44 protein-coding genes and 1 pseudogene (2 of these 45 running past the window's edge) are annotated in these 57671 nt (G+C 60.3%); 25 read left to right on the top strand and 20 right to left on the bottom strand.

The window, feature by feature from the left end; genetic code table 11:
* The 4 genes from ACA055_RS13800 to ACA055_RS13785 all read left to right on the top strand — a co-directional run.
* On the top strand, positions 1 to 184 hold the 3' portion of the coding sequence (locus ACA055_RS13800; protein ID WP_497684139.1) for a BatD family protein. Its footprint begins 1244 nt before the window's first position; only the last 184 of its 1428 coding nucleotides appear in the window; the start codon falls outside the window, past its left edge; it ends in the stop codon at positions 182 to 184.
* A complete protein-coding gene (locus ACA055_RS13795) occupies positions 181 to 1209 on the top strand; it encodes an HAD family hydrolase (protein WP_497684138.1) in 1029 nt (342 codons plus the stop codon). The genes ACA055_RS13800 and ACA055_RS13795 overlap by 4 nt, the downstream gene beginning before the upstream one ends.
* Positions 1210 to 1279: 70 nt before the next feature.
* The gene (locus ACA055_RS13790; protein ID WP_497684137.1) at positions 1280 to 2866 is read left to right on the top strand and encodes an arylsulfatase; all 1587 of its coding nucleotides are present in this window, start codon (positions 1280 to 1282) and stop codon (positions 2864 to 2866) included.
* 170 nt (positions 2867 to 3036) lie between these two features.
* Positions 3037 to 5550, top strand: a complete 2514-nt coding sequence (locus ACA055_RS13785) for a fused MFS/spermidine synthase (protein ID WP_497684136.1) — start codon at positions 3037 to 3039, stop codon at positions 5548 to 5550.
* A gap of 108 nt (positions 5551 to 5658) precedes the next feature.
* Here the strand turns inward: ACA055_RS13785 and ACA055_RS13780 are convergent, their stop codons facing one another.
* Positions 5659 to 6330, bottom strand: coding sequence for a DUF3313 domain-containing protein (locus ACA055_RS13780; RefSeq protein WP_497684135.1), 672 nt, complete (start codon positions 6328 to 6330; stop codon positions 5659 to 5661).
* Positions 6331 to 6545: 215 nt separating this feature from the next.
* Here ACA055_RS13780 and ACA055_RS13775 point away from each other — a divergent pair, with 215 nt between their 5' ends.
* Positions 6546 to 8900 (top strand): tetratricopeptide repeat protein, encoded by a 2355-nt coding sequence (locus tag ACA055_RS13775; protein ID WP_497684134.1) that lies wholly within the window; start codon positions 6546 to 6548, stop codon positions 8898 to 8900.
* 192 nt (positions 8901 to 9092) lie between these two features.
* Here ACA055_RS13775 and ACA055_RS13770 read toward each other — a convergent pair whose 3' ends face one another.
* Positions 9093 to 9572: a DUF934 domain-containing protein gene (locus ACA055_RS13770; RefSeq protein WP_497684133.1), complete on the bottom strand. Its 480-nt coding sequence runs from the start codon at positions 9570 to 9572 to the stop codon at positions 9093 to 9095.
* Positions 9569 to 11242 carry a nitrite reductase NirA gene (gene nirA / locus ACA055_RS13765; RefSeq protein WP_497684132.1) on the bottom strand — a complete coding sequence of 558 codons (1674 nt, stop codon included), beginning with the start codon at positions 11240 to 11242 and terminating at the stop codon, positions 9569 to 9571. The genes ACA055_RS13770 and nirA overlap by 4 nt, the downstream gene beginning before the upstream one ends.
* Positions 11243 to 11644: 402 nt before the next feature.
* On the opposite strand from nirA, the gene ccoN reads away from it, so the two are divergent.
* Together ccoN and ACA055_RS13755 are read left to right on the top strand one after the other, a co-directional pair.
* Entirely contained in the window at positions 11645 to 13072 is a 1428-nt protein-coding gene (ccoN, locus tag ACA055_RS13760) for a cytochrome-c oxidase, cbb3-type subunit I (protein ID WP_497684131.1), read from the top strand.
* A 15-nt stretch (positions 13073 to 13087) separates the two neighbouring features.
* Positions 13088 to 13309, top strand: a complete 222-nt coding sequence (locus ACA055_RS13755; RefSeq protein ID WP_497684130.1) for a cbb3-type cytochrome c oxidase subunit 3 — start codon at positions 13088 to 13090, stop codon at positions 13307 to 13309.
* A 132-nt stretch (positions 13310 to 13441) separates the two neighbouring features.
* On the opposite strand, the gene ACA055_RS13750 is transcribed toward ACA055_RS13755, so the two are convergent.
* Positions 13442 to 13936 (bottom strand): hypothetical protein, encoded by a 495-nt coding sequence (locus ACA055_RS13750; protein ID WP_497684129.1) that lies wholly within the window; start codon positions 13934 to 13936, stop codon positions 13442 to 13444.
* 137 nt (positions 13937 to 14073) lie between these two features.
* Between ACA055_RS13750 and ACA055_RS13745 the strand changes: the two are divergent.
* A pseudogene (locus ACA055_RS13745) lies at positions 14074 to 14262 on the top strand (aspartate/glutamate racemase family protein); the annotation flags it as partial.
* A gap of 1 nt (position 14263) precedes the next feature.
* Here ACA055_RS13745 and ACA055_RS13740 read toward each other — a convergent pair.
* The 3 genes from ACA055_RS13740 to ACA055_RS13730 form a co-directional block, all read right to left on the bottom strand.
* Complete coding sequence (locus ACA055_RS13740; protein WP_497684128.1) at positions 14264 to 14785, bottom strand: GNAT family N-acetyltransferase; 522 nt, start codon at positions 14783 to 14785, stop codon at positions 14264 to 14266.
* 171 nt (positions 14786 to 14956) lie between these two features.
* Positions 14957 to 15928: a LysR substrate-binding domain-containing protein gene (locus tag ACA055_RS13735; protein ID WP_497684127.1), complete on the bottom strand. Its 972-nt coding sequence runs from the start codon at positions 15926 to 15928 to the stop codon at positions 14957 to 14959.
* 87 nt (positions 15929 to 16015) lie between these two features.
* Positions 16016 to 16456 (bottom strand): carboxymuconolactone decarboxylase family protein, encoded by a 441-nt coding sequence (locus ACA055_RS13730; RefSeq protein ID WP_497684126.1) that lies wholly within the window; start codon positions 16454 to 16456, stop codon positions 16016 to 16018.
* 205 nt (positions 16457 to 16661) lie between these two features.
* Here ACA055_RS13730 and pdxR point away from each other — a divergent pair, with 205 nt between their 5' ends.
* The 4 genes from pdxR to ACA055_RS13710 all read left to right on the top strand — a co-directional run bounded on the left by pdxR (position 16662) and on the right by ACA055_RS13710 (position 20056).
* The gene (gene pdxR, locus ACA055_RS13725) at positions 16662 to 18095 is read left to right on the top strand and encodes a MocR-like pyridoxine biosynthesis transcription factor PdxR (protein WP_497684125.1); all 1434 of its coding nucleotides are present in this window, start codon (positions 16662 to 16664) and stop codon (positions 18093 to 18095) included.
* Between the two features lie 123 nt (positions 18096 to 18218).
* Positions 18219 to 18509 carry an antibiotic biosynthesis monooxygenase family protein gene (locus ACA055_RS13720; RefSeq protein WP_497684124.1) on the top strand — a complete coding sequence of 97 codons (291 nt, stop codon included), beginning with the start codon at positions 18219 to 18221 and terminating at the stop codon, positions 18507 to 18509.
* Positions 18510 to 18697: 188 nt separating this feature from the next.
* Positions 18698 to 19117 carry a cupin domain-containing protein gene (locus ACA055_RS13715; protein WP_497684123.1) on the top strand — a complete coding sequence of 140 codons (420 nt, stop codon included), beginning with the start codon at positions 18698 to 18700 and terminating at the stop codon, positions 19115 to 19117.
* Positions 19118 to 19345: 228 nt separating this feature from the next.
* The gene (locus tag ACA055_RS13710; protein ID WP_497684122.1) at positions 19346 to 20056 is read left to right on the top strand and encodes an ATPase; all 711 of its coding nucleotides are present in this window, start codon (positions 19346 to 19348) and stop codon (positions 20054 to 20056) included.
* A gap of 161 nt (positions 20057 to 20217) precedes the next feature.
* Here ACA055_RS13710 and ACA055_RS13705 read toward each other — a convergent pair whose 3' ends face one another.
* Positions 20218 to 25125 carry an NAD-glutamate dehydrogenase gene (locus ACA055_RS13705; protein ID WP_497684121.1) on the bottom strand — a complete coding sequence of 1636 codons (4908 nt, stop codon included), beginning with the start codon at positions 25123 to 25125 and terminating at the stop codon, positions 20218 to 20220.
* Between the two features lie 504 nt (positions 25126 to 25629).
* Between ACA055_RS13705 and ACA055_RS13700 the strand changes: the two genes are divergently transcribed.
* The 10 genes from ACA055_RS13700 (at position 25630) to ACA055_RS13655 (ending at position 38860) form a co-directional block, all read left to right on the top strand.
* Positions 25630 to 25983: a hypothetical protein gene (locus tag ACA055_RS13700; RefSeq protein WP_497684120.1), complete on the top strand. Its 354-nt coding sequence runs from the start codon at positions 25630 to 25632 to the stop codon at positions 25981 to 25983.
* Positions 25984 to 26265: 282 nt separating this feature from the next.
* Positions 26266 to 27225 carry an AAA family ATPase gene (locus ACA055_RS13695; protein ID WP_008150800.1) on the top strand — a complete coding sequence of 320 codons (960 nt, stop codon included), beginning with the start codon at positions 26266 to 26268 and terminating at the stop codon, positions 27223 to 27225.
* Between the two features lie 5 nt (positions 27226 to 27230).
* Positions 27231 to 28175, top strand: a complete 945-nt coding sequence (locus tag ACA055_RS13690) for a DUF58 domain-containing protein (RefSeq protein ID WP_497684119.1) — start codon at positions 27231 to 27233, stop codon at positions 28173 to 28175.
* On the top strand, positions 28172 to 28666 hold the full coding sequence (locus ACA055_RS13685) for a DUF4381 domain-containing protein (protein ID WP_497684118.1): 495 nt from the start codon (positions 28172 to 28174) through the stop codon (positions 28664 to 28666). Before ACA055_RS13690 ends, ACA055_RS13685 begins: the two co-directional genes overlap by 4 nt.
* Positions 28659 to 29738, top strand: a complete 1080-nt coding sequence (locus ACA055_RS13680) for a vWA domain-containing protein (protein WP_497684117.1) — start codon at positions 28659 to 28661, stop codon at positions 29736 to 29738. The genes ACA055_RS13685 and ACA055_RS13680 overlap by 8 nt, the downstream gene beginning before the upstream one ends.
* Positions 29735 to 31474 carry a vWA domain-containing protein gene (locus tag ACA055_RS13675; RefSeq protein ID WP_497684116.1) on the top strand — a complete coding sequence of 580 codons (1740 nt, stop codon included), beginning with the start codon at positions 29735 to 29737 and terminating at the stop codon, positions 31472 to 31474. The genes ACA055_RS13680 and ACA055_RS13675 overlap by 4 nt, the downstream gene beginning before the upstream one ends.
* Positions 31471 to 33123, top strand: coding sequence for a BatD family protein (locus ACA055_RS13670; RefSeq protein ID WP_497684115.1), 1653 nt, complete (start codon positions 31471 to 31473; stop codon positions 33121 to 33123). The genes ACA055_RS13675 and ACA055_RS13670 overlap by 4 nt, the downstream gene beginning before the upstream one ends.
* A gap of 261 nt (positions 33124 to 33384) precedes the next feature.
* Positions 33385 to 34629 carry an exonuclease SbcCD subunit D C-terminal domain-containing protein gene (locus ACA055_RS13665; RefSeq protein WP_497684114.1) on the top strand — a complete coding sequence of 415 codons (1245 nt, stop codon included), beginning with the start codon at positions 33385 to 33387 and terminating at the stop codon, positions 34627 to 34629.
* Complete coding sequence (locus ACA055_RS13660; protein ID WP_497684113.1) at positions 34626 to 38267, top strand: AAA family ATPase; 3642 nt, start codon at positions 34626 to 34628, stop codon at positions 38265 to 38267. The genes ACA055_RS13665 and ACA055_RS13660 overlap by 4 nt, the downstream gene beginning before the upstream one ends.
* Positions 38264 to 38860, top strand: coding sequence for a glutathione S-transferase (locus ACA055_RS13655; RefSeq protein WP_497684112.1), 597 nt, complete (start codon positions 38264 to 38266; stop codon positions 38858 to 38860). Before ACA055_RS13660 ends, ACA055_RS13655 begins: the two co-directional genes overlap by 4 nt.
* A 22-nt stretch (positions 38861 to 38882) precedes the next feature.
* On the opposite strand, the gene ACA055_RS13650 is transcribed toward ACA055_RS13655, so the two are convergent.
* The 9 genes from ACA055_RS13650 to ACA055_RS13610 form a co-directional block, all read right to left on the bottom strand.
* Positions 38883 to 39140 (bottom strand): hypothetical protein, encoded by a 258-nt coding sequence (locus ACA055_RS13650; RefSeq protein ID WP_497684111.1) that lies wholly within the window; start codon positions 39138 to 39140, stop codon positions 38883 to 38885.
* Positions 39137 to 39349: a hypothetical protein gene (locus tag ACA055_RS13645; protein ID WP_497684110.1), complete on the bottom strand. Its 213-nt coding sequence runs from the start codon at positions 39347 to 39349 to the stop codon at positions 39137 to 39139. The genes ACA055_RS13650 and ACA055_RS13645 overlap by 4 nt, the downstream gene beginning before the upstream one ends.
* Before the next feature lie 115 nt (positions 39350 to 39464).
* Complete coding sequence (locus tag ACA055_RS13640) at positions 39465 to 39590, bottom strand: hypothetical protein (RefSeq protein WP_497684109.1); 126 nt, start codon at positions 39588 to 39590, stop codon at positions 39465 to 39467.
* Positions 39591 to 39800: 210 nt separating this feature from the next.
* Positions 39801 to 39980 carry a hypothetical protein gene (locus ACA055_RS13635; protein ID WP_497684108.1) on the bottom strand — a complete coding sequence of 60 codons (180 nt, stop codon included), beginning with the start codon at positions 39978 to 39980 and terminating at the stop codon, positions 39801 to 39803.
* Positions 39981 to 40135: 155 nt separating this feature from the next.
* Complete coding sequence (locus ACA055_RS13630; protein WP_497684408.1) at positions 40136 to 41305, bottom strand: lactonase family protein; 1170 nt, start codon at positions 41303 to 41305, stop codon at positions 40136 to 40138.
* A complete protein-coding gene (locus tag ACA055_RS13625) occupies positions 41298 to 41594 on the bottom strand; it encodes a DUF5629 family protein (RefSeq protein ID WP_497684107.1) in 297 nt (98 codons plus the stop codon). Before ACA055_RS13625 ends, ACA055_RS13630 begins: the two co-directional genes overlap by 8 nt.
* A 283-nt stretch (positions 41595 to 41877) precedes the next feature.
* Positions 41878 to 43458, bottom strand: coding sequence for an aldehyde dehydrogenase (NADP(+)) (locus ACA055_RS13620; RefSeq protein WP_497684106.1), 1581 nt, complete (start codon positions 43456 to 43458; stop codon positions 41878 to 41880).
* An 11-nt stretch (positions 43459 to 43469) separates the two neighbouring features.
* Entirely contained in the window at positions 43470 to 44462 is a 993-nt protein-coding gene (gene araD1, locus ACA055_RS13615) for an AraD1 family protein (RefSeq protein ID WP_497684105.1), read from the bottom strand.
* A 144-nt stretch (positions 44463 to 44606) separates the two neighbouring features.
* The gene (locus ACA055_RS13610) at positions 44607 to 45941 is read right to left on the bottom strand and encodes an MFS transporter (RefSeq protein WP_497684104.1); all 1335 of its coding nucleotides are present in this window, start codon (positions 45939 to 45941) and stop codon (positions 44607 to 44609) included.
* Positions 45942 to 46134: 193 nt separating this feature from the next.
* Here ACA055_RS13610 and ACA055_RS13605 point away from each other — a divergent pair, with 193 nt between their 5' ends.
* Positions 46135 to 47871 (top strand): IlvD/Edd family dehydratase, encoded by a 1737-nt coding sequence (locus ACA055_RS13605; protein WP_497684103.1) that lies wholly within the window; start codon positions 46135 to 46137, stop codon positions 47869 to 47871.
* 203 nt (positions 47872 to 48074) lie between these two features.
* The gene (locus tag ACA055_RS13600; protein WP_497684102.1) at positions 48075 to 48794 is read left to right on the top strand and encodes a FadR/GntR family transcriptional regulator; all 720 of its coding nucleotides are present in this window, start codon (positions 48075 to 48077) and stop codon (positions 48792 to 48794) included.
* A 177-nt stretch (positions 48795 to 48971) separates the two neighbouring features.
* Here ACA055_RS13600 and ACA055_RS13595 read toward each other — a convergent pair whose 3' ends face one another.
* Together ACA055_RS13595 and ACA055_RS13590 are read right to left on the bottom strand one after the other, a co-directional pair.
* A complete protein-coding gene (locus tag ACA055_RS13595) occupies positions 48972 to 51356 on the bottom strand; it encodes an efflux RND transporter permease subunit (RefSeq protein WP_497684101.1) in 2385 nt (794 codons plus the stop codon).
* Between the two features lie 28 nt (positions 51357 to 51384).
* A complete protein-coding gene (locus ACA055_RS13590) occupies positions 51385 to 52452 on the bottom strand; it encodes a WD40/YVTN/BNR-like repeat-containing protein (protein ID WP_497684100.1) in 1068 nt (355 codons plus the stop codon).
* A gap of 831 nt (positions 52453 to 53283) precedes the next feature.
* Here ACA055_RS13590 and ACA055_RS13585 point away from each other — a divergent pair.
* Positions 53284 to 54812 (top strand): IS3 family transposase gene (locus ACA055_RS13585; RefSeq protein ID WP_497681942.1). Its coding sequence is split into 2 segments (ribosomal slippage): positions 53284 to 53725 and positions 53725 to 54812, totalling 1530 coding nucleotides; the frame shifts between segments, so codons are not numbered across the junction.
* A gap of 276 nt (positions 54813 to 55088) precedes the next feature.
* Here ACA055_RS13585 and pepN read toward each other — a convergent pair.
* A protein-coding gene (pepN, locus tag ACA055_RS13580; protein ID WP_497684099.1) for an aminopeptidase N crosses the window boundary here: on the bottom strand, positions 55089 to 57671 show its 3' portion. It continues 75 nt past the right edge of the window; only the last 2583 of its 2658 coding nucleotides appear in the window; its start codon lies beyond the right edge, outside the window; it ends in the stop codon at positions 55089 to 55091.

The raw sequence follows: 57671 nt of genomic DNA, 5'->3' as shown, positions 1-57671 counted from the left end.
CCTTGGCCCGCGCCTGCAAACACTGCTGCGTGCCTGTTACGGCCGCGAACCCACCGAAGATCAGGCGCTGCGCCAACTCAAGAAATCCTTGGCTACGCTGCATAGTCAGGCCAAACGCAGCAAGGCCCCGGCCGCTCCCGCATTACGACCACTCAACCCCGTTCAAGAGAAGGATTTCCCATGACGAACCCGATATCGCTCCGTCAACGCTATGGGCTGACGCTGCTGCTGACCCTCGCGCTGAGCCTGCCGGCGCTCGCCCAGACCCGCGAGCCACTGCCCTCGTGGAACGACGGCCCGGCGAAAAAGAACATCATCGAGTTCGTCGAGGCCGTCACCGATCAAAGCAGCAAGGACTTCGTCAAACCCGCCGATCGCATCGCCGTGTTCGACAACGACGGCACCCTGTGGAGCGAGCAGCCGATGTACTTCGAATTGCTGTTTGCCCTGGAAGAGGTCAAGCGCACTGCACCACAACACCCGGAATGGAAAACCACGCAGCCGTTCAAGGCCGTGCTGGAAAACGATCACAAGGCCCTGGGCGAATCGGGCATGGATGGCATCTTGAAAATCTTCGGTGCGACCCACACCGGCATGACCACCGAGGCGTTTGATGATTACGCCAAAACATGGCTGAGCCAGGCGCGCCATCCGAAGAGCGGCAAGCCCTACACCGAAATGATCTTCCAGCCGATGCTGGAAATGCTCGACTACCTGCGCAGCCAGGACTTCAAGACCTACATCGTCTCCGGCGGCGACACCGCGTTCATGCGCGCCTTTGCCGAGAAGGTCTACGGCATTCCGCCGGAGCAAGTGATCGGCACCACATTTGTCACGGCGTACCAGCTCAAGGACGGCAAGCCGTCGATCCTGCGCACCGCCAAACTGGCCCACAACGATGACGGCCCGGGCAAACCGGAAAGCATCGACGCGGTCATCGGGCGCCGGCCGATTTTCGCGTTCGGTAACTCCGATGGCGACCTGCAGATGCTGCAGTGGACCGCCGCTGGGCCGGGCAAGCGTTTCATGGGCCTTGTGCATCACACCGACGCCAAACGCGAATGGGCCTATGACCGCAAGTCCGATATCGGTCGTCTGGACAAGGCGCTGGACGAAGCAAAAGCCCGTGGCTGGACTATCGTCGACATGGCGTCCGAATGGCGCCGGATCTACCCCTTCGATGCCGCCACCACCGAGCAAGTGCAATAAAAAAGCGTAACGCAGGACCGCAATAAACGTTTGTCGCACTGAGCGACGTCAGTAAAAAGGAGCAAGTCAGATGACTCGCATACGCACGTGGTTACCGAAATTCGCCCTGGTGGCGGCCTCGGTAATGGCGATTTCGGCGACTGCCGGAGCCGCTGAAAAACCCAACATTCTAGTGATATTCGGCGATGACATCGGCCAGACCAACATCAGTGCCTATTCCATGGGCGTGGTCGGGTACAAGACTCCAAACATCGACCGGATCGCCAAGGAAGGCATGATGTTCACCGACTATTACGCGGAGAACAGCTGCACCGCCGGGCGCTCGTCGTTCATCACCGGCCAGACACCGCTGCGCACCGGCCTGTCGAAAGTCGGCATTCCAGGCGCTCCGGTGGGCCTGCAAAAACGCGACATCACCATCGCCCAGGCGCTCAAGTCCCAGGGCTACGCCACCGGCCAGTTCGGCAAAAACCACTTGGGCGACCGGGATGAATACCTGCCGACCAACCATGGTTTCGACGAGTTCTTCGGCAACCTGTACCACCTCAATGCCGAAGAAGAACCCGAGCGTCCGTACTGGCCCAAGGATGACCCTGATTTCGTCAAGGCCAACACCCCGCGTGGCGTGATCCACAGCTTCGCTGACGGCAAGATCGAAGACACCGGCGCCTTGACCACCAAGCGCATGGAGACCATCGACGACGAAACCACCGCCGCCGCGCAGGCGTTCATCGAGAAACAGGCCAAGGCGGACAAACCGTTCTTCGTCTGGATGAACACCACCCGCATGCACGTGTTCACCCACGTGCGCGATTCGATGAAGGGCCAGAGCGGCATGCCCGGCAACGAATACGCAGACGGCATGCTCGAACATGACGCTGACGTCGGCAAACTGCTGAAAACCCTCGACGACCTGAAAATCGCCGACAACACCATCGTCGTCTACACCACCGACAATGGCCCGAACCAGTTCTCTTGGCCGGATGCGGCAACCACACCGTTCCGCAACGAGAAGAACTCCAACTGGGAAGGTGCCTACCGGGTTCCGGCAATGATTCGCTGGCCGGGCAAAGTCAAACCGGGTGACGTCTCCAACGAGATGTTCTCCGGCCTGGACTGGTTCCCGACCCTGCTCGCGGCGGCGGGTGATGCCGAAGTGAAAGACAAACTGCTGAAAGGCTGGGCACCGACTTCCGGCGGTACCAACTTCAAGGTGCACCTGGACGGCTTCAACCAACTGCCTTACCTGACCGGCCAACAACCTAAAGGCGAGCGCAAGGAGTTCTATTACTTCAACGATGACGGCGTGCTGGTTTCCATGCGTTTCGACAACTGGAAAGTGGTCTTCTGCGAACAACGCCAACCGGGTGGGTTCAGGGTCTGGAGCGAACCGTTCGTGTGCCTGCGAGTGCCTAAAATCCTCAACTTGCGCATGGACCCGTATGAACGGGCTGACGTGGTTTCCGATCAGTTTTATGACTGGAACACCAAAAACGTCTACCTGGCAGGCGTCGCGGTAACCAAGTCGGCGAAATTCCTCGAATCGTTCATCGAGTATCCGCCGAGCCAGAAACCGGCCAGCTTCAGCATCGATCAGATCCGGGCTGCCGTGGATGCAAAAATCGCGGAAAAAATGAAGAACCAGCCTGCACAGTAAGACCGCTTGACCGCCGCTCGCCTTGATCGGCGAGCGGCCTTATTTTGGCTTGAGACCGCGTCGGTCCCTTCGCGAGCAGGCTCGCCACAACTCCCTTGTGGGAGCGAGCTTGCTCGCGAAGGGGCCGGCATGGCCACCGGCTTTTTTGAATTGGAACAAGGCAAACCGCAATGTCCTCACGTGTCGCCAGCAAGTCGTCGGCCATTCCAGCCCCCCACGTCGCCGCCCCGGCGATGCTGATCCCTGCGCTGTTGCTGTTCGTCTCTGGCGCGGCGGCGCTGGTGTATCAGGTGCTGTGGATCAAACAGTTGTCGCTGGTCGTGGGCGTCGAGGTGTACGCCATCACCACCGGGATCAGCGCTTTTTTTGCCGGACTGGCATTAGGCGGCTTACTGTTCGGGCGTTGGGCGGATCGCTTGCAGCAGCCGGTTCTGCTGTATGCGGGGCTGGAAGTGCTGGTGGCCGTGCTGGGTGTCGGCGCGACGTTTGCCATGAGCCTGGCGGCCAGCCCGTTTGCCTGGCTGGAGCAGCATGTGGGTCTGCTGGCCTGGGTGTTGCCATTTACGCTGGTGGGCCTTCCGGCGCTGCTGATGGGCGGCACCCTGCCGGTGCTGGTTCGTTCGTTGGCCGCCGACCCGCAACAGTCGGGCAAGGCCGGCGGCCAGCTGTATGCCGCCAACACCGCGGGTGCCATCGTCGGCACTTTGCTCACCGCGTTCTTGCTGATTGCCACCCTCGGCGTGCGCGGCAGTGCCTTGGTCGCGGCGATGCTGAACTTGCTGGCTGCCGTCGGCGCGCTGTGGTTTCAACGTCACCGCTCACTACCGGCCATGGCGCCAGCCAAACACGCGTCCAGCCGTGCTCCCGACCGTCTGGCCCTGTGGCTGTATTCCATCGCCGGCGGCGTGGCGCTGGGTTACGAAGTGGTCTGGTCGCAGTCCATCGTGCAGTTCATGAGCACCCGCACGTACGCCTTTGCCGTGGTGCTGGCGACGTACCTCACCGGGCTATTTCTCGGCAGCGCCCTGCTGGCGCGTCGGGTTGAGCGCATTCGCGATCCCTGGGGCGTGTTCGGTTTGCTGATCGCCGGCGCCGGGCTGGTCGCGTTGCTGGAAATCGCCCTGCTCGGGCGCTGGTTGGTGGCCGCCCAAAGTCTGGCCGAAGCCTGGGTGTTGTCGTTGGGTGCGAGTGAACTGGTGGGAATGAGCGCGCGCTTTGCCGTAGCGGCGTTGAGCATTGTGTTTGTGCCGACCCTGCTACTCGGCGCCGCGTTTCCCCTGGCCCTGCGCTTGAGCATCGGCCGCGATCGGGTCGGTCAGGACGTCGGTTCGGTAATCGCATTCAATACCCTGGGCGGAATTATCGGCGTGATGCTGTGCGGATTTGTGCTGATCCCGTTGCTGGGGCTGGTTCGTACCCTGGGGCTGTTGGCGATTATTGCCGCAGGGGTCGGTTACTTCGCGGTGCGCAAGGGCCATGGGGTGAAGAAAGGCCGGCGTCAGGGTGTGGTCGCGCTTGGCTTGCTGTCGGTGGCCGTGGCGCTGCTGACCCCGGTGGACAAACTCGCCAGCCTGCTTCCCGGCGCACGCAACGCGAAGCTGGTTTACTACGAAGAAGGCCGCGGCGGCACCGTGGCCGTGGTCACTCAGGGCAAGGGACCAAAGGCGTTCCAGCGCCTGTATATCCAGGGCGTGTCCAACACCGGCGACGCCATGCCGTCCCTGCGCTACATGCGCATCCAGGCCCTGCTGCCGCTGCTGATCCACAACGGCGAGCCGCGCTCGGCGCTGGTGATTGGTTTTGGTACCGGCATTACCGCCGGCGCCCTGACCCGCTATCCGGGACTCGAACATCGCGTCGTCGCCGAACTGCTGCCATCGGTGGTGAAGGCGGCACCGCTGTTCAAAGGCAACTTCGATGCCGCCGCGAATCCGAATGTCGATGTCCGCTTACGCGACGGCCGCCAGGAACTGCTGCGCAATCCACAGCGCTACGACCTGATCACCCTCGAACCACCACCGCCCTCCGCGGCCGGGGTGGTGAATCTGTATTCCCGGGACTTCTACCAATTGGCCGCCAGCCGCCTGGAAAACAAAGGCCTGGTCGCCCAGTGGCTGCCGTTGCCGACCCAGAACATCGACGATTCGCGCTCTCTGGTGCGCAGCTTCCTCGATGTCTTTCCCTACGCCACCCTGTGGACCAGCGAGTTCCACGAAATGCTCCTGGTGGGCTCAATGGAACCTATCGAACTGGATGCGGCGAAAATCAGCCAGCGCTTCCAGCAGGACAGCGTTCGCAGCACTTTGCAGGACGTGGGTATCGGTTCGGCCGCTGCGTTGCTGGCGACCTGGGTCACGGATCGCGCGGGGCTTGAACGCTTTGCTGCTGACGCGCCGCCCGTGACTGACGATCAGCCGCGTATCGAATACGCGCCGTGGGTGCGGGCCAAGGAGATCAGTCGTGTCTTGCCGGCGCTTCTGGATCTGCATCAGCGGCCCGTGATGGTGAATGCCGATGCGGGTTTCAATGAGCGGATGAACGCGCACCAGCAACGCCTGATGCAGTTCTACCGGGCGAGCCTGCATGCCTATGACGGTGACCGTGATGCGTGGGCCAGGGATATTCGAGAGGTGATGCGCGGGGATGGGGGGAATCCGTATTACCGGTGGTTTGTCGGGGAGTGATTCGGCGCCTGACAGTCCGCATTCGCGAGCAAGCCCGCTCCCACAGTGGTCCTGTGAACAACCTGGATCCAATGTGGCAGCTGGCTTGCTCGCGAAGCTTTTAAATCCTTACTTGGCCTTAAGCTTCAGATACGACTGATGCAGATCCGAAGCCCAGCCATCAATCACGCCTTTCACATCATCGGCCTTCATCACCTGATCCTCGTTTTCCAGCGGCTTGCCCGTGCCTTTGCGGACAACCTGCGCCAACACATGGTTGTTTCCGCCATCCAGGAACACCGCTTCCGTGGCCAGGTCGGTTTCCTGGTCGCGAATGCCGCTGGCCGTGCTGACCGCCGCTGCGACCAGCGCAATCGGAATCACTTCATACGGCTTCAGGCCTTCGGTCTTGCTGCTGACCGCAGTGATTGCCGCACGCACTACGATCACACCCGGGCCAGGACCTGCGGCCAGAGGCAAGGATTTACCCACTTCGCGCTTGAGCGCCTGATCGTAGTAACTGGTGATTCCGTTCAGGGTGGCCTGAGGGATTTTCACGGTCGGTTGAGGCTTGGGATAAAGCTGGGTCGGTTCAATGTAAACGCTGGTGTACTTGCTGATATCGATTTTAGGGTCCACCCAGCGCATCACCGTGGCACCCGAGGGTGACTTGGCTTCCTTGAGCTGGCTGTAGTTCTTGAGAAATCCCGAATACTGGTCTGGCTCCACCACTTTGCTGGCGCAACCCACCACCCCGATCGACGCAATGCACAGAGTGCTCATCATTAACGCAAGCTTCATGCTGTAACTCCTGTTAAGCAAATCGACAACAGTATTGAGAAGGGTGTTACAGGTATAGCCAATACAGCGCCTTTTGTGATTGAAAATCACAATATTCATCGATCATTGCGAAGCTGTTCACCACGGTCATTTGACAGACGCCGGCCAGCCGGCAAAGCTGCACCGAGCTTGAACGCGCGCCTGACGGCAAACGCACCCGGACTATGGAAGTCGCAATGCCGAAACATAAAAACAAAGCGGTAAACCCAAACCCTGGCACGCCTGCGAACCTGATTACCCGTTACCTGTTTCCCGTCACCATCGGCGTCTTGCTATTGGCCGTGGTTGGCATCGGCTGGCTTTTGTTCAGTAGCAAACCGGCCACCGTTGCCTATACGCCGGTCAACACTCTGGTCGCTCAACCAGCCAAGCCGCAACCGGTTGCCGTGGCGCCGGCGAAGATGGTCGATGAGCAACAATGCCAGGGCTGCCACAGCGAGCAGGTCAAGGACTGGCAGGGCTCCCATCACCAATTGGCGATGCAGGAGGCCAATGCCGAGACGATGCTGGGCGACTTCAACAACATCACCTTCAAGGCAGAAAACGAAACCACCCGTTTCTCGCGCAAGGATGACGGTTTCTGGGTGAATACCCCCGGCATTGACGGCAAGAACGCTGATTTCAAGGTGGCCTACACCTTCGGCATCGCGCCGTTGCAGCAATACCTGATCGAGGTCGGCGAAGGTCGGTTGCAAGCCCTCGGCGTGGCCTGGGATACCGAGAAGCACCGCTGGTTTCACCTCTATCCGGGCCAGGGTGTGAACTTCAAGAACCCGCTGCATTGGAGCAAGCCGAGCCAGAACGCCAACTTCATGTGCGTCGAGTGCCACACGACTGGCTACAAGCGCAATTTCGATGCGGCAAAAAACACCTTCGACAGCCAGTGGAACAGCCTTGGTGTCGGTTGTCAGGCGTGCCACGGACCGGCCTCCAATCACCTGGAATGGACGGCGAAAAAAGGTGATCTGATTCATGCCGGATTTGATGTCGACCTCAAGGACAAGAACGCCACCGTCGAAATCGAAACCTGTGCCCGCTGCCACGCCCGGCGCGCCCCTTTGGGTGATGGCTTCACGGCCGGCAAGCGCCTGATGGACGATTACCTGCCGAGCACCCTGACCCGCGAGTTGTATGCCCTGGACGGCAAAATCAAGGATGAAGTGTTCGAACACGGCTCCTTCGCCCAGAGCAAAATGTTCGACAAGGGCGTGCGCTGCAGCAACTGCCACAACCCCCACAGCACTGAGCTGAAGGCGCCGGGTAATGGCGTCTGCCTGCAATGCCACAACACCGCTGGCAAGACGTCGGTGCAAGGCGTCGACGGCAAGGGCCTGCTGGCGAAAAACTACGATTCTATCGAACACACCCGCCACACCATGGGTCAGCCAGGTTCGCAGTGCGTGGACTGCCACATGCCCGGCAAGTTCTACATGGGCAACGACTTCCGGCACGACCACAGTTTCAGCATTCCCAACCCGGAGCGGGCGAAAAAACTCGGCACACCGGACGCCTGTCTGACCTGTCACCAAGGCAAGGCTGGGGACAAGGTCACCGAACAGTTCAAGCTCTGGAACAGCGCCACCACCGCCCAGGCACCGCGCTTCGACGAGAGCCTGTGGCTGATTCGCAACGGTCAGCCCGGCGCGGCACAGGCCTTGTACGAGCAACTGCAACGCAGCAACCTGCCAGCGATTCAGCGCGCCACGCTGCTGGCCGAACTGCCGCTGTACCCAAGCGAACAGGCGTTGAAACTGGCCGTCAAGGATTTATCCAACCCGGCACCCCAGGTGCGCGAAAGTGCCGTTCGGGCGATCAGTACGTTCCTGCCGCCGCCGGAGCGCGCGCCGTTGCTGACACCGTTACTGGGTGATCCGGTGAAGGCTGTGCGGATCGTCGCCGCCCGGGATTTGCTCAGCGTGGCCCGCAATGGTTTGGGCACCGCTCAGGACAACTGGAATGCAGCCATCGCCGAATACGAGGCGGTGCAGAAAAGCCTGGCCGAACGGGCCGAGGCGAATCTGAACCTGGCCATGCTGTATCAGGCCAGTGGCCGCAGTGGCGAAGTCGAAGGGCTGCTGCGAACAGCCCTCAAGCGCGATCCGGATTTCTACCCGGCACTGGTGACGCTGGTGCAATGGCTGGAAGCCGGCGGGCGCGGTCCGGAAGCTCAAGCGCTGCTGGAACACAGTCTGAAAGACCACCCGGACGTCGCCCTGCTGCAACATACCCAAGGCTTGTCGCTGATCCGTGCCGGGCAGTCGGCCAAAGCCATGCAAGCCCTGCGCAAAGCCGCTCAACTGGAACCACAGAACGCCCAATACGGTTACGTCTTCGCAGTGGCGCTACACGACAGCGGCAAAGTCGATGAAGCCTGCCAGGAGCTGGAAAGACTGTTGAAGGTGCAACCAGCCAACCGCAACGCGCGGCTGTCGCTGATCCAGTACTACCTGGACAACGGGCAGGAACCGAAGGCGCAGGTGCTGCTGCAAGGCTGGAAGAAAATGAACATGGGTGATCCGGCGTTGAAATGATCGGGGGTTGATCCTCTGCCCCCTTCGCGAGCAAGCCCGCTCCCACAATGGTTCTTCGGTGTAGACAGAATGTGTGACCAAAACAGATCCACTGTGGGAGCGGGCTTACCCGCGAAGAGGCCAGTACAGGCAACATCTCTGATGGATATGAGTCAGTCATCGCGAGCAAGCTCGCTCCCACAGGGATTTCGGTCAGCGCCGGCGAAATAAAGGCCGTGGCTCAATCACCGAACGCCCATACAACACGCTCATCCCCGCCAATCCTTTGAGTGCATCTTCAGCAGATTTGTCTTCCCTCACCGCAAAGCTGTCGAAACCGCACTGACGCATATGGCTGAGTTGATCACGCAGCACGTCGCCCACCGCACGCAACTCCCCCGTCCAGCCCAATCGCGTGCGCAACAAATACGCCTGGCTGTAACCGCGACCGTCACGGAAACTCGGGAAGTCCAGAGCGATCAGCGCCAGCGAGTTGAGCCACGGTTTGAGGCTGTCGACTTCATCGTCCGGCCCCAGCCATACCGCCCGTTGCGCCGGATCTTGAAGCCAACGGGTCAACGGCAAAATCACCGACCCAGCAGGCAACTCGTCGTCGCGTTCCCTGACCAACGTCCACGGATCGTCAGCCACAACCCGCGCCACACCCTCCTCCAGTCGCAACAGATTGTTCATGCCGACACCTCCAGCAACTTCGGATAGACCTCTTCCTTGAAGGGCTCCAGGCCGATGCGCTGCAAGGTGTCGACGAACAGTTCTTCACTCTCGCGGTAGCGCACGAACGTGGCGATGATCCGCTCGATGACATCAGGCACTTCGGCGGCGCTGAAGGACGGGCCGATGACTTTGCCCAGCGCGCTGTTCTTGCCCTGGGCGCCGCCGAGGGTGATCTGGTACCACTCGCTGCCGTTTTTATCGACCCCGAGAATGCCGATGTTGCCAATATGGTGGTGGCCACAGGCGTTCATGCAGCCGGAGATATTCAGGCTGATGTCACCCAAATCATGCAGGTAGTCGAGGTCTTCGAAACGCCCCTGGATTGCCTGAGCGATAGGGATCGATTTGGCGTTGGCCAATGCGCAGAAGTCGCCACCGGGGCACGCGATAATGTCGGTCAGCAAACCGATATTGGCGCTTCCCAGGCCTTGCTCGCACGCCAGGCGCCAGAGCGCGAACAAATCCGCTTTCTGCACATCCGGCAGGACGATGTTCTGCTCATGGGCGATGCGGATTTCGCCGAAACCAAACTGTTCGGACCATGCACCCACGGCCTCCATTTGCGCGCTCGTCACATCCCCCGGTGGTGCGGTGATGCCCGGCTTGGTCGACAGCACCACGCTGGCGTAACCCGGCACTTTATGTGGCTGGACGTTGCGCAGGACCCAGCGGGCGAAGGCCGGGTTCTCTGCCAGGTGCGTGCCGAAATCCAGGTTTGTACCCGCCAAAGCGCGATAATCCGGCGCGACGAAAGCGCTGGCCACGCGCTGGTATTCGACCTCGGTCAACTGCGCTGGCCCGTCCTTGAGGTACTGCCACTCCTCCTCCACTTCTCTGGCGAACGCTTCGATGCCCAAGGCCTTGACCAGAATCTTGATCCGCGCCTTGTACTTGTTGTCCCGCCGACCGTGGCGGTTGTAGACCCGCAGCACCGCCTCGACGTACGACAGCAAGTGCTGCCACGGCAACCCCTCGCGGATTTGCAAACCGAGGATCGGCGTACGCCCCAACCCGCCGCCAACGATGACCCGCAGCAGCATTTGCCCGTCGCTGCCGGGGTAAAGGTAGAGCCCGATGTCATGCATCATGATCGCTGCCCGGTCTTGTTCCGCCGAGCAGATGGCGATCTTGAACTTGCGCGGCAGGAACAGGAATTCCGGGTTGATGGTCGACCACTGCCGCAGGATTTCCGCCAATGGCCGCGGGTCGATCAACTCGTCCGCCGCGACCCCGGCGAAGGCTTCGGTGGTGATGTTGCGTACGCAATTGCCGGAGGTCTGGATCGCGTGCATCTCCACGTGGGCCAGGCGTTCGAGGATGTCCGGCACCTGGGCCAGTTCGATCCAGTTGAACTGCATGTTCTGCCGGGTGGTGAAGTGGCCGTAGCCGCGATCGTAGTCCCGGGCGATGCTCGCCAGCGTGCGCATCTGATCGGCGCTCAGGGTGCCGTACGGAATTGCCACGCGCAGCATATAGGCGTGTTTTTGCATGTACAGGCCGTTCTGCAAGCGCAACGGCAGGAACTCTTCCTCGCTCAACTTGCCCGCCATGAAGCGTTCGACCTGATCGCGAAACTGCGCAACCCGCTCGAAGACCAGGGCCCGGTCATAGTCGTCGTACTGATACATGTGGCTACCTCATCAGGGTTGATCGGGCTATCAGTCAAGGCACAGAACCTGTGGGAGGGGGCTTGCTCGCGAAAGCGGCGGCACAGTCAGCGTTGATGTTGTCTGACACACCGCTTTCGCGAGCAAGCCCCCTCCCACAAGGATTCTTTGACTGATCAGCATCTAGCTCTGTGGCTCGCTTTGAGGTTGCGACTATGGACCTGCAGCACAACACGTTACAGATTCACCTTCCGATTAAAAAACCGTATCAGTAGGCCGCAGATGACAGCCGGTCAATCTCAGATCTGATCCGCATAAATGAAGTTTTCCTGAGCCTGTTTTGTTTCAGGCAGGGTTTCTACAGTGCAGGGCATGCCAGACCGGGTGGCCTGGCAAGACTTTGCAACCGTGGAAGCATTGACCATGAGCACAGCAACAATCGGACAGGCCTATAACTACAAGGTCGTCCGCCAATTCGTCGTGGCAACCGTGGTTTGGGGCGTCGTGGGGATGGCGATGGGGGTGTGGATCGCCTCGCAACTGGTGTGGCCCGAGATGAACCTCGACTTGCCGTGGACCACCTTCGGCCGCTTGCGCCCGCTGCACACCAGCCTGGTGATTTTCGGTTTTGCCGGCAGCGCGCAGTTCGCTGCCAGTTACTACGCCGTGCAGCGAACCTGTCAGGTCCGGCTGTTCTCGGACAAGCTCGCCGCGTTCACCTTTTGGGGCTGGCAGTCGGTGATCGTGGTGATGCTGATCAGCCTGCCACTGGGCTACACCACCACCAAGGAATACGCCGAGATCGAGTTCTCCGGTGCGGTCTGGATGACGGTGGTCTGGGTCGCATACGCCATCGTGTTCTTCACCACCGTGGTGCAGCGCAAGACCAAACACATCTATGTCGGCAACTGGTTCTTCGGCGCGTTTATCGTGGTGATTGCCATGTTGCACGTGGTCAATCACCTGGCGATTCCGGTGGACTGGTTCAAGTCCTATCCGGTATATTCCGGCGCCACTGACGCCATGGTGCAGTGGTGGTACGGACACAACGCGGTGGGCTTCTTCCTGACCACCGGGTTCCTCGGGATGATGTATTACTTCGTGCCGAAACAGGTGGGTCGGCCGGTGTATTCCTATCGGTTGTCGATCGTGCACTTCTGGGCGCTGATCACCTTGTACATCTGGGCCGGCCCGCACCATTTGCACTACACCGCGCTGCCGGACTGGGCGCAATCGCTGGGCATGGCGATGTCGCTGATCCTGCTTGCGCCCAGTTGGGGCGGGATGATCAACGGCATGATGACGCTGTCGGGCGCCTGGCATAAGTTGCGCACCGACCCGATCCTGCGGTTTTTGGTGCTGTCCCTGGCCTTCTACGGCATGTCGACCTTCGAAGGGCCGATGATGGCGATCAAGACGGTCAACGCCCTCTCCCACTACACCGACTGGACGATCGGCCACGTGCACGCCGGCGCGCTCGGTTGGGTGGCGATGATTACCTTCGGTTCGCTGTACCACATGATCCCGAAAGTCTTCGGCCGCGAGCAGATGCACAGCACGCCGCTGATCAACCTGCACTTCTGGCTGGCGACCATCGGCACGGTGTTGTACATCGCCTCGATGTGGGTCAACGGCATCACCCAGGGCCTGATGTGGCGCGCGATCAACGATGATGGCACGCTGACCTACTCCTTCGTGGAAGCCTTGCAGGCCAGCCATCCAGGGTTTGTGGTGCGGTTTGCCGGCGGGGTGTTCTTCCTCAGCGGGATGTTGCTGATGGCTTACAACGTCTGGCGCACGGTGCGGGTTTCCGACGTGGCCCTGGCCGAACGCGAAGCGCAGATTGCCTGAGGCAAGGAGCTTGAAATGATCGAGACGGTGCTGAATGCAGTTGGGGTGGCGGGACTTTGGCTGGCGGTCGAATACAGCCTGAAGCACCAGACGGCGCAGAGCCTGGAGGACGCAAGCCTGATGCCATTTGCCGATGATCCGGAGGTGGCGCGACGGGTGGAACTGGCGACGGGGAAGACAGTGAAATCAGTTGCACCGGAAGAACCGAAACCGGGCTGGGGAAACCTCAAAATCTGATGCCCCCACCAATCCAATGTGGGAGCGGGCTTGCTCGCGAAGAGGCCATCAGGTTCAACAGCTTCGTTGACTGACACACCGCCTTCGCGGGCAAGCCCGCTCCCACAGGGTTATGTGGCGTGCCCGGTTAATTTAGCCGCGTTCGCGGGGGATTAGGCTCTGCAACTGCTGCGCCAGGAAATTTGCGTCGAAGGCAAAGGTATCCGGGTCTTTCAGGCCGTTGGTCTTGCGCCACTGCCAGCTGCTGGATGGCGGCTGGCACACCAGCGAAATGCTGCCATAGCGTGCGGCAGTCAAGCCCATCACCGCCAATGAAATCTGGCCACCCGCGCCCATCACATCCGGCACGAATTCCACCGGTTTACCGGCAATCACGATGCCCAGTTTCTCGGTCATGAACGTGGAAGACTCGACCGGCAGGCTCGGCCCCGATGCCACATACGCCTCGCGAGTCACCTCCAGCAGGTTCGGCGTCTTGACCGGTTCCAGCCACTGCTGGATCTGATCGAACAGCTCACCAATACGCGTCGCCCACACGGCCGATTGCGACTCAAACAGTTGTTTCTTGTGCGCTTCGCTTTCTGCGTAATGGCGAAGCATCTCACCCAGTTGCTGTACGTCGTCCATTGCGGTGTTCCTTTGGTTGAAGCAGTGCTGCGGACTTTGAGCATGGCAGATGCGCGCTGCCGGCGTACGACTAAAAGCCTGAGCGGTAGTGGCTGGGGTCATGACGAGGTCAGGTCGACATTTTCCGATAGATCAAAATTAGCGAAGCGTCGCGCAAGGTGTTTCAACAGGTCATCGAATCACTGACCCGGCGCGGCGCCCAGGCCATCATCCTTGGCTGCACGGAAATCGGCATGCTGATCAAGCCCGAACACAGCGCCCTGCCCCTGCTCGACACCACCGAACTGCATGCGCAGGCGGCGGTGGCGTTCGCATTGACAGACTGACTCAGTCAGCCTTGGGCATGCGGCGCAGGCGCGCCATGCTCAAGGTATCCACGAATACTCCGTCACGCACCGCGTAGTCGCGAAACACCCCTTCGGTTTCGAAGCCAAACTTGCGGTACAAGGCGATGGCGGCTTCGTTGTCGGTGTAGACCGAAAGCTCGACCCGTCGCAGGTTCATCCAGTTGTCGGCAATATCCAGTGCTGCCGCCAGCAGTTTCGAGCCGACGCCCTTGCCCTGCCAGGCCACAGCGACGCCCATGCCGAAATTGGCGGCATGGCTGCGACGAATCCGTGAAAACTGCTCCAGGCCAAGGTTGCCGATGACCGTACCCTGATGCAGCGCCACCAGTTGCACATGTCGTTCGTTGCCCGGGTCCAGGCGTTTGCGCCAGACTTCGGTGGACTGAAACGGCATTTGCAGCACCTGACGGGTGATCGCCGGGTCGTTGTAGAGTGCGGTGATGCCCTCGATGTGGGTTTCATTGAAGCGTTCGAGGGTAATGACAGCGTCGGTGACGGGCATGGTGATTCATCCTTGATACAGACATGGCCGCCTACTCTATAACGCATTCTTGCGGTAAGGCGAGAACCATTGTGGGAGCGGGCTGGCTCGCAAAGGCGGTCCTTCAGTCACATCGATGCTGGATGTGCCGACGCTTTCGCGAGCAAGCCCGCGCCCACAGTTGGATAGGGGTCAGCCTTCGAACCATTCCCGGCGCTCATTGAAGGTGTTCTGGATCAGCTCTACGATCATCTGCACCTGCGCGTCCGCCTCCGACTGTGTATTGACCGCCATCCACACCTGGCGCTGCATCGCCGGGTTGAACAGCCCCGGCAACGCGATCAGGCCGCGATCGAAGCGGCTCATGTAGCCGGGCAGCAACCCGATGCAGGCACTGCAACGAATCATCTCGATCATCAACTCATAGGAATGCGACTGCACCACCCCGGCCAGACGCTGGTCCACCAGGGTATTCCACGGCCGAAAACTGTCGACCTGACGGTCGTGCTGCCATTGCACCAACAGGAAATCGGCCAGGTCATCCAGGCTGTCCGGGCGCGACGCGACCCGGGAATAGCGCTTGGCGATGTGCGGCAAATAGTTGAGTCGCGCCAGGCGCCGGGGCTCGCTGACAGCAAAACTCGGGCCTGGCATCGGCGAATCAGCGCTGGTCAGCCACACCACCACATCGGCACTGATCGCTTGCAGGGCCAGTTCGCTGTCCAGGGTGATGATGTCCAGACGCACGCGGGCATTGCGCCGCAGCAACGCCACCAGATCGCGACCGAGAATGTCATGCAGGATCGATTCGGCGACGGCCAGGCGAATCAACGGCTGTTCGATCACTGGCAAATCACGCTCGTGGGCCAGGGCAATCAACTGTGACTGCAGCTGCAAGCCGGCACGGCTGAGCGCAAAACCATTGTCGGAGTGGCTGAACAACGAACACTGCAGCTGCGCTTCAAGTTGCGCCAATTGTTTGCGCAGTTGGGTCGCCTTGATGTTGAGGCTACGGGCTGCCTGCATAAAGCAGCCGCAGCGGGCGCTGACCGTAAAAGACTGCGCCAGTAACGGATCGAGCCCCGCCGCCAGCGTGCGCAAGGAAGTGGAGGTCTCGATGCGCGCGCGATACGCGGCAATAGACTGGCCGCTTGAAGTTTCCATGGATGACTCCCTGTCGATCTATCACTGGAAACTTCATCCTGCGCACCGCATATGAAACTGATGTGACAGCCGGGGCAAAAAACCGCCTCAGGTGCTGGGCGTCTGTCGAAAGCTCACCGCCAGGCGATTCCAGCTGTTGATGGTGGTGACGGCGATAGTCAGGTCAACCATCTCGCCTTCATTGAACTGCTCCCGGGCTTGTGCGTAGACGTCGTCCGGCACGTGGCTTTCCGAGAGCAAGGTGACCGCTTCGGTCCAGGCCAGCGCCGCTCGCTCCCGAGGGTTGAAGAAGCCGCTGTCGCGCCAGACCACGATCGAATACAGGCGCCGATCGGTCTCGCCGAGCCGGCGCGCATCCACCGAGTGCATATCGGTGCAGAACGCGCAGCCGTTGAGTTGCGAGGCGCGGATCTTGATCAAGTGCAGCAAGGCCGGCTCGATACTCAGGTTGCTGGTCAACGCCTCCATGGCGATCATCGCTTTCATCGCTTTGGGCGATGCGTTGTAGTAATCCAGGCGAGCATTCATGGAGGCGTCTCTGATTCAGATGGGTGCTCTTGAATGTAGGCGTTGATGCGCTGGCGTTACAGATCCAATTTTGCGAAATAATCGTGGACCACCCCAGACCAGACCAATCGCCGGTTTTTCGCCCACGCAACTACTGCGCAGCCGTTCATGCGGGTAATCTGGCGCCACGCACACGCGCCTCAACCGTCCCAGGAGCCTCGCCGGTATGGAACTTCATGTTGTCATCAACGGCCGCAAGGACCTGGCGGGCCAGTTGTACAATCAACTGCGCAGCGCCATCGAATCCGGCCGTCTGGCAGCCGGAACGCAACTGCCTCCCAGTCGTTTGCTGGCTGAGCAACTGGGCATCTCGCGCAAAACCATTTCCGACACCTACGCGCAACTGACCTACGAGAATTACCTCACCGGGGTGATTGGCAAAGGCACCTACGTCAATGCACGGGTAGCGAAAGCCACTCGCAAGCAAAGCCGTTCTGAGCTGGCGAGTTCCGAAGTCATCGAATCCTGGTGCAATTTGCCGGTGTTTTTGCGCCACCCGACGCTGGAAGGTTCGTTGCGCTACGACTTCATCGGCGGTGCCACCAGCAAAGGCCAGTTTCCGCAAGATGACTGGCGGCGCTGCACCTCCCACGCCTTGCGCCAGATCGCCGGTTCCAAGGGTTTCTACAGCCTGCCGGAAGGTCTGCCAGCGCTGCGTAATGCAATCGCCCGGCATATCGCGTTTTCTCGCGGGGTCAATTGCCAGGATGAAGACGTGGTGGTGTGCAACGGTGCGCAACAGGCGCTGGACCTGATTTCCCGGGTCATGACACGCCCCGGCAGCCTTGTCGCCATGGAAGATCCCGGCTACCCGCCAGCGCGTTTGTTGTTCGGCACCCACGGGGCCACGGTGGTCGGCGTGCCGGTGGATGCCGAGGGCATTCAGGTGGACAAGATCCCCGATGGCACACGGCTGATATACGTCACGCCGTCCCACCAGTTCCCGCTGGGCATGCCCATGAGTCAGGAGCGTCGTGTTGCGCTGCTCGCCAGGGCCCATGAGTTGGGCGCGATCATCATCGAAGACGATTACGACAGCGAATTCCGCTACGAAGGCCGTCCTACTGATTCGCTGCAAAGCATGGACGAACGCGGGATCGTCGCCTACGTCGGGACCTTCTCCAAGACCCTGCTGCCGGAGCTACGGCTGGGTTATGCGATCCTGCCGCCAGCGATTCTCGAAGCGGTGATCCGTGCCAAACAGCTTACCGACCTGCACACCTCGACCCTGCCGCAATGGGCGCTGGCCAAGTTCATCGCCGAAGGCTGCCTGCTCAAGCACATCCGGCGCTGCCATACGATCTACGCCGGGCGCCGTGAGCGGATCCTGGCGCGCATGGCGGGCGACCTTTCAGCGTGGCTTGAGGCGGTGCCCACCACGGCCGGTTTCCACATGGTGGTTATGTGCAAAGTGTCTATGGATATTCCATTGGTGATCGAACTGGCAAAAAAGGTCGAAGTCGGGCTTTACCCCATCGACAGCTTTTTCTACCAGCAACCCCCGCGGGCCGGGTTTTTCCTGGGGTTTGGCGCCATCGAAACCCTGGATATCGATACCGCCCTGGACCGATTGCGAGACATTTTGCAACACGTTGCCTGAGGGATTGGTCTGCGATTTTATCCGGGGATTGGCTATTGGTGGTCCGGGAGTGCAGGCCTATCCTGCATAAGCGTTATCCCTCAATGAGCAGGATTCGTCCGGCCTGATTCAGGAGTGTGAGCAATGTCCGAAGTGATCAATACCGTACAGGTGCAGGCCGCCGCAGGCCGCTCGGAAGAACTGGGCAAGCAGCTGCAAAAAATTGTCGAAACCCTGCGCGAACTTCCGGGCTGCGATTCCTATATGGTCGACCGCTGCCCCGAGGACGACAACCGCTGGACTGTCAGCGCGCGCTGGCAATCGGAAGCGGCCATGCAGATGCATTTCAACTGCCCCGAAGTACAAGGCTTCATCGGCCTGATCGACAGCCGACTGGCCAACGCCGTCGACTTCAACAGCTTTCCTATCGTCTAGCAGTTAGGTCGCAGTCTTCGGCCACACCTACAGGGCAATGGGTACCCCTGCAGGTGTGGCTGGAGGCTGCGACCTTCTTTATCAACGCTCATCATTGGTCACCTTGCCTTCCATAAAATTGGCTGTTTGCTTGCCTTTGGTCGGGACTTATCGTGGTCCCAGACGACCAACCACAGCAGGTGATAACCATGAAAGTCTTACACTTCGTTGCTGCTCCCCTCGCCGCCCTCGCCCTCACCGTTTCAGCCACGGCATTCGCGCACGAAACCGCCGGCCCTTCGGAAAAAGTAACGGTGTTGCAGGACCAGATGCTGAAAAACGCACCAGGCAAAAAGGCGTTGATGATTGAAGTCGATTACAAACCCGGCCAATCGTCCATCGCCCACCGGCACGATGGGACGGCCATGGCTTACGTTCTTTCCGGTGAAATTATTTCTCAGGTCAAAGGTGAGCAGCCGAAGACCTATAAGGCCGGTGAATATTGGTATGAGCCGGCCGGGTCGGAGCATCTGGTTTCGAAAAACGCCAGTGCCACCAAACCCGCCAAACTCTTGGTGTTTATGGTGTTGGCGCCCGATGAAGAAGTATTGGTCCCGTTGAAAGACTGATCGCTGTTACGCCAACCATAAGTAAAAATGCCCGAATGCGCGACTCGGGCCTTTTTATGTCTCTGGGCAATTAACCGACAATGGTTAAACCAAACAAAACTATTGGTCACCTGATAACCCCGAATATTGGCTATTTCATTCAGCAGAGACAGGTTTAGTCTGAAACAACCGCCGGACACTTCCGGCCACTTAACTTTCCGACTGAAGTTGTTTCACTGGAGAAACACCATGAAACTTGCGCTTATCAGTACGTTGTCGATCACTGTTCTGTTAACGGGCTGCTCGGTGCCCACCGCGCCGAAAGCGGTGTCTTCATTGGACGGCATCTTCACTCAACCCGTTGGCCGCAGCAGTACCACAAGCATTGCCAATGGCAGCGATGTCTCGCTGGGCATTGTCTACAGCAAAAACACCCTGGCCAATCGCGCTTACCTGCAGCATTACCAGGCCAACGCCGGCACCGGTTTCGGCCAGAGCCTGCTGGCGCAGTCGATTCACGATGCTTACGTGGCCACCTCCAAACCCGACCTTGCAGTGGACTGGGTCAAGGCATCCTTGCAACGCCAGTTCGGCTCGGTGACGGTGTATCCGGACATGCAAAGCCTGCGGGCGGCGAAACCGGATGTAGTCGCTATTGTCGACGCTCGCAGTCAATTGATGACGTCGCGCAGTTCAAACATCGAGGCGGATGTCAGTGCGCACTTCTATGATTCGAACTTCAATTACATCGGCACCGCACAAGGACATGATGCGAAAGCGCTCAGCCCGTTATGGGCGGACTATAAACGCAGCGAAGAGATAGTAGCGGACATTAACGAACAACAGAACGTGCAAGTTAGAGCACTGCAAAAGTTTGACCAGTCGCTCAGTAATTTATTGACCAGGCCGACAGATAAAGTGTCGATGATTGATAATAATACTGGCTGGAAGTTGTATTGATATCAATGGCCTCTTCGCGAGCAGGCTCGCTCCCACAGGATGTACGCGGTCAATGTGGGAGCGAGCCTGCTCGCGAAGGGGCCCGACCCGACGCCACAAAACCTCCAGACCAAAAAAAACCCCGCATCTCTCAATGCGGGGTTTTTTCATTCAACGCCTGATCAGGCAGCCGGTTCCAGCTCGGAACTGACGGTCGCCGTAGCAGTCGCAGGCAACACCGTTTGCCCACTCAGCGCCAGATCCAGCAGTTCGCGGTTGGCAACTGCATACATGGCGTAGTCAGTACCGCTGGCGGCACGGATTTCCACCAGCATTGCGCGCCAGCGTTCGATCATGCCTTCGTGCTGCTCCATCCACACCTCCAGGCGTGTTTCCACGTCCTGGGTGCCGTCGCCCATTTGCAGGACCGAGATGGTGATCGCACGTTGCTGCCAGTCGACGTCATCGCGGAACGCTTCACGGGCCAGGGCCTGCCAATTGTTTTCAACCGGCAGAGCGCTGATCTGTTGCAGGTACCAGGTGATGTCCAGCGCGCTGCCCACGGCGAAGTAGGCCTTGGCCACATCGGCTGCGTTCTGGCCGGTCACATCCGACGCTTCGATGATCGGCAGCAAGGTGTACAGGTGGGTAGTGCCTGCAACCATGCGCGCCAGCAACTCAGGAACGCCAGCGGCGACGTAAGCCTGATAACGGGTTTGCCAGCCTTCGCGGGTCGGACCTTCCAGCAGTTCGTCGAGCTTGAGGCCCAGCGCTGCCAGGTGCGGACCGAAGTGCGCGACGTCACGGGCAGCATTCTGCTCGTTGCGACGGCTGCGCAGGAACCAGCGCGTAGCGCGACGGCCCAGACGCATCAACTCATCCATCAGCTCCAACTGGACGTCGGCGGAAACCTGGTAATCCAGGGCTTCAATCTGACGGAACCAGTGCGGGAGATGGAAAATGTCACGCACGATCACGTAAGCACCGGCCACGTTCGCCGGGCTCATGCCGGTCGACTCTTTGAGTCGTTGAACGAAGGTGATGCCCATGTGGTTGACCAGATCGTTGGCGATCTGGGTGCTGACGATTTCTCGCTTCAGACGGTGACGGCGCATGGCTTCGGAGAACTTGCTCACCAGGGTCGGCGGGAAAGCGGTTTCCATGTCGCGGGTCAGGTAGTCGTCGTCCGGCACCAGGGAGTTGAGCAGCGCTTCCTTGAGGTCGATCTTGCTGTACGAGATCAACACCGACAACTCGGCACGAGTCAGGCCATGGCCTTCCGCGATGCGCTCGTTGATCGCATCTTCACCCGGCAGGAACTCGATAGCACGATCCAGCTTGCCGCGGCCTTCCAGATCGTTCATCAGACGCTTGTATTCGGCGATCCGCACGAAAGCACGGCGGGCCGCCAGGGACAGGGCCTGAGTCTGCTTGTAGTTGTTGCCGAGCACCAGGTTGCCGACTTCGTCGGTCATGCTGCCGAGCAACTGGTTACGTTGCTTCTCGGTCATGTCACCGGCATGAACCACTTCGTTCAGCAGGATCTTGATGTTCACTTCGTGGTCGGAGCAGTCCACGCCACCGGCGTTGTCGATGAAGTCGGTGTTGGAACCGCCGCCATTGAGGCCGAATTCGACGCGACCCAGTTGGGTCATGCCCAGGTTACCGCCCTCGCCCACGACTTTGCAGCGCAGCTCGTTACCGTTCACGCGCAGCGCATCGTTGGCCTTGTCGCCGACATCGGCGTGGCTTTCGGTGCTGGCTTTGACGTAAGTACCGATACCGCCGTTCCACAACAGATCCACCGGCGCCTTGAGCAAGGCATTGAGCAGTTCGGTCGGGGTCAGCTTGTCGGCCTGGATGTCGAAGCGCTCTTTCATCTGCGGGGAAATCGCGATGCTTTTCGCGCTACGGGAGAAGATCCCGCCGCCTTCGGACATGATGCTGGTGTCGTAATCCGACCAGGCCGAACGCGGCAGGTCGAACAGGCGCTGACGCTCGGCGAAGCTGTTGGCAGGCTCCGGGTTCGGGTCGATGAAGATGTGCAGGTGGTTGAACGCTGCGACCAGTTGCAGTTTGTCGGACATCAACAAACCGTTACCGAACACGTCACCGGCCATGTCGCCGACGCCCACCACGGTGATGCTGTCTTCCTGGACATTGATGCCGCGTTCGCGGAAGTGACGTTGTACGCCAACCCACGCGCCTTTGGCGGTGATGCCCATTTTCTTGTGGTCGTAACCAGCCGAACCACCGGACGCAAACGCGTCACCCAGCCAGAAGCCGTAGTCGATGGCGATGCCGTTGGCGATGTCGGAGAAGGTCGCAGTGCCCTTGTCCGCGGCCACTACCAGGTACGGGTCATCGTCGTCATGACGCACGACGTTGGCCGGCGGCACCAGGGAGCCGTCTTTCAGGTTGTCGGTGATGTCCAGCAGACCCGAGATGAAGATGCGGTAGCAAGCGATGCCCTCGGCCGCGATCTCGTCACGGCTGCCGCCCAGTGGCAAGCGACGCGGCAGGAAGCCGCCCTTGGCGCCGACCGGCACGATGACCGAGTTCTTCACTTGCTGGGCTTTTACCAGGCCCAGGACTTCGGTACGGAAGTCTTCTTCACGGTCGGACCAGCGCAGGCCACCACGCGCCACGTTGCCGAAGCGCAGGTGCACGCCTTCGACGCGCGGCGAGTAAACGAAGATTTCGAACTTCGGTACTGGCTTGGGCAGCTCTGGAATCTGGTGCGGGTTGAACTTGAAGCTGAAGTAGGACTTGTTCTGACCGTTAGCGTCGGTCTGGTAGAAGTTGGTCCGCAGGGTGGCCTTGATCAGGTCCAGGTAGCGACGCAGGATGCGGTCTTCGTTCAACACCTGGACGTCGTCCAGTGCGCTCAGAATCGCGTGTTCCAGACGTTGTTGCTTGTCTTCCAGATCGTCACTGGTCAGCTTGCGCGCCAGGTAGAAACGGGTTTTGAACAACCGGGTCAACTCGCGAGCGATGTCAGTGTGGTTGTTCAGGGTGCTGGCGATGTAACCCAGGTCGAAGCCCAGGCGAATCTGCTTCATGTAGCGGGCGTAAGCACGCAGCAGCGCCACGTCGCGCCATGGCAGGCCGGCGGTCAGCACCAGACGGTTGAACGCATCGTTCTCGGCATCGCCACGCACAATGTGGACGAAAGCGTCCTGCAAGGTGTCGTTGAGTTGCTGGATGTCGAGTTCCAGGCCTTCAGCCGCGGTGAACGCGAAGTCGTGAATCCAGAACTCGCGACCGCTGTTGTGACGCAGGCGATACGGGAACTCACCCAGCACGCGCAGGCCGAGGTTTTCCAGGATCGGCAGCACGTCGGACAGTGCCAGCGGGGTATCGGCGTGATACAGCTTGCAGTGCAGCATGCGCTGACCGGAAACCTGAGCCAGCGGCTGATAGAAGCTCATCACCAGCGGATTTTTTTCGTTCAGGCTCAGCAAGTGTTGCATGTCGACCACAGCCGAGTGGGCTGCGAAACGCTCGCGGTAACCGGCCGGGAAGCCTTTCGGGAAGTCGGCCAGCACGTTGGTGCCGTGGGCTTCGCCGAAGCTTTCGACGACCAGGCTTGCATAATCGTCCTGCCAGCTGCGGCAGGCCTGCACCACTTCTTTTTCCAGCAGAACCGGGTCGATGTCCAGGCGGTTCTTCGGATCGACGCGCAGAATCAGTTGCACGCGGGCCAGCACGGACTCGGAGAAGAAGGTCCAGAACTCGCAATCCGAGGCTTTCAGGCGATCCATCAGCACTTGCTGGATCTTCTGGCGCACTTCGGTGGAGTAGATGTCACGCGGCACATAGGCCAGGCAGTAGCAGAAACGGCCGTACGGGTCTTTGCGCAGGAATACGCGGATCTTGTTGCGTTCCTGGATCTGCACGATCGACATCACGGTGCTGAACAGCTCGTCCACCGGGGTCTGGAACAGATCGTCACGCGGCAGCACTTCGACCACCTGCGCCAGTTCCTTGCCCAAGTGAGCCTTGGGCTGGAAGCCGGAACGGCGTTCGATTTCTTCGACCTTGCGACGGATGTACGGGATGACCCGCACGCTCTCGCCGTACACCGACGAGGTGTACAGGCCCATGAAACGGCATTCCTTGATGACGTTGCCGTCGGCGTCGATTTCACGGATCGACACGTAATCCGGATAAGCTGGACGGTGTACACGGCTTGGATGCGCGGCCTTGGCGAACGACAGCAGGGTCGGTTCACGCAGGTAGTTCACGGCGTAGTCTTCGATGCGCAGGTCATCGTAGGTCAGGCCGGTACGCAGCAGTTTGGTCAGGCCGAGGAAAGAGTCCTGGTCATAAACGATGTGGCCGCCGTCGACTTCATCGCGAACCACGAATTCTTCATAGCCCAGGAAGGTGAAGTGGTTGCCCACCAGCCATTCGAGGAAGCTTTTGATTTCGCCTTTTTCTTCCGGATCGACAGCAAACTGGCTGTTGTCCAGGCTGGTCAGGATTTCCTGGACCTTGGCTTTCATCGGTTCGAAATCGGCGACCGCGACGCGGACTTCGCCGAGAACCTGTTCCAGCTCTTTGCTCAGGACAGTCATTTCGGCCGTGTTGGCGCAACGGTCGATTTCCAGGTACATCAGCGATTCTTGCTGAATATCGTCGCCCTGGGTGCCTTTAGGCAGGATTTCCAGCAGCTCGCCCTTGCTGCCGCGACGCACGCTCAGCACAGTGGTTTGCAGGGTATGGATGCTGTAGCCGCGGCGGTTCAGCTCGGTACGCACCGAATCCACCAGGAATGGCAGGTCGTGGTGCAGGACTTCGATCGCGGTGTGGGTCGACTGCCAGCCGTGACGTTCGTAATCGGGGTTGTAGACGCGCACTTGCGGTTGCGCGTGATCGAAGCGCTCAAGCAGGCGCCACGCAGAAAGGGTGCAGCCGGCGAGGTCGGACAACCGACGCTGGGTCAGCTCGTCCAGGGAAATGATGCCGAAGAATTGTTCAGCGAACAGCGCCACTTGTGGCAGTGCCTGTTCACTGATGTGCTGCGCCAGTGCCGCTTGCAGTTGGTGCTGGAAGTCGGCTTTGCTGGCTGCGGTGAAGAACGCCATCTGTGGTACTCCGCTTGGGCTTGTTATTGATGGAAGCGTCGCGTGCAAAACCCCTTTCGGGGCGATCCGTCACCCTGTTCCTGATTCTCGGGCAGAGGAAACAGGGTGACAGGTGGGTGAAGCTGGACGAGACACTCAGGTCACATTCACCTTCCATGAATGGGCATCTGCAAAAACGACTCTGCGATCGATTGCACAATGTCTTTACAGGTATCCATTCGATGCGCAGCTTAACCAGTGCGGCAAGCCCCGTGCTTGCGGTGCTGCGACATATTCGGTCATCGGTACGCAGTCCGCGGCATGTGCATCGAACAACACTAGCAGCCGCTCGGGAAATTGGCTGCTTTATGCCCGTATTTACGGCACTTGCGTACCAGAAATGACCGGTAACACCCTCGATGCTCACGACACATCCTCTGACACTCAGCCAAGCAGAAATTCCCCGGGGCTGGCAGAATCGCCCTTTGTTCGTCTTCACAACGCTCGCCGAGCCAGGATTTTCCCATGCAAATGACCACCCCCCTCTTGATCGTCAACCCGTGCGACGACGAAGAAGACAACATGGCCATGCTCTGCTGCCACAGCGAACAGGGCGATATGTTCCTGATGACCCGCTACCCGGACGAGGACGAGCTGGAAATCACCCTCGACGGCGAACCGTCGACGCTGGACGGTGTGAAAGTCACGCTGAGCCCTACCCGCCTGCTGATCGAAATCGCCGCGGCGGACGCCGATGCACTCAATGGTGATGATTCGCTGGAAATCATTCACAGCACTGATGCGAGCGACCTGGCTGAAGTGGAAGAGACGTTGCGGAACATTCTTAAAGGGACCGGCACTTACGTCAGCGAGCTCTGAAGGTGTCTGAGCGGGCCCTTTCGCGAGCAAGCCCGCTCCCACATTGGATTGCATTCTTCTGAGTGAGCCCGGTCACCTGTGGGAGCGGGCTTGCTCGCGAAGAGGCCGGAAAGGACGACGCGAACCTTCGATCTGTACAAACTTCCAACAATATCGCCAATCAATTCCCGCACTTTGCGCAAAATGCCGTTAGTCGCCACCCCCCGCGATGGATTAAAGTAACGCCCCCAGCCCTGGCGTTATTCGAACGTCTTCGGTCACCCTTTCCAGGAACAGTCATCGATGGAACATCGTGAAGCGCTGCTAGCGCTGCGAACCTTTCTTTCAACGCAGATTCTCGGCCAGGAAAAACTCATCGAGCGCTTGCTCATCGCCTTGCTTGCCGATGGCCACATGCTCGTCGAGGGCGCTCCCGGTCTGGCCAAGACCAAGGCCATCAAAGAACTCGCCGAAGGCATCGAAGCACAGTTCCATCGCATCCAGTTCACCCCCGACCTGCTGCCCGCCGACATCACCGGCACGGAAATCTATCGCCCGGAAACCGGCAGTTTCGTGTTCCAGCAAGGCCCGATCTTCCACAACCTGGTGCTGGCGGACGAAATCAACCGCGCCCCGGCCAAGGTGCAGTCGGCTCTGCTCGAAGCCATGGGCGAGCGTCAGGTCAGCGTCGGGCGCAGCACTTACGAGTTGTCGCCGCTGTTTTTGGTGATGGCCACACAAAACCCCATCGAGCAGGAAGGCACGTACCCGTTGCCCGAAGCCCAGCTCGACCGCTTCCTGATGCACGTGAAAATCGGCTTCCCGGACGCCGCTGTCGAACGCCGCATCCTGCAACAGGCCCGTGGCGAAGCCCTGAACGGCGAAACCAAACCGGAACGCCGGGTCAGCCAGCAAGCAATCTTCGCCGCGCGCAAGGAAATCCTTGGTCTGTACATGGCCGACGCCGTGGAGGAATACCTGGTGCAACTGGTCATGGCCACGCGCACCCCGGCCAAGTTCGACCCGGAGATGGCCGAGTGGATCGCTTATGGCGCCAGCCCTCGCGGTTCGATTGCCCTGGACCGTTGTGCCCGCGCCCACGCCTGGCTGGCCGGCCGCGACTTCGTCAGCCCGGAAGATATCCAGGCCGTGCTGTTCGACGTGTTGCGCCATCGCATCATTCTTTCCTTTGAAGCCGAAGCCGCTGGCATCGACCAGGACCGGGTGGTCCAGCGGATTCTCGACGTCGTAGCCGTCGCTTGACCCCGATGAACGCCATCCTGCCGCCCGAGCCGGGCATCCGCGTCAGCCTCGCCGAGCTGATCGAGATGCGCCATCGCGTGCGTGAAGTGCAATTGTTCTCTACGCCGAGCCAGCGCAGCCCGCTGATCGGCCTGCACCATTCCAAGCTGCGCGGCCGTGGCGTGGATTTCGATCAGGTGCGGGTGTATCAGGCCGGTGACGACGTGCGAAGCATCGACTGGCGCGTCACCGCCCGCACCCAGGAACCCCACACCAAACTGTTCCACGAAGAACGCGAGCGGCCGATTTTCATCATGGTCGAGCAAAGCCGTCGGCTGTTTTTCGGTTCCGGGCTGATGTTCAAGTCGGTGCTAGCCGCCCAGGCCGCGAGCCTGATCGGCTGGGCGGCGCTCGGCCATAACGATCGGGTCGGCGGGCTGGTGTTCGGCGACAACGAGCACTACGAGATCAAGCCGCGACGCAGTAAACAGAGCCTTCTGCAATTGCTCAACCGGCTGGTGCGGGTCAATCAGTCGCTGCACACCGAAAACGAGGCGGACCGCGACGCCTTCAACATTGCCCTGCGCCGCGCCCGGGAAGTGCTGCGCCCTGGCAGCCTGGTGATCGTGATCTGCGACGAGCGCGCCTTGACCGAAGGTGCCGAACAACAGCTGAGCCTGTTGTCGCGCCATTGTGATCTGTTGCTGTTGCCAGTCTCCGACCCACTCGATCACGCCCTGCCCGCCGCTGGCCTGCTTCGATTTGCTGAACGCGGCGCGCAACTGGAACTGGACACGCTCAATTACGACTTGCGGCAAACCTACCGTGCCCTGGCTGACGCGCGCATCGCCCGCTGGGAATTGCTGGCGCAGAAACTGCGAGTATTGCTCATGCCCTTGAGCACCCAAAGTGAAATGGTCGAGCAGCTGCGCGAGTACCTGAACCCACAGAAGCCAGGGAAAGGTCGATGAGCAGCCTCGATCAACTGCAACCGCTGATTTCGCCGCCGCCGATCGAGTTTTGGCCACCGGCGCCGGGCTGGTGGTTATTGCTGTTGCTCTTGCCGCTGATCGGTTTCGGCCTGTGGCAGTTGCGGCGCTTCCTTCCGAGCAAACGTCCCATCGTCCGCGCCGAACAACCGCTGGACCCGGTGCGCATCGCCGCCCTCGCGGAATTGGCGCTGATGCCCAAACCCTACGACGGCGCCCCCGCGGGTGCCTGGCTGCAGCAACTCAATGGTTTGCTCAAGCGCCTGTGCCGCAACCACTACCCTTATAGCCAGAGCCATACGCTCAACGGGCGCAAATGGCTGGCGTTTCTCGACAACCGCTGCCCGGCGGCGGGCCTGACCCGCTGGATGGTGCTGGTCGAAGGCGCCTACAAACCCGAATGCAAGCTCGACGACAAGGCCATCGCCGGCCTGACCCAAGCTGTCGACACCTGGATTCGCAAACATGTTTGAGTTCGCCTGGCCGTGGATCTTCGCCCTGCTGCCGCTGCCCTGGCTGATGCGCCTGGTGCTGCCTGTTGCCGACAGCGGCGAGCCAGCGCTCAAGGTCAGCTTCCTCAGCGACCTCGAAGGCCTGGCACGGCGCCGCGCCCGGGCGAACCTGCCGGCCTGGCGCCAGCAAGCACCGTTCATGCTGCTGTGGCTGTTGTTGCTGATCGCCACCGCGCGCCCGCAATGGCTCGGCGAACCGTTGCCGATTGCCGCCAGTGGCCGGGATTTACTGGTGGCGGTTGACGTGTCGGGGTCCATGGATTTTCCCGACATGCAGTGGCAGGACGAAGAAATCAGTCGGCTTTCACTGGTCAAGCATTTGCTCGGTGATTTTCTCGAACATCGCGACGGTGATCGGGTCGGCCTGATCCTGTTCGGCAGCCAGGCGTACCTGCAAGCGCCGCTGACGTTTGATCGACACACCGTGCGCGTGTGGCTCGACGAAGCGCGGATCGGCATCGCCGGCAAGAACACCGCCATTGGCGATGCCATCGGCTTGGCCCTTAAACGTCTACGCATGCGTCCGGCCCAAAGCCGCGTGCTGATTCTGGTCACTGACGGCGCCAACAATGGTGGAGAAATCGCACCGCTCACGGCCGCTCGACTGGCCGCCATAGAAGGCGTGAAAATCTACCCCATCGGCATCGGCGCCGATCCGGAGCAAACCGGCACCCTGAGTTTTCTCGGCGTCAATCCAAGCCTGGATCTCGACGAGCCCTCCTTGCAGGCCATTGCCGAAGCTACGGGCGGCCAATACTTCCGCGCCCGCGACGCAAAAGAGCTGCAAACCATCAAGGACACCCTCGATCAACTGGAGCCCGTGACCCAGCAACCGACCCAGGCCCGCCCGGCTCAAGCGTTGTATCACTGGCCTTTGGCGATGGCGCTGCTGTTGAGCATGCTGCTGGTGATCCGCGAGCGCTGGCCGGATAACCCCTTGCAGCGTTTGTTTACCAAGGATCTGTTCTTGCAATCGCCATTACCCGATTGGCGCCAGCGGCTGAAACGCCTGCGCCTGCGGAGGCGTCGATGAGTGCGCTCTGGCCGTTCTTTTTTCGCCCCTGGTGGCTGCTGCTGTTGCCGTTGCTCGGCTGGCTGCTCTGGCAACTCTGGCATCGGCAGAAACGTGCCGGGCGTTGGCAGATGATTCTGCCGCCGGCCTTCCATCGGGCGTTGCTCAGTGGTGGCAGCGGTCGCGACAGCAAGCTGCCGTGGGTGGCCCTCGGTGTGGCCTGGGTGCTGACCATTCTGGCGCTGATCGGGCCGAGCTGGGAGCGTGTCGAGCAAACCAGCCAGAAACCCGCCGACCCGCTGGTGGTGGTCCTGGAGCTGACCCCGGAAATGCTCGCCACCGATGTGACGCCCAACCGGCTCGAACAAGCCCGGCGCAAGCTGTTCGACCTGCTGCAAAACCGCAGCGACGCCCAGACTGCAATCGTCGTTTACAGCGGCAGCGCTCACACCCTGGTGCCGCTGTCGGATGACCTCTCCACCAGTCGCAATCTGCTGGACGCGCTCAAACCGTCGCTGATGCCCGAAGCCGGCCATCGCGCCGATCTGGCGGTGACCAAGGCCCTTGCCCTGCTGGATCAGGGCGCTCTGGGCGACGGGCGGATCCTGCTGATCGGTTCGACGCTGACCGAACAGGAACGCCAAGGCATTCGCCAGGCACTGAACGGCAAATCGACGCAATTTCTGATGCTCGGCATTGGCACCGTCGAAGGGGCGCCGATCACTCAGGAGGACGGCAGTTTTCTCAAGGACGACCAAGGTGCAATTCTGGTGCCGCATCTGGACGAACCCGGCCTGAAAGCCTTTGCCAGCGACCTGGATGGGCGTTATCGCCATGCCCGCCTGGATGATACCGACCTGCGCGCCCTCGGCTTGCTCGATGGCCCGCGCAACTTGCGCAACGACGGTCAGACGCTGCGTCTGGACACGTGGGCCGATCAGGGTTACTGGCTGTTGTTGCCGCTGTTATTGCTGGCGGCCTGCGCCGGGCGTCGCGGCTGGCTGTTCTGCCTGCCGCTGTTGTTTTTGCTGCCGCAACCAAGCTATGCCTTCGATTTCGAAGATTTGTGGCTGCGACCCGATCAGCGGGGTTTGCATTTGCTCAAGCAGAAGCGCCCGGCCGAGGCCGCGCAGCATTTCGACAATCGACAATGGCAGGGTGTGGCGCTCTATGAAGCCGGCGACTACAGTGGCGCCGCCCAGCGGTTTGCCGAAGGCAACGACGCACACGCCCACTACAATCGAGGCAACGCCCTGGCCAAAAGCGGAGAGTTGGAAGCTGCGCTGGATGCTTACGAACAGGCGCTGGAACGGCAGCCGGATTTGCGCCCCGCGCTGACCAACAAGGCGTTGGTGGAAAATCTGATCAAGCAGAAAGCCACACCGCCCCCCGTTGAGCCGGACAAATCCGAAAACGGCGAAAACCAGGCCTCCACGCAAGAACCGCCACCCGGCGCCGCTTCTCAACCGTCAAACGACGGCGAGCCGAAAACCGACGCCCAGCAGGCTGCATCGGACACCGAACAGCCGCCCACGACGCCACCGAAACCTGGCAGCAATGAGGTCCCGGGCAGCGAGTTAGGGGATGAACAAAGCACCACGCCGCCCTTGCGCCAAGCCAGCGACAGCATCGATGGCGAACAGCGCCAGGCGCTGGAGCAGTGGCTACGCAAGATTCCGGATGATCCGGGTGAATTGCTCAGACGCAAATTCTGGTACGAACAGCAACAACATCAGAATCAGGAAAAAACTCGATGACCCGCTTCACCGCCTACTTGCTCGCGCTGCTGCCCGCCCTTTTGCTCGGCACCGTTCAGGTCCAGGCCGCGGGGCTGCTCGCCAGCGTGGATCGCAGCCGCCTGAACTCCGGCGAAACGGTCGAACTGACGCTGGAGTCCAGCGACGTGACGCAGTTCGGCAAGCCTGACCTGGCGGCGCTGGAGCCGTTGTTCGAAGTCCGCGGCACCCGGCAGGTCAACCAGCTGACCACTCTGAACGGCGACAGTCGCGCCACCACTCGCTGGATCATCACCCTGCTACCCCGACAGAACGGCAGCGTGGTGATCCCTCCCCTGCAACTGGGTGACGTGCAGAGCCAGCCAATCACTGTGCAAGTGGTCGAGAGCGAAAACCGCGACGACGCGAACACCGGCGCGGCGGTGTTCATCGATGCCAGCCTCGATCAAACCAGCGTCTACGTGCAGGCCCAGGCGATCCTGACCTTGCGCATCTACCATTCGGTTTCGCTGTACGACGACAGCAGCCTGCCGCCCTTGCAGATCCCCGACGTGCGCATCGAACAATTGGGCGAGGCACGCACCTACGAGAAGGACATCAATGGCCTGCGCCACGGTGTGATCGAGATGCGCTATGCGATCTACCCGCAGCAGAGTGGCGAACTGATGATCCCGGCGCAGATCTTCAACGCCGCGCTGGTAGACGCAAAACCGCCTCAGGAGGCCACCTCGCAAGTGCCGAAATCCGGCAGGCTGATGCGCGTCAGTTCCGCCGCGCTCCCACTGTCAGTCAAAGCCAAGCCGTCCAGCTACCCGGCCGACGTACCGTGGCTGCCGGCCCGCAGCCTCAGCCTGAGCGAAAGCTGGAATCCGGAACCCGATCACGCTCAGGTCGGCGATTCGCTGACCCGCAGCCTGATCATGAAGGCCGAAGGCCTGGCCAGCTCACAACTGCCGCCGCTGCCTGGCACCGACGTCAACGGCCTGCGGCGCTATCCGGATCAACCGGTATTGGGCAACCAGACCAGCGAGCGCGGCCTGGTCGGCAGTCGCGAAGACCGTGAAGCGCTGGTGCCCACGCGCAGCGGCGCAATCGAGTTGCCGGCGGTGGAAGTGGTCTGGTGGAACACCTTCGAGGACCATCTGGAACACAGCAGCCTGCCGGCTCGAACCCTGCAAGTGGCGAACAATCCGGGCCTGATGGTCGACACCCCGGCGGGCACACCACAGGTTATTTCCGGTGCCGACAGCGAAACCCTTTGGTGGTGGAAACTCAGCACCCTGATCCTGGCCTGCACCACCCTGCTAGGCTTCGGTCTCTGGTGGCGCGCCCGTTGGCAACCGGCAATCCTGCGTGTCGCGCAGGCAGGCCCGAGCCCGCGCACCGTGCTCGACGACCTCAAGCGCGCGTGCCAGGCGAATGATTCACACGCTACCCGCCAGGCCCTCGATGCCTGGGCCCGGCAACAACCGGAAACCCTGGCTGACATGGCCGCCCGCTTCGTACCGCTGTCCGACGCGCTGGATGGCTTGAACGGCGCGCTCTACAGTGAAACCGGCCAGCATTGGCAAGGTGAAGACCTGTGGCGGGCGATCAAGGCGATACCTATTGCCGAGCGGGTTCAGGACCCGGTGGGTGACAGCGGATTGCCGCCGCTCTACCCCAAATAATTCTCCGAGTCAGTCAAGCAACAGAACCTGTGGGAGCGGGCTTGCTCGCGAAGAGGCCGGTACATTCGGCGCATCTTCAGCGATTGAACCACCGCTTTCGCGAGTAAGCCCGCTGCCACCGTCAATCGAGTATTTCCGTAACTCGGGGCTGCCACAGTTTCGGCGCCTGACCACCTCGAACGCGTTTGCCAGTAAACTCACTTCCTTTTCGCCGCTATCAATTTCCTCGCGGCCATTACCTTATTTCCTACGGAGTTTGCCTTGCGTCTGTTTCACACCTCCGACTGGCACCTTGGGCAAAACCTGCACGGCCAGGAACGCGATTTCGAGCACGCCTGCTTTCTCGATTGGTTGCTGCGTCAGCTGAAGCTGGACCAGCCCGATGTGCTGCTGGTCGCCGGCGATATCTTCGACACGGTGAACCCGCCGGTCAAAGCCCAGGAACGCCTCTACGATTTCATCGTCAGCGCCCATGAACAGCAGCCATTGCTGACCATCGTGATGATTGCCGGCAACCACGACTCCGGTTCGCGCATCGAACTGCCCGCGCCGTTGATGCGCCGACTGCGCACCCATGCGTTGGGCCGGGTGCTGTGGCTCGATGATGGCCAACTGGACGCCGACCGTCTGTTGCTGCCGTTGCCGGATGCAAGCGGCGACATTGCCGGCTGGTGCCTGGCGCTGCCGTTCCTGCGGCCAGCGGAAGTGACCGGTGCGCATTTGGGCGACAACTACCTGCGCGGTATCGGTCAGGTTCACGAATGGCTGATCGAAGCCGCCAACGCCAAGCGCAAGCCCGGCCAGGCGCTGATCGCCATCAGCCACGCGCACATGGCCGGCGGTTCGGTGTCCGAAGACTCCGAGCGCAGCCTGATCATCGGCAACGCTGAGGCCCTGCCTGCCAGCCTGTTCGGGCCGAGCATCAGCTATGTGGCCCTCGGTCATTTGCACAAGCCGCAGAAGGTCAACGGTGAGGAACGCATCCGCTACAGCGGCTCGCCGATTCCGTTGTCGTTCTCGGAAATCGGCTATCAACATCAGGTTCTCGACATCACACTCGATGGCGAAACCCTGGTCAGCGTCGAACCGAAGCTGATTCCCCGCGCCGTCAACCTGCAACGCATCGGCCCGGCGCCGCTGGCGGAAATCCTCTTGCAATTGGCGGACCTGCCAAACATCGATCTGCTCGCCGACCTTCAACGCCAACCCTGGCTGGAAGTCCGGGTGCGCCTCGACGAGCCGCAGCCCGACTTGCGTCACCAGGTGGAAACTGCCCTGCAAGGCAAGGCCGTGCGGCTGGTGCGAATCGCCGCCGAATACGCTGGCAATGGCAGTCGCGAGGGCGGCGATGACGGCATCACGCTGATCGAACTGGATCAGCTTACGCCCCAGGAACTGTTCAGCCGCGCCTGGCAGGACAGTTACGGCAGCGAGGTCGATGAGCAAACCCTCAAGGACTTTGCCGAGCTGTTGCAGGATGTGCAGATGGAGAGCGAACAACCATGAAGATCCTCGCGATCCGCCTGAAAAACCTCGCCTCATTGGCCGGGCCATTTGAAATCGACTTCACTGCCGAACCGCTGGCCAGCGCCGGCTTGTTCGCCATCACCGGGCCGACCGGCGCCGGTAAAAGCACCTTGCTCGACGCCCTTTGCCTGGCGTTGTTCGGCGCCGTGCCGCGGCTGAGCAATGCTCAGGTCTCGGCCAAAGCGCCGGACGCCGACGGTGAAATCGGCACGGGCGACCCCCGCACGCTGCTGCGTCGCGGCACAGGTGAAGGGTACGCCGAAGTGGATTTCGTGGGCATCGACGGCCGTCGCTACCGCGCTCGCTGGGAAGCCAATCGCGCCCGGGAGAAAGCCGGCGGCAAGCTGCAAGCCAGCCGTCAGAGTTTGCGCGACATCGATCAGGATCAACTGCTGGCCAGTCAGAAAGTCGATTTCAAAGTCCAGCTCGAATCCGTACTGGGCCTGAACTTCGAGCAGTTCACCCGCGCCGTGCTGCTTGCCCAGAGCGAATTCAGTGCCTTCCTCAAGGCCAACGACAACGAACGCAGCGAACTGCTGGAAAAACTCACGGACACGGCGCTCTACACCCGCCTCGGCCGCCGCGCTTTCGACAAGACCAAAGAAGCGCGCGAAGCTCACAAGCTGTTGCAGGATCAGGCCACCGGGGTCACGCCGCTGTCACCCGAAGCCAGGGCCGAACTGGATGAGCGCTTCAACGAGGCGCAGCAACAACTCAAGACCCAGCAGGCGCAGCTCAAGCAACTGGAGCTGCAACACACCTGGCTCAAGGATCTGCGTCAGTTGCAGGACGAGCAACAGAGCGCAACCGAACAACTTCACAGCGCGCAACAGCATTGGGACGGTCTGGCCGGCGAGCGTTTGAAGCTGACAAGGCTTGAGCACCTGGCACCGCAACGGCACCAGTTCGCCCGCAAGACTGAACTGACCGCCCGGCTCACTCCGCTGGCCGCGCAGATTCAGCAGCACATTCAGCAGCAACAAGAACTGCATGCGCGCCAGGCTCAACTCGAACACAGCGTCAACAGTGCCCACACTGCACTGACCGAAGCCCAGAGCCAACACGCCACCAGCGCACCGCTGTTGCGTCAGGCTTTTGAAGAGCAAAGCACCCTCGCCCGCCTCGTTAAAGAGGCCGGGCTCAGTGCCGACCTCAAGCAGCAAGCGGAACTGGCCTGCACCCAGGGTCAAAGCACGATTCAAGGTTTGCTCGACCAACAAAAGCAAGTTGCCGAGCGGTTGCAGCGGATTGCCGGTGAGCTTGAGCAGAGCACCCATCTGGCACCGTTGAGTGACGCCTGGAACGCCTACCGCGATCGCCTGCAACAACTGATGCTGGTCGGCAATCGCCTGAATAAAGGCCAGGCCGAACTGGCCGCACTGGAACACAGTGCCTCCAAAGCCGGCGAGGAACTGGCCGCACAAAAGCAGCAACTGGAAGTCCTTTACAAAGAAGCCGGCGCCGAACCCGAAGCGGTGGCCGAGCAGATCCAGATTCTCGGCAGCCTGTTGCAAGACAACCGCAAGCAACTGCGGGCCTTCGAAGAGTTGACGCGGCTGTGGGCCAGTCAGCAGGACCTGGACAAACGCGCCGCCGAACTCCAGCAGCGTCAACTGGCGGCCCAGCAAGAGCGCGACCGCCTGACCCAGGACGGTGTGAAAACCAGGAACGAACTGACCGTCGCCGAACAGACCCTGACCGTCACCCGCGAGTTACTGGAGCGTCAGCGCCTGGCTCGCAGCGCCAGTGTCGAAGAACTGCGCGAGCAATTGCAGGACGATCAACCGTGCCCGGTCTGTGGCAGCCCGGATCATCCCTATCATCAGCCCGAAGCGCTGCTGCAAAGCCTCGGTCGGCATGATGAAAGCGAACAGGCCAACGCCCAGAAAGCCGTTGATCTGCTCAAGGAAAAACTCACCGACCTGCGGGCTGAAGTCGGTGGCTTGATTGCCCAGCAAAAAGAACTCCTGCAACAGCAGGAACAACTGGCCATGCAGCAACAGGGCCTGACGCCAAGCCTCGATGCGCACCCGCTGTCGGTGCAGTTGCTGGCCCAGGACGCGACCAAACGCGATGCCTGGCTGACGCAACAAAACAGCCAGTTGAACCAGAGCATCGCCCAGGACGAACAACGGCAAACCGCCCTGCTCACCCTGCAACAGGACGCTGCGCGGCTTGCCCAGCAACTGCGCAGCGCCGAAGCGGCGAGTCAGCAAGCGACCCAGCATCTGGCCAACCAGCAACGTGAATTGAGCAGTGATCGCCAGCGCCTGGACGAAGAGTTGACGGCGTTCAGCACCCTGCTCCCGGCCGACACGCTGCAAGCGTTGCGCCACGAACCCGCCGCCACCTTCATGCAACTCGACCGGCAAATCGCCCAGCGTCTGGAGCAACTCGACCAGCAGCGCGATGAACTCAGCGAACAGCAACAACGTCAGCAAACGCTGGAAAAAGAGCAAGACCGCCAGCAGACGCGCGCCCAGCAGCTGCAAACCGCCCAGCAGCAGTTCACCGCCCTTGCCGAGCAGCAACACGCTTGCCAGCAGAAACTGACGCAATTGCTTGGTGTACACAGCAGCGCCGAGCAGTGGCAGCAGCAACTGGATCAAGCCGTCGAACAGGCGCGCAATGCCGAGGCGACGGCCAATCAGGAACTGCAAACGGTCCGCACACGATTGGTGCAACTGGCGGCAGAATTGAAGGCGCAGCAAGAACGCTCACAAGCGCTGGAAGCCGAAGATCGCGAGTTGAGCAGCAAGATCGCCGACTGGCGTGCGTTGCATCCAGAGCTGGACGACGGTGGCCTGGAGGAATTGCTGAGTGTCGACGACCAACAGGTCAGCGCACTGCGTCAGCAATGGCAGCAAAGCGAAAAAGCCATCGAACAGGCCAAGGTTTTGCTGCAGGAGCGGGATCAGCGCTTGGTTAATCATCAGGCGCAGCACAACGGCAATCTCGACGCCGAGCAACTGGCTACGGCACTGGCCGAGCTGCAAACCCTGTTCAACGCCAGCGAACACCGCTGCGCTGAGCTGCGTGCCGAACAAGCCGAGGATCAGCGTCGACAAAATGCCAACCAGGCTTTGGCGCAGCAGATCGCCGACGCCTACACCGAGTACCAGCGCTGGGCGCGCTTGAATGCGTTGATCGGCTCGGCCACCGGCGACACCTTCCGCAAGATCGCCCAGGCCTACAACCTCGATTTGCTGGTGCACCACGCCAACGTCCAGTTGCGGCAACTGGTACGGCGCTATCGCTTGAAACGTGGCGGCAGCATGCTGGGGTTGCTGGTGATGGACACCGAGATGGGCGACGAACTGCGTTCGGTGCACTCGCTGTCCGGCGGCGAGACGTTCCTGGTGTCGCTGGCCCTGGCGCTCGGCCTGGCATCGATGGCTTCGAGTACGCTGAAAATTGAATCGCTGTTCATCGACGAAGGCTTCGGCAGTCTCGATCCGGAATCCCTGCAACTGGCCATGGACGCGCTTGACGGCTTGCAGGCCCAGGGTCGCAAGGTCGCGGTGATTTCCCATGTTCAGGAAATGCACGAACGGATTCCGGTGCAGATTCAGGTCCGCCGTCAGGGCAACGGTCTGAGTACTCTGGAGGTGAAATGACCACGCTGTATTCCTTCCGTCGCTGCCCGTACGCCATGCGGGCACGCATGGCCTTGCGCTATTCAAGCGTGGCGGTGCAGATCGTCGAAGTCAGCCTGAAGGCCAAGCCTGCCGAGATGCTCGCGCTGTCGAGCAAAGGCACGGTGCCGGTGCTGAGCGTCGAGGGTCAGGTGATCGATGAAAGCCTGGCGATCATGCGCTGGGCCCTGGCGCAGAACGATCCGCAGGATTGGCTGCTGAAGGATGATCCGGTTGGGCAACAACGCATCGCTGAACTGATCGAAGAGAACGATCAGGTGTTCAAGGTGCATCTGAATCACTACAAATACGCCGAGCGTTATCCCGAGCAGCCGATGGCGTTTTACCGCGCCGAGGGCGAGGTGTTTTTGCGCAAGCTCGATGAGTTGCTGGAGGGGCGGGACTATTTGCTCGCCGAGCATCCAAGCCTGGCGGATGTGGCGCTGATGCCGTTCGTGCGGCAGTTTGCCCATGTGGATCGCGAGTGGTTCGGACAGACGCCTTTTCTGCGGTTGCAAGCCTGGTTGCAGCGGTTTCTGGCGTCGGAGCTATTTACCGGCGTGATGCAAAAATAACCGCGTTCTGTAGGAGCGAGGCTCAGGCCAACACCGCACACATCCCCAACGCCGAGCAATCCACGTGAAATGGCCCGAAGAATTCAACCGAGGTTCTCAACGGCGGATTGCCGGCCAGCAGGGCCAAGGCCTTGGCGGTATCAATGTTGCGAGCGATGTTGTGATTTGCCTCGATGGCCCGGGCCACCGATCCCGCCGAGCCCTGCCCGATCCCCAACAAGGAGGCTCCGTTGGTCATGAACGCCAGGAAGGCGATGACCCAAAGTCTACGACCTTTCATGCTCCGCCGACTCCTGCGAGATCAGCCTGATCGACCATCGCCTGTTGCGCGCGGTGTTCAAACTGGATACCAGGATGTGCGACTTGAATCGGTGTTTCGTAGGTTTGTTGCGACTGCGGCGAAAGGCTCACAACCAGCACCAGGGCCAGGTAAAGACCGATCGCCACGTAGGCGCCGCGTTTGGCAGAAGTGAGGATTGTGCTGGCCATGATGTTCTCCGTAGGCATGTTTCGATGCCCACAGAATCGATCAAAGAAGCGGGGATAACCACTCAGGCTTATCCATAGTAACCATCAGCTTCGTTGATCATTAAGCCAGTCTATTTCAGCCTTTGATAAAACTAATCAAGCGTTCGTGAGCGACATCCGGCTCACCGGGAATGGGCGGTGCAGCCGATAGAATCGGGGTCGAATAGAGAAACAGAAGAGCCACGGCCAGACGCATCGCCATGCTGTCGATCCTTTTTATTAGAGAAGGAGTCAATACATCAGCGGCAAATCTAAACTCATGGCCATGTGATATCAAGCACTACCTTGATAGCAATATGATGCTGTCGGAAATGCGTTATGCAGGAGCGACATCACTCATGCTTTCCAAAGCTCTTCAGCTCGATTCGCGCAAGTGACTTCGCTCCTGCATAAAGGGTGCAGGGCTTGAATTTCAGTGTTGGCTTTTGTGATCCAGAGCCGCGTAGAAGTTGGCGCTCTGTTGCAGGTATTTTTGGGTGTAGCTCTGGTTGTGGGATTTTTTCTCGCTGATTTCAACGTTGGCGCTGGCAGGCAGTGCAACGGTGGCCGAGATAGCAGATGCGGCGATGACGGAGAAGAGATTGAAGTTCATGCAGGTGTTCCTCGAAGTCAGTTGGCTTGCTTGCCCGGTGGGGCCGTGGAGCAAACTTAACCTTCGAGGTTGACGCCTTGAAATCTTTTGTAGCAGTAGCAGATATCAGCGTCATTAATAGAAGGATGCAGGCCCCATCAACCGGGGCCTGCGGCCTATTGACGCACCAGGAACTTGAGATCGCTCGGGGCTTCCATCGGCAATTTCTGCACGGTTTTACCCAGCAGACCACTCTTGGTATCGCGCTCGACGACGACAATCTGGTTGCTCTTCTGGGCGGCGATCAACAAGAACTTGCCACTCGGGTCGAGACTGAACTCCCGGGGGTGGTCACCCTCCACCGCGCGACGCTGCAGCTCCTTGAGGTGGCCGGTCGCAGGGTCGATGGCGAACACCAGCAACTGATTGGCCGTGCCACGGTTGCTGACGTAGAGGAACTTGCCATCGGCTGAGGCGTGAAGCGCAGCGGCCGCCTTGTCCGAAGCGGGCTGGCCCGCCGCCAGGTCGACCATCTGCGTTTGCGTAAGCTTGCCGTCCTTGTAATCGAACACGGCGACCTGCGCGCTCATTTCCATGGTCAACCAGGCGTGCTTGCTATCGGCGCTGAACAGCAGATGCCGTGGTCCGCTGCCGGGTGGCAACTGAACGGATGCGGGGGTGGCTGCGGTCAACGGCAGGTCCGGGTTGGCCTTGGGATCGAAGCGATAGACAAAGATCTTGTCAGAGCCCAGGTCATTGGAAAACACGTACTGGCCGTCTGGGGACGAGACCGTCGAATGCACATGCGCCGACATCTGCCGCTCGGGATTGACCCGGCTGGACGGATGGCTGCTCATTTGCACCACGGGTTTAAGCATGCCGTCGGCGCCCACGGGCAATACCGCCAGGGTTCCACCCGGATCTTCCGCCACCGAATAGTTGCTGACGAACACGTGGCTGGCATCGGCGCTGAAGCTTGAATGCGTCGGTTCGTTGCCCAGGCTCTGCACCTGATTGATCAGGCTCAGCGCATGGGTTTTGGGATCGACCGCATAACTGCTGACACGCCCGACCGGATCAGCCTGGCCCGGGCCGTTTTCGTTGACTGCGAACAGGTGCTGCTGATCCTTGGACAGGGTCAGCCAGGACGGGTTTTCGCTCTTGATCACTTGCAGCGGCTTCGCGTCGATCTGCCCGGTTGTGGCATCGAAGTTCAGGCGATAAATCCCCTGGCTCGGGCCAGCGGTATACGAACCGACCAGCAACTGATAGTCGTCGGCCGACGCGACCTGAAAACCCATCGCGCCGACGCTGCCGGCGATCAACAGTGGCCAGAGATTACGCATCCTCATTCGCTTCTTCCTCGTCGTCATCACCGCGAAACGCGGTCATGCACACCAACCGGTGCTCACCGGAACTGCCGGTGAGCAGCCAGCTTTGCAGGGTTGGATCGAAGGTCGCAGCCTCGACTTCGGCCGGGGTGAACTCCCAGTGCTTGGACGCACGGCCGTCTATGCATTCGATGTGCAGATTATCGTCTTCATCGAGGGAGAATTCGAAGGCGTGCAGCCCGTCGATTTCCACCATATCGCAGTGTTCGAGGGTGGCGAGCAAGGTGTCGGTTACAGCAGTCATGGCAGTCAATCTTTGAATGGGAAAGACGCAATGATAGCTCAATGTGAAAGCGACCTCGCCCGCGAAAACGGTGGCACATCCAACATCATGCTGACTGTCGGGCCGCCTTCGCGAGCAAGCCCGCTCCCACAGTGGAGCAGTGTCGATCACAACATTCGCGCACGACACCGAACAAAAGTGGGAGCGGGCTTGCTCGCGAAGAGGCCATCACATCCAACATCAATGTCGACTGACACTCCGCCTTCGCGAGCAAGCCCGCTTCCACAGGGTTTGCGTTGAACCGTTAGAGCGCGTCGCGGGATGGTTGGCCATCCACCAGGCGCTGAATGCGCAACGGGTTGCCATTCTTCAACGCCTCCGGCAGCAAACTGTCGGGGTAGTTCTGGAAGCACACCGGACGCAGGAAACGGTCGATGGCCAATGTGCCCACCGACGTACCTCGGGCATCGGACGTTGCCGGATACGGCCCGCCATGCACCATCGAATCGCAGACTTCCACCCCCGTCGGATAGCCGTTGAGCAGGATCCGCCCGACCTTCTGTTCCAGCAGCGCGGTCAGCTCGCCGTACTGCGCGAAGTCTGCCGGTTCGCCAATGATGGTCGCCGTCAGTTGCCCGTGCAGGCCGTTCAACGCAGCACTCAGTTGCGCCTGATCCGCCACTTCGACGAACACCGTGGTCGGGCCGAACACTTCCTCTTGCAGCACTTCATCGCCGTTGATCAGCAGGCTGACGTCGGCCTTGAACAATTGCGGCTGCGCCTGACTGCCTTGCTGCGGGCTGCCCGCCAGATGCTCGATGCCCGGGTGTGCGAGGAGTTTCTGCAAGCCCTTGCCATAGCTGCTCAAGGTCCCGGCGTTGAGCATGGTTTGCGCCGGTTGATCCGCCATCAGCCCGGCCACCTGCTGCACGAACGCACTGAACTGCGGCGAGCGAATACCGATCACCAGGCCCGGATTGGTGCAGAACTGACCACAGCCCTGAACCACCGAAGCAGTCAGGTCGCGGGCGACACTTTCCGCACGTGCGGCGAGCGCCTGGGGCAACACGATCACCGGGTTGATGCTCGACATCTCGGCAAACACCGGGATCGGTTGCGCACGTGCTGCGGCCATGTCGCACAGCGCGCGACCACCTTTCAGCGAACCGGTGAAGCCAACGGCCTGAATCGCCGGGTGCTTGACCAGCGCTTCGCCGACCCCACCACCGTAGATCATGTTGAACACACCCGCGGGCATCGCGGTTTTTTCTGCGGCGCGGATGATTGCATCGGCGACGAGTTCGGCCGTGGCCATGTGGCCGCTGTGCGCCTTGAACACCACCGGACAGCCCGCCGCCAGTGCCGAAGCGGTGTCGCCGCCAGCAGTCGAGAACGCCAAGGGGAAATTACTCGCGCCAAACACGGCGACCGGTCCGAGGCCGATGCGGTACTGACGCAGATCAGGACGCGGCAACGGCTTGCGCTCGGGCAAAGCCTGGTCGATCCGCGCCCCGTAGAAATCACCGCGACGCAGGACTTTGGCGAACAGACGCATCTGCCCGCTGGTGCGACCACGCTCGCCTTGAATCCGTGCGGCAGGCAATGCGGTTTCCCGGCAGACCACGGCCACGAACTCATCACCCAAGGCGTCCAGTTCATCGGCGACGGCCTCGAGAAACTGCGCCCGACGCTCGGCACTCAGGCTGCGATAGGCCGGGTAAGCCGTGGCGGCAGCGTTGGCTGCGGCGTCGACTTCTTCCCCGGTGGCCTGGTAGAAATCATGGGGTAAGGTTTCGCCCGTGTTGGCATCAACGCTGTTGACGATGATAGTGCCGGCTGCGCTGCGCTGACCGCCGATGTAGTTGTGACCAAGGATCTGGCTCATGGGGTATCTCCTTAAAGGGTGCCGACGGTGCCGGGTTCGAACGCGGCTTCGACGGTTTGGATGCCGTTGATCAATGGCGCACCGAACTCGGCCTGGCTGATTTCGAAGACATCACCCGGCTGGGTGCGGATGCCGTCGGCGAAGGACAGGGTCGCGGTACCGAAGAAGTGAACGTGCACATCCCCCGGGCGCAGGAACTGGCTGTACTTGAAATGGTGGTATTCGAGGTTTTCCAGGCTGTGGCACATATTGGCTTCGCCACTGAGGAATTCGTTCTGCCACAGCACCTCACCGTCACGCAAAATGCGACTGGTGCCGGCCAAGTGTTGCGGCAGTTCGCCGACCCGCAGTTCCGGGCCATAGCTGCAACTACGCAGTTTCGAATGGGCCAGATAGAGGTAATTCTTGCGCTCCATCACGTGATCGGAGAACTCGTTGCCCACGGCAAAACCGAGGCGATAAGGCTTTCCGTCGTGGCCGATGACATACAGACCGCTGAGTTCCGGCTCTTCACCGGCGTCTTCGGCAAACGGCGGTAGCGGGAACGGTTGTCCGGGGCGCACGACAATGCTGCCATCACCTTTGTAGAACCATTCCGGTTGCACACCCGCGTGGCCGGTCGCCGGTTTACCGCCCTCCACGCCCCACTTGAAAATGCGCATGGTGTCGGTCATTGCGGCTTCGTCGCCGGCCTGCTGATGCATTTTGTCCCGGGCCGACGCGCTGCCCAAATGGGTCAGGCCGGTACCGCTGACCAGCAAGTGCGCCGGGTCCGGGTGATCCAGCGGCGGCAGGATGCGCAGCGTGGCCAGCAGTTCGGCATAGTCGTGGCTGATGCCCAGGCCCAGGGTGTTCACCTGTTGCTGCAGATTCACGCCCGCCTCGATCGCCGCCAGTGCCAGGTCGCGGACCGTGCGCGCGTCCTGGACTTCGCGCACCAGGCCCTCCTCGACCACGCCGACGCGGCGCTCGCCGTTACTCAATTCGAACTGAACTAAACGCATGATTTTCTCCTGTAAACACATCTCGAAAACTCCGCAAAACTGATGTGGGAGCGGGCTTGCTCGCGAATGCAATTGGACATTCAACATTGAAGTTGGCTGACACACCGCTTTCGCGAGCAAGCCCGCTCCCACATTTGATTGGGGTCAGCCCTCTGGCTGGGTTCGTGTCGCACCACGAGCACTCGCCGCAAACTGTTCGGTCGACAACACGTGCTTGCGCTCCAGCAGGCGATAAACGACGCCGGTCAGCACCAGACCGAACACCATCACGCATGACAAGAAATACAGCCCCGATGCCAGATTGCCGGTGTATTCCTTCAGCGCACCGATCACGAACGGACCAATGTAGCCACCGAGGTTGCCTACCGAGTTGATCAAGGCGATCCCCGCCGCCGCACTGGCGCCGGCAAAGAAGCGACCCGGCAAGGTCCAGAACACCGCGGTGCAGGAAAACAGCGCGAATGCCACCAGGCACAATGCCGCCAGTTGCAGCACCGGCACTGTCAGCCAGGCGCTGAGGAAGAGGCCGATCGCACCCAACACATACAGCACGGCCAGGTGACCGTAGCGGTCATTCAAGCGGTCGGAACTGCGCGGAATGATCAGCAACCCGATAATCCCGAAGATGTAGGGCACCGACGACACAAACCCGGTGGTGAGATCGCTGCCGCCGAACTGCTTGATCAAGGTCGGCAACCACAGGCCCAGGCCATAAATGCTCAACGTCACCGGCAGGTAGAACAACGCCAGTAGCAAGACGCGTTTGTCCTTGAGGGCGTGCAGCGGATTACCGTGGCGGGTCTGGCCGTAGGCTTCCAGGTCCTTTTTCAACTCGCCGCTGAGCCAGTCCTTTTCAGCCTGGGACATCCATTTCACTTGCTGCGGACCGTCCGGCAACCAGCGCAGCACCGGCCAGGTCAGCAGGATTGCCGGCATGCCGATGACGATGAACAGCCACTGCCAGCCGTGCAGACCGAGAATGCCGTCCATGCCAAGCAAACCGCCGGACACCGGGCCGGTGATCATCATCGCGATGGGTTGGGACAGGATGAACAACCCGAGGATCTTGCCGCGATGGCGAACCGGGAACCATTGGGTGATGTAGTACAGAACGCCCGGGAAGAACCCGGCTTCGGCCGCACCCAGCAGAAAGCGCATCACATAGAAGCTGTTCGGGCCCTGGACGAACGCCATGCCGATGGTGATGGCGCCCCAGGTGACCATGATCCGCGCGAACCAGCGCCGCGCGCCAAAGCGGTCAAGCATCAGGTTGCTGGGGATCTCCAGCAGGAAGTAGCCAATGAAGAACAGCCCTGCGCCCAGGCCGTAAGCCGCGTCACCCAGGCCGATGTCGGCGCCCATGTGCAGCTTGGCGAACCCCACGGCGGAGCGATCCACATAGGCGATCAGGTACAGCAGGATCAGGAAAGGAATCAGTTTCAGCGTGATGCGACGAATAAGCCGCAGTTCCTGGCTCATGAGATCGGTCTCCGATTGTTGTTGTTATAGAACCTCGGGGGACGCCTCTCGCCGAAAACCGCCAGGGCCATCCCTCCGTTGAACGCGACTATATAGTAATACTATTTGCTCAACAACACTTCCAAACCGTGGAAATTGCGCTTATGTTACGCCTCAGCTCGAACAATATAGTCATACAATAAGAGAATCGATCATGTCTGATAAAAAACCCACCCTGCGCTCCGCCCAATGGTTTGGCACCGCCGACAAAAACGGCTTCATGTACCGCAGCTGGATGAAGAATCAGGGCATCGCCGACCACCAGTTCCATGGCAAGCCGATCATCGGCATTTGCAACACCTGGTCGGAGCTGACCCCGTGCAACGCGCATTTCCGCCAGATTGCGGAGCACGTCAAGCGCGGAGTGATCGAGGCCGGGGGCTTTCCCGTGGAATTCCCGGTGTTCTCCAACGGCGAGTCGAACCTGCGCCCCACCGCCATGCTCACTCGTAACCTGGCGAGCATGGACGTTGAAGAAGCCATTCGCGGCAACCCGATCGATGGCGTGGTGTTGCTGACCGGCTGCGACAAAACCACCCCGGCGCTGCTGATGGGCGCCGCCAGTTGCGACGTGCCGGCCATCGTCGTCACCGGTGGGCCAATGCTCAACGGCAAACACAAGGGCCAGGATATTGGCTCGGGCACGGTGGTGTGGCAGCTCAGCGAACAGGTCAAGGCCGGCACCATCACCATCGACGATTTCCTTGCGGCCGAGGGCGGCATGTCCCGTTCGGCGGGCACCTGCAACACCATGGGCACTGCCTCGACCATGGCCTGCATGGCTGAAGCACTGGGCACTTCCCTGCCCCACAACGCGGCGATTCCTGCGGTCGACGCGCGCCGTTATGTGTTGGCGCACATGTCCGGCATGCGCGCGGTGGAGATGGTTCGCGAAGACTTGAAGCTGTCGAAGATCCTCACCAAAGAAGCGTTTGAAAACGCCATTCGCGTGAACGCCGCCATCGGCGGTTCGACCAACGCGGTGATCCACTTGAAAGCCATCGCCGGTCGGATCGGCGTGGAACTGGACCTGGACGACTGGACCCGCATCGGTCGCGGCATGCCGACCATCGTCGACCTGCAACCGTCCGGACGCTTCCTGATGGAAGAGTTCTACTACGCCGGCGGCCTGCCGGCGGTGTTGCGTCGCCTCGGTGAAGCCAATCTGATTCCCAACCCGAACGCCATGACCGTCAACGGCAAAACCCTCGGCGAGAACACCAAGGACGCACCGATCTACGGCCAGGACGAAGTGATCCGCACCCTCGACAACCCGATCCGCGCCGACGGCGGCATCTGCGTGTTGCGCGGCAACCTGGCCCCTCTTGGTGCCGTGCTCAAACCGTCCGCCGCCAGTGCCGAACTGATGCAGCATCGCGGGCGTGCGGTGGTGTTCGAGAACTTCGACATGTACAAGGCGCGAATCAACGATCCGGAACTGGACGTGGATGCCAACTCGATTCTGGTGATGAAAAACTGCGGGCCGAAGGGTTATCCGGGTATGGCCGAAGTCGGCAACATGGGCTTGCCGGCCAAGCTGCTGGCCCAGGGCGTGACCGACATGGTGCGGATTTCCGACGCACGCATGAGCGGCACGGCGTACGGCACCGTTGTCCTGCACGTGGCGCCTGAAGCTGCGGCGGGCGGGCCTTTGGCGACGGTGAAAGAAGGCGACTGGATCGAACTCGATTGCGCCAACGGCCGTCTGCACCTGGACATTCCGGACGCCGAACTGGCAGCGCGCATGGCCGACCTGCAACCGCCACAGCAGTTGATCGTGGGTGGCTATCGTCAGCTGTACATCGACCATGTGCTGCAAGCGGATCAGGGCTGCGACTTTGACTTCCTCGTCGGCTGCCGTGGCGCCGAGGTGCCGCGCCACTCTCACTAACTCCACTCATCCAATGTGGGAGCGGGCTTGCTCGCGAAGGCGGTTTATCATTCAACGTCTTCGTTGTCTGACACTCCGCCTTCGCGAGCAAGCTCGCTCCCACATTTGTTCTCTGTTTCCTTCACAATCCAGCTCTAGCGACCATCACTCGCCGCGCCTGTTATCATGCGCGCACCTCATCGCACAGGATCGCGCCGTTCCCCATGGATTACCGCAAACCCTCCGACCGCAAAAGCATGCACTCGCGCATCGTCCAGGAACTGGGCATGCAGATCGTTTCGGGACGATTCAAGCCGGACGACAAACTGCCCGCCGAGGCTCTGCTGTGCGAGGAGTACGCGGTCAGCCGGCCGGTGCTGCGCGAAGCCACTCGGGTGTTGGTCGCCAAGGGTCTGGTGTATTCCCGTCCACGGGTCGGCACTGTGGTCAAGCCGCGCCGGGATTGGCACATGCTCGACCCGGACGTGCTGCACTGGCTGATGCAAAGCAGCCCGCAGAATGAATTTTTCAGCCTGCTGACCAGCGTGCGCAGCATCATCGAACCGGCGGCGGCCGCCCTCGCGGCGCAGTTCGCCACGGACGATGACATCGCCTCCATCGGTGAAGCCTACCAACGCATGGAAGCGGCTCCGACGCCGGAAGCCTTGCTGCAACCGGACCTGGATTTCCACAGCCGCATCGCCGACGCGACCCACAACGACCTGTTGGCGAATCTTTGCAACATGCTGTCGGTAGCCATTGCCGAAGCCTTGAAGCATTCCAACCAGCGGCCGAACCTGCATGAACTGGCGTTGCCACGGCACAAGGCGATTCTCACCGCGATCGAGAATCGTGATGCCTTGGGTGCGCGGCATGCGACGCTGGTACAGCTCGACGATGCGCGCAGTGCGCTGAATGTGGTGCTCGGTACCGATCTCTCATAGCCACCACAAATCCAATGTGGGAGCGGGCTTGCTCGCGAAGGCGAAGTGTCAGCCACCAGAGATGTAGAATGTACAACCGCCTTCGCGAGCAAGCCCGCTCCCACAGGTGTTTGGTGTGAAATTTGAGATGTAAAAAAGCCGCAACCTTGGTTGCGGCTTTTTTGTTTCAGCGACCGATCAGTGAGCAAACAACGAATTGCCCTTCTGCCCCGCCAGTTTCTCCGGTTTGATCAGGAACCGTGCCAGCGCTGGCAGCAGCCACAGTGCACCGAACATGTTCCATAGCAGCATGAAGGTCAGCATCAGGCCCATGTCGGCCTGGAACTTGATGGCCGAGAAGATCCAGGTGCACACGCCGATGGCCAGGCACAGACCGGTGAACAACACGGCCTTACCGGTGGATTTCAGCGTCTGGTAATACGCCTCTTGCAGCGGCAGGCCGGCACGCAGGAAGCTTTCCAGACGGCTGTAGATGTAGATCCCGTAGTCCACGCCAATCCCCACCCCGAGCGCCACCACTGGCAGGGTCGCGACTTTCACGCCGATGCCCATGAATGCCATCAGGGCGTTGCCGAGCACCGAGGTCAGCACCAGCGGCAGCACGATGCACAGGGTCGCCGCCCAGGAGCGGAAGGTGATCATGCACATGGTCGCGACGCAGATGTACACCAGGATCAGGATGGTCAGCTCGGATTCCTTGATCACCTCGTTGGTGGCCGCCTCGATCCCGGCGTTACCCGCAGCAAGGATGAACTCCAGACCGTCCTTGTTGTTTTCCTTGGCGAACTCCTGCACGGCATGAACGGCGCGGTCGAGCGTTTCGGCCTTGTGATCGTTGAGGAACACCAGGACCGGCGCCAGGGAGCAACTGTTGTTGTACAGGCCATCGGCACGGGCGATGGAGTTGTTCAGCACATCCGGGTTACGCGACAGGGTTTCCCATTTCAGGTTGCCTTCGTTCATCCCCTTGATCATTTGCTTGGACACGGTCACCAGGGAAATCGCCGACTGCACGCCCTCGGTGTTCTGCATCTTCCACATCAGTTCGTCGATCGGCGCCATGGCTTCGTAGCGCGAGCAACCTTCGGACTTGGTCTTGACCATCACCACCAACACATCGGAACTGGTGGAGTAGTTGCTGATGATGAAGTTGTTGTCCTTGTTGTAGCGCGAGTCCGGACGCAGTTCCGGAGCGCCTTGGTCAAGGTCGCCGATTTTCAGGTTCTGGCTGTACCAGAGGCCGCCACCGAAGGCGATCAGTGCCAGGGCAATGGAGATTGGTGCAACTTTCGGGCTGGCAAAGTTCGACAGCAGGCGCCAGAACGGATGCTCGCGGGTCGCGTCTTTCTTGCTGCGTTCGACGGCGCGTTTGCTGATGCCGACGTAGGAAATCGCTACCGGCAGCAGGATCAGGTTGGTGAACACGATCACCGCCACGCCGATGGACGCGCCAATGGCCAGTTCACGGATCACACCGATATCGATGATCAGCAGCGTGATAAAACCCACCGCATCCGCGAGGATCGCGATCATCCCCGGCAGGAACAGTTGGCGGAAGGTGCGCCGCGCGGCAGTGAGTGCGTTGTCCGCCTCACTGGACTGCAAGGCAATACCGTTGATCTTTTGCACGCCGTGGGAAATACCGATGGCGAAGATCAGGAATGGCACCAGCATCGAGTAGGGATCAAGCCCGAAGCCGAAAAAGTGCATCAAGCCGAGCTGCCAGACCACCGCCACCAGCGTCGTACTCAACACCGCCACGGTGCTGCGCATGCAGTGGGTGAACCAGTACAACAGGATCAGGGTGATGACAAAGGCGATGCCGAAGAACATCACCACCATGACCAGTCCGTCGATCAGGTCACCGACCTTCTTGGCGAAACCGACGATGTGGATCTGTACGTTAGGGTTCTGGGCTTCGAACTTGTCGCGGATCTTTTCTTCCAGCTCGTGGGAGAATTTCCGGTAGTCCAGCGCCAGCAACTTGCCCTGGTCCTGCGGGTCCGGGTAGGACTCCAGCAACGGAATGTCGACGATGCTCGACTTGAAGTCGTTGGCCACCAACCGCCCGACCTGCCCGGACTTGAGCACGTTGTTGCGCAATAAATCGAGGCTTTGCTGGGAGCCGTTGTAGCTCTGGGGAATCACTTCACCACCGGCGAAGCCCTCCTCCGTTACCTCGGTCCAGCGTACGCTCGGACTCCACAGCGACTTGAGGCCCGAACGGTCGACACCGGAAATGTAGAACACTTCATCGTTGATCTGACGCAGGGTCTCCATGTACTCCTTGGAGAAGATGTCGCCGTCGGTGGCTTCCACCGAGATCCGCACCGTGTTGCCCAGGTTCGCCAGATCGTTGCGGTGCTCCATCATCTTTTGAATGAATGGATGCTCCAGCGGAATCATTTTTTCGAAGCTGGTGGACGGCCGGATCAGCGTCGCCTGCCAGAACAGGAAAATACTGACCAGCAGGCAGATGACGATCACTGCCGGGCGGTTGTTGAAAATCAGGCGCTCAAGAAACGTCGCCTTGTCTTGGTGATGACTGCTCAAGGATGTCATAGACCCGCCTTCTTATTATTTGCCCGGCTCATTTGGACGACCCATTTTTTCCATTCTCTGCGCCAGTCGGCGAAGTGACGCGAACCCCGCCCTGTCCTGCCAGAATCAGTTTGCCGTCGCCCGTCGCAGTCACCGCCGAGACGGAAATGCGATCCGGACGGTTGAACACGCTGAAGGTTTCGCCGTCGTCGTTGCTGCGAATCACCGAACCGCCATTGCCGACGATCACGATGGAACCGTCGTCGAGCAGCGTGGCGCCGGACAGGCCGAACTCCAATGTGCCACGAGCGGCTTTCAACTCGACCGGCTCCCAGGTGGTGCCGAAATCGGTGGAGCGAAACAGATTGCCCCGCAGCCCATAGGCCAGCAGCGTATTGGCCTGAGCGGTGCCGATCACACCAAACAGCGAACCTTCGTACGGACCTTCCAGTTTCTCCCAGGTCTGGCCCCAATCGGCGGAGCGGAACATGCTGCCCTGCTCACCGACGATGAACAGCCCGGCATCCTTGACCGCCGCGATGGCGTTGAGGTGGAACTGGTCTTCGTTGTCCAGGCGGTCGCTGACGGCTTCCCAGTGCTTGCCACCGTCGGTGGTTGCCATCAACGCGCCGTAGGCGCCCACGGCAAAGCCGCTGTTCACGTCCTGGAACCAGACATCGAGCAGCGGCGATTCGCGCGTCAGGTCTTCAAATTGCTTGGTCCAGGTGACGCCGCCGTCCTCGCTGGCGAGGATTTGTGCGTCATGGCCGACGGCCCAGCCGTATTTGTCGTCGACAAAAAATACCGACGTCAGCAGTTGCCGGGTCGGTACCTTGGCCTGGGTCCAGGTCGCGCCCTGGTCATCGGAATACAGAATGTGCCCGCGATCCCCGACCGCCACCAGACGCTTGCCGGCGTGCACGACGTCGAGCATCAGGCTTTTGCTGGCCCTGGCGGATTCAACGGAATAAACAACGTCGGATGCTGGCGCGGCGGCGGCCAGCACAGGTGCCGACAGCACGACACAACCCAACAGCGAGAGCGCTGTAGCCAGCAACGCGAATTTGCGTAGTGCCGGCGGGCGGCTAATACCCACACCCATGACAGGCTCACTCATAGACCTTCCCCCATTATTATTGTTAGGTCGTTCAACCTTTCAGGGCCCGCAAGGGGTGCTCATCAGGATTGGCTGTTTAGGAGCATAGTCCTGAAACCCGCAATCCAGAGCCCCTTCGGAAGCTGGCTTATCCTATCGGTGTTTGGAAAGGTCTGACAATCGACGCCGCGTTATCTTTTGTTAACCTGGGGGGATGGGGGGCAGGCTGAATGATTGGGTATCAGGTGGGGTGATTGGGGTTTGGTGATCGGTGATGGTCGTTCGGTGTTCGGTGTTCGGTGATGGGTGTGCATATCCGTTGCTGCGGTAACGGCGGGTCAGGGTTACGCCCTTACGGCGGGTCACTTGGAAGAGCCCCAAGTAACCAAGGGCTCTTGCCCCTAATGAGATGGTCAGCCCGGCGAGAACCTCGGCAAGTCTAAACTTGCCGGGTTGCCCACTGCGCAGAACCTCCACTCGGTCTCTCGAGGGGGCGTCCACCGCAAAAGCGAGGCCGCGACCTTTTGATCTGGCTTTGGCTTTTGCTATGGCTTTTGATGTTGATCTTGATCTACCCGCCCCTTCGGAAGGCTGAGTGGAGGTGTTCATCTGGGGATTGGCGCACAGCGCCGTTCGACGCAGTCGAACACATTGCATGTAGGTCGTAGCGAAGCAGACCGGAGGGCAATGCCCCCAGATGGATACCGGAGCGAAGGAACGCCGAGCATTAGCGAGGGGCCGGACGCTCGGGGCGAGACCTTTTGGTTCCTTTTGGGGCGTTCCCTCCGTGTCAGGCTACCTGTCGCCCTTGTTGATTGACTCATTCATTCAAGAGGGCGAAGGTGTTTTGCAATGTCCAAGCGCTATGACGAAGACTTCAAAGATTGGGTCGTTCTGCAAATGATGCCGCCCCTCAATCGCTCAGTGGCGGAACTCGCCGTTGCGCTTAATCTCACGCCTCAGTCACTGCGAAACTGGAGACAAATGGCTAGAGATAAAGGTTTGATCGTGCCGGGAAACGGCAAGACCAGTGATCAATGGTCCAGCGCCGATAAATTCAACGCTGTGATGGAAACCGCACCGTTGAGTGAGGTGGAAACCTCTCAATACTGCCGGATCAAGGGCATCTACCCGGAGCAAATCCGTCAATGGCGCGAGACCTGCCAAAACGCCAATATTCTTGCTGATCTGAAACCCAGCGTAGAGAAAACTGCCGAGCAACGGCGGATTAAAGAGTTGGAACGTCAGTTGATCCGGTCAGATGCTGGACGTGCTGAGGCGGAGGCTTTGCTGGAACTCAGAAAAAAAGCCAATGCGATCTGGGGCAAGGACAAGGAAGACTGATCGACGCCTCTGATCGTACGCAAGCCATGAAGTTGATTGCAGACGCGGTGCTGAATGGCGCTCGTCGATATCGAGCGTGCAATGAGTTGGGGTTGAGCCTGCGCACAGTCCAACGCTGGCGACACGCTGGCTGTGATCGACGACGACTGGCTCAACGGGCAGCTCCGGCTAATAAGCTCAGTGAGACAGAACGCCAAGCGGTGCTTGATGCTGCCAATCAGGCTGGCTACGCCAGCCTCACCCCGCACCAAATCGTTCCTAAGCTGGCCGATGCAGGCATCTACCTGGCCTCGGAGTCGACGTTTTATCGTGTGTTAAAAGCAGCCAATCAAAACGTGCGTCGCGGCAGAACCAAAGCCCCGAAACGCAGGGTGCTGACGACGCATCGCGCTGACAGCCCCAATCAGGTGTGGTGCTGGGATATCACCTGGTTGCCTAGTACCGTCAGAGGTCGGTTTTTCTACTGGTACATGGTCAAGGATGTTTACAGCCGCAAGCTGGTCGCCAATGAAGTACATGAGGTGGAGTGCGCCGAACACGCGTGCGAACTGCTCAGAAAGGGGTGCTTACGTGAACACACAGCGGGTCGTTCGCTGGTGCTGCACTCGGATAACGGGCACGTGATGAGAGGTTCTTTGTTGCGTGAAAGTATGGTTGCGCTGGGCGTCGAGCCATCCTTTAGCCGGCCAAGGGTGAGCAACGATAACGCCTATGCCGAGGCACTTTTCCGCACCGCCAAGTACTGCCCACTCTGGCCGGATCAACCTTTTGATACGGTCACTGATGCAAGGCTTTGGGTGCAGAAATTCATAGAATGGTACAACGAAGATCACCGCCACAGCGCCTTGAAATATGTGACGCCGAACGAACGTCACGAAGGCAAAGCGACGGTTTTATTACAAGCTAGAGCAGCACTTTATGAAGATGCCAGGGAAGCTAATCCGAATCGCTGGAGTACTCGGACACGGAACTGGAAGCTGGCAGATGCGGTGTATTTAAACCCAGAGCGCCCTGAAGTTAAGGGCGCAATGGGCTAGCCGCAGCTGTACTAAGGCGACAGGTACCTTGACACGTACCGCGTTTGCCAAAAGGGACTCGCTGTAAGAGCGAAACCATAAGTGGCCGTTACCGCAGGAATGGATATGTACCCGGTCAACACACGATAGGTCGTCTGTCAGGACGCCTTCGCAGGCAAGCCAGCTCCCACAGTAAATCGAGTACACATGCCTAAATCGCGTCGTCTATCAGGACGCCTTCGCGAGCAAGCCCGCTCCCCCAGGGTCCGAGTGAACCCTGGGGGATCAAAGCCAAACTCAGGCCAGACTTTTGCTGACAACCTCAAACACATCACTGGACAGTTGACCCGAAGCACGAATCCGCTCCAGCTCACCTTTCATCAACGCCTGACGAGCGTCGTCATACTTGCGCCAGCGCGTCAGCGGTGCAAGTTGGCGAGAGGCGATCTGCGGGTTGAACCCGTTCAACTCAATCACCAGATCCGCCAGGAACCGATACCCGGACCCATCGGCCGCATGGAAGTTGATCAGGTTCTGCCCGGCAAATGCGCCCACCAGCGCCCGCACCTTGTTCGGGTTCTTGATGTTGAACGCCGGATGCTCCATCAACGCCTTCACCCGATCCAGGCCACCGGGCAATGTGCTGCCCGCCTGGACGCTGAACCACTGATCCATGACCAGCGGATTGTCCTTGAAGTGCTCGGCGAAGCTCGCCAGTGCCGTGGCCTTCTGCTCCTCGAACGGCGAATTCACCAACACGGCCAGCGCAGTCAGGCGCTCGGTCATGTTGTCGCACGTATCGAATTGCTCAAGGGTCGCCGCCAGTACTTCCGGCTTGCCGATCAACATCAGGTACGACAGAGCGATGTTCTGCAAGGCACGACGAGCGAAATGCTCGGCTTCGGCCACGTAAGGGGTCTTTTTCGACAAGTCGCGGTTAGCTTGATAACGCAGCCACAGCGCTTCGAACAGATTGTCCGCCAGTTGCTTGCGGGCAAACTCGCGAGCGATGTGAATGGCGTCGACGTCAGCCACTTCGCTGATCTCGGTCAGGTACGCCTCGCCTGGCAACGAGAGCATTTCCGCCACCATGGCCTGATCCAGCGTCTCGTCGGACAGTACGCTGCGCAACGCAGTAGTCAGGCGCTGATCCAGCACCAGCGCTTCGCCGTTCTGATGTTGGGCGATCAGTTCTTGCAGCACTTGCACCGACAATTGCTGACCGGCATCCCAGCGGTTGAAACCGTCGCTGTCGTGCTGCATCAGGAACATCAGCTGGTCGCGGTCGTACGGGAAGCTTAGTTTCACCGGGGCCGAGAAACCACGCAGCAACGAAGGCAGCGGCTTTTCAGCGATGTCGATGAAGGTGAAGGTCTGCTCGGCTTCGGTCACCGACAGCACGCGGGAAGTCCCGTCCGCTGCGGCCTCGCCCGTCAGGCGCAATGCAATGGCCGCACCTTTGGAGTCCAGCAAGCCCAGTTCGACCGGAATCACGAATGGCAGCTTCTCGACCTTGTCCGGGGTTTCCGGGCAGCTCTGGCGGAACGTCAGGCTGTAGGTTTTTGCCGCGGCGTCGTAGGACTCGCTCACCGCCAACCGTGGTGTGCCAGCCTGGCTGTACCAGCGCTTGAACTGGGTCAGGTCGACACCGTTGGCGTCTTCCATGGCCTTGATGAAGTCATCGCAGGTCACGGCCTGGCCGTCATGGCGTTCGAAATACAGGTCGCTGCCTTTGCGGAAGCCTTCCGCGCCGAGCAAGGTGTGGATCATGCCGACCACTTCCGAGCCCTTTTCGTACACGGTCAGGGTGTAGAAGTTGGAAATCTCGATGAAGCTGTCCGGGCGCACCGCGTGGGCCATGGGGCCGGCGTCTTCGGCGAACTGGTGGGTACGCAGGTACGCCACGTCCTGGATGCGTTTAACCGTTGCCGAGTTCATGTCGGCGGAGAAACCCGAATCACGGAACACTGTGAAGCCTTCCTTGAGCGACAGCTGGAACCAGTCGCGGCAGGTAACGCGGTTGCCCGACCAGTTGTGGAAGTATTCGTGGGCAACGATCGCTTCGACCCGCTGGTGCGCGGCGTCGGTGGCGGTTTCGGCGCGGGCCAGCACGGCGCTGGAGTTGAAGATGTTGAGGCCCTTGTTCTCCATGGCGCCCATGTTGAAATCGTTCACCGCGACGATCATGAAGATGTCCAGGTCGTACTCGCGACCGTAAACCTCTTCGTCCCAGCGCATGGACTTCTTCAGGCTGTTCATGGCGTGCTGGCACTTGTCGATGTTTTCCGGCTCGACGTAGATGCGCAGCGCGACGGAACGGTCGGTCATGGTGGTGAAGGTGTCTTCGACGCACCACAGGTCACCGGCCACCAGCGCGAACAGATACGCCGGTTTCTTGAACGGGTCTTCCCAGGTTGCCCAGTGCCGGCCGTCTTCGCCGGGACCTGAGGCAATCGGGTTGCCGTTGGACAGCAGTACCGGATAGCTGTGCTGCTCGGCGACCACCGTGGTGGTGAACGTGCTCATCACGTCCGGACGGTCGAGGTAATAAGTGATCTTGCGGAAGCCTTCGGCCTCGCACTGGGTGCAGAACATCGTGCCGGACTTGTACAGGCCTTCCAGCGCGGTGTTGGTTTCCGGGTGAATCCTGACGCTGGTGTCGACCGTGAAGGCGGTGCTGGTCGGGTGCAGGGTCAGGTGATTCTCGGTCAACTGGTAATCGGCAGCGCTCAGTTCGCGGTCGGCCAGTGTCACCGACAACAGGTCGAGTTGCTGGCCGTCCAGCACCAGTGGCGGCAGGCCCGGGCCACGTTCAGGATTGCGGCGCATCACCAGTTGCGCATGGACCAGGCTGTGGTCCTCGAACAACTCGAAGGTCAG

This window comes from Pseudomonas sp. LBUM1657 (assembly GCF_059716075.1).
This window is presented reverse-complemented; position numbering and strand designations above follow the sequence as displayed.

Coding starts and splice junctions, on each gene's coding strand:
- ACA055_RS13720 (WP_497684124.1), top strand. CDS start 18,219: ATGTCCGAAGTGATCAATACCGTACAGGTGCAGGCCGCCGCAGGCCGC.
- ACA055_RS13700 (WP_497684120.1), top strand. CDS start 25,630: ATGCAAATGACCACCCCCCTCTTGATCGTCAACCCGTGCGACGACGAA.
- ACA055_RS13790 (WP_497684137.1), top strand. CDS start 1,280: ATGACTCGCATACGCACGTGGTTACCGAAATTCGCCCTGGTGGCGGCC.
- ACA055_RS13680 (WP_497684117.1), top strand. CDS start 28,659: ATGTTTGAGTTCGCCTGGCCGTGGATCTTCGCCCTGCTGCCGCTGCCC.
- ACA055_RS13705 (WP_497684121.1), bottom strand. CDS start 25,125: ATGGCGTTCTTCACCGCAGCCAGCAAAGCCGACTTCCAGCACCAACTG.
- ACA055_RS13670 (WP_497684115.1), top strand. CDS start 31,471: ATGACCCGCTTCACCGCCTACTTGCTCGCGCTGCTGCCCGCCCTTTTG.
- ACA055_RS13595 (WP_497684101.1), bottom strand. CDS start 51,356: ATGACATCCTTGAGCAGTCATCACCAAGACAAGGCGACGTTTCTTGAG.
- ACA055_RS13735 (WP_497684127.1), bottom strand. CDS start 15,928: ATGGAAACTTCAAGCGGCCAGTCTATTGCCGCGTATCGCGCGCGCATC.
- ACA055_RS13660 (WP_497684113.1), top strand. CDS start 34,626: ATGAAGATCCTCGCGATCCGCCTGAAAAACCTCGCCTCATTGGCCGGG.
- ACA055_RS13785 (WP_497684136.1), top strand. CDS start 3,037: ATGTCCTCACGTGTCGCCAGCAAGTCGTCGGCCATTCCAGCCCCCCAC.
- ACA055_RS13775 (WP_497684134.1), top strand. CDS start 6,546: ATGCCGAAACATAAAAACAAAGCGGTAAACCCAAACCCTGGCACGCCT.
- ACA055_RS13710 (WP_497684122.1), top strand. CDS start 19,346: ATGAAACTTGCGCTTATCAGTACGTTGTCGATCACTGTTCTGTTAACG.
- ACA055_RS13650 (WP_497684111.1), bottom strand. CDS start 39,140: ATGAAAGGTCGTAGACTTTGGGTCATCGCCTTCCTGGCGTTCATGACC.
- ACA055_RS13740 (WP_497684128.1), bottom strand. CDS start 14,785: ATGCCCGTCACCGACGCTGTCATTACCCTCGAACGCTTCAATGAAACC.
- pdxR (WP_497684125.1), top strand. CDS start 16,662: ATGGAACTTCATGTTGTCATCAACGGCCGCAAGGACCTGGCGGGCCAG.
- ACA055_RS13610 (WP_497684104.1), bottom strand. CDS start 45,941: ATGAGCCAGGAACTGCGGCTTATTCGTCGCATCACGCTGAAACTGATT.
- ACA055_RS13685 (WP_497684118.1), top strand. CDS start 28,172: ATGAGCAGCCTCGATCAACTGCAACCGCTGATTTCGCCGCCGCCGATC.
- ACA055_RS13695 (WP_008150800.1), top strand. CDS start 26,266: ATGGAACATCGTGAAGCGCTGCTAGCGCTGCGAACCTTTCTTTCAACG.
- ACA055_RS13675 (WP_497684116.1), top strand. CDS start 29,735: ATGAGTGCGCTCTGGCCGTTCTTTTTTCGCCCCTGGTGGCTGCTGCTG.
- ACA055_RS13770 (WP_497684133.1), bottom strand. CDS start 9,572: ATGAACAATCTGTTGCGACTGGAGGAGGGTGTGGCGCGGGTTGTGGCT.
- ACA055_RS13730 (WP_497684126.1), bottom strand. CDS start 16,456: ATGAATGCTCGCCTGGATTACTACAACGCATCGCCCAAAGCGATGAAA.
- ACA055_RS13590 (WP_497684100.1), bottom strand. CDS start 52,452: ATGAGTGAGCCTGTCATGGGTGTGGGTATTAGCCGCCCGCCGGCACTA.
- ACA055_RS13795 (WP_497684138.1), top strand. CDS start 181: ATGACGAACCCGATATCGCTCCGTCAACGCTATGGGCTGACGCTGCTG.
- ACA055_RS13715 (WP_497684123.1), top strand. CDS start 18,698: ATGAAAGTCTTACACTTCGTTGCTGCTCCCCTCGCCGCCCTCGCCCTC.
- ACA055_RS13625 (WP_497684107.1), bottom strand. CDS start 41,594: ATGACTGCTGTAACCGACACCTTGCTCGCCACCCTCGAACACTGCGAT.
- ACA055_RS13690 (WP_497684119.1), top strand. CDS start 27,231: ATGAACGCCATCCTGCCGCCCGAGCCGGGCATCCGCGTCAGCCTCGCC.
- araD1 (WP_497684105.1), bottom strand. CDS start 44,462: ATGCGTTTAGTTCAGTTCGAATTGAGTAACGGCGAGCGCCGCGTCGGC.
- ACA055_RS13640 (WP_497684109.1), bottom strand. CDS start 39,590: ATGGCGATGCGTCTGGCCGTGGCTCTTCTGTTTCTCTATTCGACCCCG.
- ACA055_RS13605 (WP_497684103.1), top strand. CDS start 46,135: ATGTCTGATAAAAAACCCACCCTGCGCTCCGCCCAATGGTTTGGCACC.
- ACA055_RS13655 (WP_497684112.1), top strand. CDS start 38,264: ATGACCACGCTGTATTCCTTCCGTCGCTGCCCGTACGCCATGCGGGCA.
- ACA055_RS13780 (WP_497684135.1), bottom strand. CDS start 6,330: ATGAAGCTTGCGTTAATGATGAGCACTCTGTGCATTGCGTCGATCGGG.
- ACA055_RS13750 (WP_497684129.1), bottom strand. CDS start 13,936: ATGGACGACGTACAGCAACTGGGTGAGATGCTTCGCCATTACGCAGAA.
- ACA055_RS13635 (WP_497684108.1), bottom strand. CDS start 39,980: ATGAACTTCAATCTCTTCTCCGTCATCGCCGCATCTGCTATCTCGGCC.
- ACA055_RS13755 (WP_497684130.1), top strand. CDS start 13,088: ATGATCGAGACGGTGCTGAATGCAGTTGGGGTGGCGGGACTTTGGCTG.
- ACA055_RS13620 (WP_497684106.1), bottom strand. CDS start 43,458: ATGAGCCAGATCCTTGGTCACAACTACATCGGCGGTCAGCGCAGCGCA.
- ACA055_RS13630 (WP_497684408.1), bottom strand. CDS start 41,305: ATGCGTAATCTCTGGCCACTGTTGATCGCCGGCAGCGTCGGCGCGATG.
- ACA055_RS13645 (WP_497684110.1), bottom strand. CDS start 39,349: ATGGCCAGCACAATCCTCACTTCTGCCAAACGCGGCGCCTACGTGGCG.
- ACA055_RS13600 (WP_497684102.1), top strand. CDS start 48,075: ATGGATTACCGCAAACCCTCCGACCGCAAAAGCATGCACTCGCGCATC.
- nirA (WP_497684132.1), bottom strand. CDS start 11,242: ATGTATCAGTACGACGACTATGACCGGGCCCTGGTCTTCGAGCGGGTT.
- ccoN (WP_497684131.1), top strand. CDS start 11,645: ATGAGCACAGCAACAATCGGACAGGCCTATAACTACAAGGTCGTCCGC.